The following is a 57,671-nucleotide window of genomic DNA, read 5'->3' on the forward strand; positions in this document are numbered from 1 at the left end:
CAATCGCGCAAAAAAGATCTATCAACATCATACCAACACTCTCCTTTTTGGTGTCCACCACCGAATTTTCATTTTGTAAATGATACCAAAAATGAGAGTTGTTGGTTATTTTTTCGTTTTTCTTACGTCGAACTCACGTTATTCAGTTCCAGGCATGCTGTCTGAACCTTTGTGGTTCAATGGGTTACACAACCGTTGAGTTTAACTTTATGCGCTACGTGATTGTTGATCTGGAAGCCACCTGCTGGGAAAATACCCGCCGACCCGACCGGATGGAAATCATTGAGATTGGGGCGGTTCATCTGGCTTCGGCGGTGGGGCCTGATACGGATGAATTCGGGCGATTTGTGCGTCCGATTGTCGAACCAACCCTCAGCGACTTCTGCACCCAACTCACCTCCATTACTCAGGCGGAGGTTGATGCGGCAGAGACGTTTCCAACGGTTTTTGCCGACTTTCTCGACTGGATTGGGCCAGAACCGTTTGTGCTGTGTTCGTGGGGCGCCTATGACCTGGGTCAATTTCGCACTGACTGCCTGCGCCACAAGGTTCCCTTTCCTGAGACTTTTGAGCGGCATGTCAATCTGAAAAAAGAGTTTGCGCGAGTGTTTGGAATCCGTCCGTGTGGAATGGCCAAAGCTCTGGCTCACGCGGGGCTCACGCTCAAAGGAACCCATCATCGCGGGATTAACGATGCCCGCAACATTGCCAGACTGGCCGAACTGGTTTTGCCGCAACTTGAACAAACAGGTTTTATTGAAGGGCTGTGATAAGGCTCTCCTCCCAGATATGGCTTATTGTTTGTATCCAGGGAACTTCAGTGCCAGAGTTAACCTCTTTCTATGGCGGATTCTGTCGAAAAAATACAATCAGACTTCAACCGAATCGCACAGCTCACAGAAAGCGATCCTCCGCATCCGATTCTGTATCAGGTATTTTTACTCCAACAAGTGCCGAAGAATTGCGCACATGTGCTTGATGTCGGATGTGGTACAGGTAATTTTGCGCGGTTACTGGCAACACGTGCAGAACGTGTTACTGGCATTGATCTGTCTCCCGAAATGATTCGGATTGCTCGAGCACAACAACCAGTGCTGGAAAATATTGAATACCATTGCGGGGACTTCTTTGAATTTCCTTTTGAGACTGAATCTTTTGATTGTGTAGTGTCACTTGCAACGCTTCACCATTTTGAACTTCAATCAGCGCTGACACGAATGAAAACGATTCTCAAGCCGGGCGGTACGCTCATTATCCAGGACTTGCGGACTGATGCAACTTTGATTGAACGGATGTTATCTGTCGTAGCCCTGGGCGTCACGACCTGGCGAAACCTGTGGTACACAGGCCAGTTTCGTCAAAGACGCGAGAGCCGAACTGCCTGGCAGGAACATGCCCAGGGAGAACAGTACCTGACAATGAACGAAGTTAAAGAACTCTGTCATACGCTTCTGCCGGGAGCAACTGGCTATCGTCATCTTCTTTGGCGGTATTCGCTGGTGTGGACAAAGCCACTCTCTCAATGACTGGATTGCTCTCTCATTGGGACAACAAAGTACCCAGTCGGCTGATAAATGGGCAATGAGAAACAGTGACGAAAATCAAAAAGTGTGGGCAATGATGTCAATCATTTGCTACACTGCCCTGCCCTGAAAATGCGGCAAATCCATCTTTTCAAGGAGGATATGGTTATGGATACCAACGAATTCGAGGAAATGTACTGCTTTTGAGCCCTCAAGCAAACGACGCAAGGGCTTCCCATCCGAAACCCACGTGAAGCGTGGGCATCGTGTTGTTCACACAGAGAAAGAGCTTCAGGAAAAACTTGGCCGAAACGACCTCTGCCCATGCGGCTCTGGTCACCGATTTCAAACACTGCTGTCTTGCCACCGGCAGGTTTGATGGCTCGCTCCGTGACCATTACTTTTAGAGAATGAAACTGACTGAAGGTACACTCTGGCTCACAGAGTGTACCTTTTCCAAAAACTACACTGCCAAAGGCATTCAAACCACTGCTCAAGAAAGGGTTTTATGAACCAGATCACTCTGAGAATAGTGTTGATATGTGTTTGTTTGATAACAGGTTCAGTGCCGGTCTTTTCTCAGGAACCGAATGCCGAAGTTCCCTTTTTGGGAAAGAAGCTGGAAGTGTACGAACTCCGTCCTGGGCTGGCTATTACTGTGATTCGAAATACAGCCGGTCATATCAAAAAGTATCACATTGTCCCAATTCACCTCACTGGCGAATCTATTGGTTCCTGGGTTTCTCTAAATGAGACAGTGGTCAAAGAACTTATTGACGAACTGGTTCCTCGTGAACTCCGGGGAGCAAAAAATCAATTCCATGGCATAACTCTTTGCTCCGGTGGGTCCTGCTCAACTTACTATGGCTATGAGCGGGTTTCCATTCACTACATCTGGCCCTCCAGACCTTCAGCAAGTCAACCAGTTCTAACCATTGAGTTTCTGGATCAGGTTGAGGCTGGATCAGGAAATCAACCAACTGGTCAGGCCGAGGCAAATTTCCAATAAATCCTGCCTTGTCAATTCCACTTTATCAACATATCTTCTTTGTTGATACAAAAGAGTACCGTCATGAAAATTCAGGTTCAAAAATGGGGCAATAGTCTTGCGTTGCGCATTCCTAAATCGTTTGCCATTGAGACCAAAATTGATCAAGGAACGATAGTGGAACTTTAACTAATTGATGGCAAACTGGTTATCGAACCAGTTACCGAGATCAATTACTTACTTGATCAGTTATTGGCCAGAGTGACGGCGGAAAATCTCCACTCTGAAATTGACTTCAGCTCGCCGGAAGGGAATGAGGTCTGGTGAGCCTGAGCTATAACTGAGATGCTAAATATCCAACTAAACCATCTGGCCGCTCCTTTGGACTGGTACCAAAAACAGCGATGCAATATCTTTCTCCTTTTCCTGGCTTTCGAAAAACATTGATCCTGGAGCGACGTGAAGAAGAACTTCGTCATGCAATAAAATGCAATCTGAAGCTTGAGAAAATCCAACGAGCCGCAGAACGAGTTCGAACAGCGCACCTTCATCTATTAAAAGCGCTTCGCCACGAACTGGCTCCGTGTGATGAAGCGAATGAAGCATCCCTTATCCGGCTGCAAAACCTATCCCGTGCATCTGAGGAGTGGGAGCACAAACCTGTTGAGACAATCATTCAAATGTATGGAGATGACCAGACCTGATCAAATCCAGGGGTTTTATGCTGTGGAGTGTGGCATCAAGTTATCGCACTCTTCTTGAAAGATTTTGACATGGGAACTTTTACCTGTGAATGTGGTCACGTAATTCGTGACACGACCTATCCAACTGATGGTGCCGGTATGCTTTACTGGGAAGCAGATCAGGAAGCGATACATGTTCAAGCAACAAGCGCCGTGCGTGACTTTCTCGCAGTGCGTGCCAGTTATCAGCGGGATTGGTGGCTGAGATCTTTCTTTTCCACTGAGTATCCAGTTGACCTGGATGATGCAGCTATCATTGATGATATTTACTCAAAATTTGCATTTGAGTATGGCCTGAGCGTGTACCAGTGCCCAAAATGTCAGCGAATATATGTGCAAAAAAGGTCATTTGAAAATCGGTGGATTGGGTACAAAACCGAGTTTGATACAAAATGAGGAACCAAAATGGAACGAGATGCCTTCTGGCAATTAATTAATACGGTTCGAACCGAAGCCAGGAATGATGAAACACAATTTGAATCAATCCTCATTCCTCACTTAGAGAAGCTGGAACTCACTGATTTGGTTGAATTTGACTATCATCTCAGAGAACTCGTCGCCCAGGCATATCTCAACCAACTCTGGGGTGCAGCCTACATTATCAACGGAGGTGCTTCGGGAGACGGATTTTATTACTTTCGGTCGTGGCTGGTGATGCAGGGCAAAGAGGTGTATGAAAAAGCGCTGACGGATCCAGATTCACTGGTCGAAGTCTGCGACCAGATCAATTCGGACGCTGAGGCTGAGGAAGTTCTCTATGCTGCAGTCAATGTGTATCGGGAAAAAACAGATGAAGACTTTGAGTCAATGATTGATCCGGGTGATATTGGGGAGGTCTGGCCGACAGATCCTGATTGGAAGGAAGAAGACCTGCCACAACTGTTTCCTCGACTCAGTGCACGATATAAAGATGACTAATACCATTTAGGGGTCAGGGTATCGGGGCCAGAGGTCAGGGAAATACAATTTTTTCAATAATTTAGCTATTTGCTCATACAAGGTCACCATTCCAAAATGGTATAAGTCCGCTTTGACCGACTCAATCACTCGCCAAATCACACCTTGTCAAATTCACACCGCCAGCGTATCTTCTTTGTTGATACAAAGGAGTCTTATCATGAAAATTCAGGTCCAAAAATGGGGCAATAGTCTTGCTCTGCGTATCCCTAAATCGTTTGCCGTTGAAACCAAAATTGATCAAGGAACGATGGTTGAACTTCAACTGATTGATGGCAAAATGGTTATCGAACCAGTTGCCAAAGCTGATTACGCGCTTGATCACTTATTGGCTGGAGTGACGGCGGAAAATCTCCATTCTGAAATTGACTTCGGCTCGCCGGAAGGAAATGAGGTGTGGTGAGCATGAGTTATGTTCCACATCGAGGCGATCTTGTATGGCTCAATTTTGATCCCCAGGCAGGCCACGAACAGGCTGGAAAACGCCCAGCCGTTGTGATTTCTCCGCTAGCCTATAATCAGAAGGTTGGCCTGGCGTTGTTTTGCCCGATTACCAACCAGGTCAAGGGCTACCCATTTGAGGTGGCAATCCCAGGTCATTTAAAGATCAAGGGGGTTGCTTTATCTGACCAGGTGAAGAGTCTTGATTGGAAAGCACGTCGAGTGGAGTTCATTGATCATCTCCCACAAACCACAATGGATGAAATCCTCAATAAAATCAAAACTTTAATTGGGTAATCACCTGCTCTTTTCCAGGCCAGAAAAACACCGCAAAATGTGAAAGTGAGGAAAACGAAAAGATGGTACTGACTGAACCTGAGATCCAACAAGTCATCAGTCAGGTAAAAACTGCGTTCCCAAATCTAACCGATTGGCAATTTAATAATGAAGAGAATGACGAGTACTTTGGATTTTCGATTTGGGCGTGTTATACCCTTGAACCTGAAAAGCTTAGGGCAAGACGTTTCTTTATCACGTTTGATACGTTTGATCTCACCTGGCGTGGGTATTTGAGCGTTGGGAAACCCGTCTATCTCTGGTCCAGCACTGAGGAAGGTGATGCTTTTTTGGTTGATACCGCCCCCTGTCAAACGATAGACGAAGCCATTCGCAAACTGAAAGCTCAAATCACAAACCTGCTCAATATTTTTTGCACCACTTGATTCCATCTCTTCCTCTTTCCATATCGCTATGAAAAACAAGGATTTATCTATCACCACGTTGAAAAAGTACCTGAAAGGTGCTTCGCACGAACAACTTGTCAGTGAAATTGCTGAACTTTTTTCCAGGTTTGAGCCGGTGCGGGATTACTACCAGACCAAACTTGCACCGGAAGATACTTCCACCGTGATAAAGAAGTACAAGGCAATCATCAAAGATGAATTTCTCCCGGCACGTGGGTATGGGGAAGCCAGGCTTTCTGTCGCCAGAAAAGCCGTGATGGACTACAAGAAAATTGGTCCGCCCCCTACGTCACTGGCAGACCTGATGCTGTACTATGTCGAAATTGGAGTTGGGTATACCAATGCCTATGGTGACATTAATGAGGCTTTCTACAACAGCATGGAAACCATGTATTTGAGAGCCGTCGAATTTATCGTGAAACATAATCTTGAAGACGTGTTTGAAGCCCGTTGCGAGCAGATTGTTGAGGATACCCAAAATATTGGATGGGGATTTCACGACACACTCAACGAGATTTACAACGACACCTTCAAATCCTGGTAGTAGACAAGGAGAACACGATGCCGAAAACCCCAAGTAAAGCAATTCGGGGATGGGTATCTTCACCCCCAATCCCAGCCAAATCAAAGATGACCGATGATTTCAAAGTAGAAGTCACCAATGCCTGTGAAAAACTTATCGAGGAACTCAAACCCAAGCACATTAAGGAGCCTCCCGTGGATGCGACCTGGAATTACATCACCAATCTGTATCTTAAATGGCACCAGCGCTATTTATATTTCTGTGCTGAGTATACTTGCCCGTCACCAAATGCGATGGCTCCAACATTTGAAAGTCGTTTTGCCCGCTGGGAATATGTCGGTGACAATCGCTTTAACCTGGCTTACCTGAGGCATACAGGGCAGTGGTTTGAAACACACCAGAAATGCTCTTTGGATCAGTGCCTTAATGCCCTGCGCACCGACCCATTGTTTTTCCCATAGAGAGAACCTTCCGGCATACGGTTGACAGGGTTATGGTCTGCCATCAGGCTATGACCAAGAAACCATAGACATTCACTATCCTACCCGGCACGACACCCCCAAATCCTTTGAGCTGAGAAAAACCGCTCACAGAGAACCCTATGATCCGAATCATCAGCACAACCATTGCCCGTTGGTACTCAACACCCGTTATGGTTTGCTTTTTGATTCTGGCAACTGTGTTGCTCTGGGTGTTCAATTTTTCAAGCCTCCCAATTTCCAATTCTGAACTCATCAAACTGAGCGGCGGTCAGGGTTTGCTGGACCTGAAGCTGTATTATTCCGGTCACGAAGCGACTCAAATTTTGGCCAGTTATGGGGATGCTGGCCGTGCGTTTTATCGCAATTACCTGATCTTTGATTTCTTCTTTCCGCTGATGTACGGCTTTGGGCTGGCGTGGATGCTGACGTTGATTGCCCGCAAAGCCTTTGGCCCCAACTCGCGCTGGATGCACGTCAACCTCCTGCCAGTCGGAATTGCCAGCGCCGACTACGTGGAAAACTTGTGTATTTTGTGGATGCTACAGGCTTTCCCGGAAAATAATCTCTGGGCTGGAACCGTGGCTGGAATAGCGACCGTCACGAAACATATCCTGACAATTGGCACGTTGCGATGCATGGCCGTGGGCAGTGGAGCGCTGGTCGCTCGTCGGTATGGATTCTTTCAGCGGTGGCTCAAACCGCAGAACCTTTAACTTTCCAATCACCTCAGTTGATTCATTCCCAACGGTCACAACCATGAAAATACCAAAAGCCTTCCGCGTTGTTCTGGTCGTAATTGCAGTAGCTTTGCCTGGCGCCAGTGTCTTCTGGTATTGCAACTATGGTCCAACTGCTTTTGATCCAGTTGTTTGGCGACAAGGCGAGCAGGCTGAGTTTTCACCGGATGCGCCGCGACTTCGGATGGCGGATCAACTGGTTCAATCAAAAGTACTGGTTGGGAAGCCGAAACCCGAAATCCTGGCAATGCTCGGCGCACCTTCGCAAACAGATAAGTTCAATGAGTACGACCTTGTCTACTGGCTTGGTGCGGAGCGAGGCTTCATCAGCATTGACAGCGAATGGCTGGTCCTCAAATGTACTGAGAGTGGTATCGTGAAAGAAGCTCGCATTGTGCGGGATTAAACTACTTTTTCCCACCCCGAATTTCTGATGATGTATGACTGCAATTCAATATCTCCAGGGAGACGCAACCTCTCCGCAAGCCAAAGGAAATAAAATCATTGCCCACATTTGCAATGATATTGGCGGTTGGGGGCGCGGATTTGTACTGGCGATTTCACGCCGGTGGCCAGCTCCTGAAGCAGCCTATCGAACCTGGCACCGCGAGCGAGCCTCCAACGACTTTGCACTGGGCGCCGTCCAACTGATTCAGGTTGAGCCATATCTGTGGGTTGCCAATATGATTGGGCAACACGGAATGAAAACCGGAAGTAAAGGGCCTCCAATTCGGTACGAAGCCGTGGCCGAATGTCTCGGTAAACTTGGGGATCTGGCAACCCTGCACTCAGCTTCGGTTCATATGCCCCGGATTGGCTGTGGGCTGGCGGGTGGCAAATGGGAACACATTGAACCGCTTATCAAACGCACGCTTTCTGAGCGCGAGATTGCCGTCTATGTGTATGACTTTGCCTGAGGCATTTCTGGCTTTTGATGATTGATCCATTCTTTCTGAATTGAGCAACTGGGAGATCAACTATGTGGCTGGAGATTGCAATTGTTGCCACAATTTTTGCCATTGGGAACATTCTGTTTGGGCACTTTGAAGTTGAAACACCAAAATGGCGACGTGTGCTCAAAGTCTTTATTATTCTTGGGCTTACCGGGTTAATTTCAGCCACCGCTGGACGCCCATGGTCGTTTATCTTCATTGCCTTGCTGCTCCCTGGACCAATTGTAATTCACGTCTGGTGGCTACCGCGCCATGGCATCAACGGATGGACCGGCGAACCAAAAGAAAAATACTATGCACTGCGTGGCTGGAAGCTTCCCGACAAGAACTGAACTCACACGCCACTTCCAAAAATCCCAAGACATTTTTAACCACGAAATACACGAAAAACACGAAAAGAATCAAATACTTATACAAATAATTTACAGATAGACAGCAATTCTTAGTTAGGAAATAAAGAAAGAGTACTTTTTTCCCCTCTGAAGCGAGGAGACTTCTGAGCCCAGAAAATAAAAACCGGCTGGGCAAGCTCGAAAGCCGTCCCAGCCGGTGAGTTCTTTATTCTTCATCCTCAATTCTTCATTCTTTATCACCCTTCGTCATCGTCCAGGATCTTGATGTCGGTCTTAAACTGTTTGTAATTGGTATACCGGACTTCCATTTTCATCCGAATTGAAGAACCGCCTTCGAAATCAAGCGTGTCGAGCGCGTAGGTATAGGTTGGGAACCAGTACTTTCCATCAATATTTTCACGGTAGGTTTCAAATCGCGGGAAACGTTCCTTCCCTTCCGGCAAGGCTTTACCAAAGGTTTTCACAATCATCAAATCCTGGTCATCTACCCAGATACGGCCTTGAAACACCCGTTCACCGCCATCCCGTTCATACTTCGGGATGCTTTTTGGCCGCACATCAAAGACATAGGTATCAATTTCATCCAGGCGCTCTTTGCTGACATAGGTCACATTGTATTTGGGGAGGTCTTCGGTCGTGAGCGAGAACGGCTGGACACTCGCCAGGTCGCGCAAATCGTTGGGTGTGATCAATAACCCCTGCAACGTTGATTGTGGGAACCGGACAATGCGTTCAGTCCGCCGGCCATCGTCGGTGAACAAGATATCGGAGACTCGATAAAACTCGCCGTTCGGACGGTCGTCAAAATCCAGGGTTTGAATCCGGACTTCCTGGCGAAAGGTGTAGTTGGCACGGGCATCGCGAAATTCAGATTCCTTGGCGGCAAACCGGCGGATGACTTCCTCGTTGGCCAGCGGGCTGCCTTTCTTCGCTGGTACCGGCGTTTTGGATTGTGACATCGGCGTTGGAAGCTCTCGTTCCTGACCGCCGTTCCCACTGGCGGATGTCAGTGAGTACTGTCCGGACAGCAACAAAACGATTCCACACAGAAATAACACCACACGTTGCTTCATCCCAAAAGATGAAGGCACTTTCCTGGTCACCATAAAATCGGTCTCCTCAAAGAAAGAATTTTTTCGAATTGGGTAAAGAATGATAAATGGTTGTGAGTCGCAGTTCGCAAGAGTTCGATTCTAACTGAAAACGGTTGAGGACCAAGTGCTTTCTGCAAGTCTCAAGATCAATGATTGAATCGCGGTTCGGATGTGGGCAAATCTCTGGATGTTGTCTTCACGAATTGTGTAAACTATGCGTATCGCGCTACCTTCTTTCGCTCTAACCCTTTCCCTGGACATCACTTCCCCTGAATTGATTTATGAAGACTTTGATCTGGTTTGCGGCACCTGGATTTGCATTGTTGATTCTGTTGGAAACCCTCTATGACTTCTGGCAAAAGACCCACGAGTATGAAGTCAAAGACACCATGACCAATATCACACTCGGGTTTGTCAGCATGTTTATGGATATAGGCTGGAAACTGTTCATTCAGGTTCCAGCTTACTGGCTGGTGTATACCCTGACGCCGTTACGGATCCCCCAAACCTGGTGGTCGTGGGTCATCGTGATGATTCTGGTTGATTTTGCCTATTACTGGTTTCACCGTTTCAGCCACGAAAGCCGGTTTTTCTGGAATTTTCACGTGGTTCATCATTCAAGCGAGCATTACAACCTGAGCGTGGCTGTGCGCCAGAGCTGGTTTGGAGGTGCGGTGTCGTGGATATTTTATGCACCGATTGTCTTGATGGGGTTTGACCCGGTGATGATTCTCACATCCTACGCCATCAATTTGATTTACCAGTTTTGGATTCATACCAAATTCATCAAATCCCTCGGCCCGTTAGAAGCCATTCTCAACACACCAGCCCATCACCGGGTTCATCACGGTGTCAACGAGCCCTATCTCGACAAAAATTATGCCGGCATGTTGATCATCTGGGATCGAATGTTTGGCAGTTTTACACCTGAAATTGAACCGCCGCGTTACGGCATCATCAAGCCGCTCAGAAGCTTCAATCCGGTTTGGGCCAATTTTCATGCCTGGGTCGAAATGGTTGAAACCATGCGAACGCGTGTCGGGCTGAGTGAAAAACTGCGGTGTCTCTGGTCAGCACCAGCGATGCTGCCGAAAGCACAGTGACGACCGACACCCAAAGATCAGCCACAAGAAAATCAGGGACGCATCAGATTCACGGGTGCGTCCCTGAGCTGTTTGGGCATACAAAAAACTGCAAATTGACAATGTTCAACGGGTTGTATACCTTTGCAGCCTGACTGCTCACACAAATACCCACCCCTCTCCCGCGAAGGAAACCTCAAACAATATGGCATTCGATAAAGAGAAATCTCTGAAGTTGGCTGGGAAGTATGTCCAGCAGGGCAAAATTGCCGCCGCCATCGAGGAATATCGGAAAATTGCCTATGCAGACCCCTACGATCTCAACATTTTAAATACCCTTGGCGACCTGCACGCCAAAAACAATCAGCCGGAAGAAGCAGCACTCCAATTCCTGCGGGTGGCCGAATCCTATCGGGATTCGGGTCAGACCAACACGGCGATTGCGGTCTATAAAAAGATTCTCAAGCTCAATCCGTCAAACATTGAAATTATGTTGACGCTGGCGGATCTCTATACCAGGCAAAAGCTGCTGGTTGAGGCCCGTCAACTCTACCTTGGTTTGATTGACCTGCACCGACAGAGCGGGCAAAACCGACAGGCACTCCGGGTGATGGAACGCATTGCCAATATTGACCCGGAAAACGCGGTCTTGCGGTTTGAAATTGCAGCGGGGTATCACCTGGAAGGGTTAAATCAGGAAGCCTTTGAATTTTACCTGCAAGCGGGCCAGGAGTTTTTCCGCAAAGGACGCGACACTGAAGCCGTTCAGGCATTTCAGCGTGCCCTTTCGATCAATCCGGATTCCAAACCGGCGCGCAAATCACTGGTTGAGGTATTGATTCGCCAGGGTGAAATCAAAACGGCGCTGGGAATGCTTGATTATCTGCTCAAACGAACCCCCGATGACATTGACCTGATCCAGTTGCTGGGACGGACCTATCTTGGGGCAAAAATGCTGGAATCAGCCGATGCCACATTTACCCACCTGGTCACCATAGATCCAAATCAGTATGAATCCTTGCTGGAGGTGGGCCGGGCCTATGCGGACAACAAACAATTTGACCATGCCATCACGCTCATTGGTCGCTCTCTCGATACCCTGCTCGAAAAGAAGCAGAAGAAAAAGGCAACCGGGCTCCTCAAACAAATCCTCAAAGCAGACCCAAACTACCTGCCAGCGCTGAAATTGCTGGCCAATATCTATTCACGAGTCCGTGAAAAACGAAATCTGGTGGCCACGCTCAATGCCATTGTTGAGGCATCGCTTCGCCAGGGACTTCAAACCGAAGCCAGTTATGCCCTGCAACAGTTGATGGAAGCCGAACCCAAGGAAGCCGCCCACAAGGAACAGTTTGATACCCTGGAGAAAAGCGAAGACCAGGAAACTTCAACATCAGCCACCAATCCTGATTTTCCACCGGGATTCGAATCAGCCTCGGCACTCAGTTCCTGGCAGCGAACCTTTCAAACCGGTAGCCAGGAAAATCCTTTTGCGGCAGGGGGTGCGGCATCGCCCTTTGGAGGAGCATCACCGTTTACAACGCCAGCCAAACGCGAGTCAGCCGAGGAAATCAGCTATGAATTCAGCGCTGAACTCCTGGAGCAGAGCATTGCCCAAAACCCGGAATTTGGGGCCGCCCGGCTGAAACTGCTTGAAGACATGGTGGCGGGGAACCCTGAATACATCGAAGCCCGACTCAAGCTGAAAGAACTCTATTTGACAAGCCGTCTCAAAGAGCGGGCAGCCCACCAGTGTTTGGAAATTGCCCGACTCTATGACGCCAGGAATGAGCCCGAACAGGCGAAAAAACTCCGCGATGAAGCCTATACACTCCATCCCGGATTGAAAGACCAGATGGCCGTACCAGCAACTCCAGTTGCGGCACCAGCCCCTACGCCAGTTGAAAGCTTTGCTCCCGCGTCCACGGTGGAGCGCCCATTCCAGTTTGCGGCAATCGAATCCAAGCCGTCTGAAGAAACCAATACCGAAGTCATGCTAGCGTTGCTCGGCATTGCCAGCCGTCGTCAGTTTGACAAATTTCTGGATCGTGAGTGGCGGCGCGCGGCCCGAAATCACGTCCCGATTGCCCTGGTGATTGTGGATATTGATTATTTCCGCTCATTCCGCGAAGGATTCGGCAATCAAAAAGGTGATGATCATCTCAAAGCCATTGCCCAAACCCTCAACGACGAACTCAAACGGCCTGGCGACCTCCTGGGATGTTATGACCATGATCAGTTGATTGTGTTACTGCCTGAAACCCCGCCGGATGGGGCATTGATTGTGGCTGAAAAACTCCGCGCCAAAATCGAAGCCCTCAGCCTTCCAAACCAGCGCTCGCCGAAAGGTGTCACCACCATTAGTTTAGGTCTGGCGGCACTGACCCCTCAACAACGCGCCACCGAAGCGTCATTGATTGACGCGGCTGAACTGGCGCTCTACCAGGCACAACGGGCTGGCGGAAACCGGGTTGTCAGCGGTCACCCTCTGTAAATGACAAAGTGACTATATGACAAGGTGACAGGGTGACAAAGTGACAAGGTGACAGGGTGACAAGGTGACAAGGTGACCATATGACAGGGTAACAATATGAAATATAACAGGTTCTCAATGATCACCCTGTCACCCTGTCACCCTGTCTCCTTGTCTCGTTGTCCCCCTATCCTGATCTCTACCTTTCTTTCCTCCGTCTTGTGGAACCTTTTCTTTCGCCCTGCGACTACATACCTGCTGATGAAACAGGTCAAACGCATGCGCGTCATTCACCCCAATTCATGAGCAAAACCGACGAAGAACTCATGCGTGATTTTCAGCGAGGCGACGAAGCTGCGTTTGCCGTGCTGTACAATCGCTATCGAGTTCTGATTTATCGCTTTCTGGCACGCAAAATCAGCAACCCACCCCGCGCTGAAGACCTGACGCAGGAAGTCTTTATGGCGGTGGTGCAGCATGCGCGCGAGTGGCGTGAAGAAGCATCGGTCAAGACGTATTTTTACCGCATCGCCTTTAACCGCGCCGTCAGTGAACTTCGTCGCAGTGAACACAAGGTCATGGTCGCCGAACAGGACCACGACTCAGAAGACGGGCCGCCACCCAAAGAAGCCGTCAGCACCGACTCGCCAGCCCAGGACTATGAAACTCGGGAACGGGCACGTCTGGTTCGCGAAGCACTCAAGGAAATTGACCCGGATTTCCGGGATGCGATCTTGCTCAAAGAGTATGAAGACCTGAAATATGAGGAAATCGCCGAGATTTTAAATGTTGCGGTTGGCACAGTAAAATCGCGCATCTTTCGCGGCAAGCTGGAACTCAAAAAACGACTCGAACACCTTTTTACCTGAGGCCGGATTTGGATTTCCCCAAGCCCTAAGCCCTAAGCCCTAAAGTTATGTCCGCTGAACACTCTGAAAAACAATTCGAAGCCTTTTGCGAAGACCTGGAAGCCTATGTTGAAGGCGCGCTTCCGGATGTGCGTCAGCGCGAAATCGAATCGTTTTTAAAAGATTCAGCCGAAGCCCGCGAACTCCTGGCTGAATTTCAGCAGGCGAACTCACTGTTTGCCGCTCCTGAATGGGACATCCCAGAACCACACCATCTCCCAACGGCTCAGGTTATCCTGGATCGAGCCCGCAAGCAGTTGCCCTTTTGGCATCGCTGGTGGCAACACGTGAGCGCTCTTTTGCCCAAACCCTTGACCTCGCCAGTTTTTGCCTCAGCCCTGGCACTAATGGTGCTCTTTAGCGCAACCTGGTATGTAGTGCGCCCGACATTTCTGTCAAAGCCGGAAATGACGGCGATGCAGAAAGATTCGGCGGCACCAGCGGTTGGAGCAGCACCAGCATCATCCACGGTTCCAGCGGCGCCCAGCAGCGAACCGACGGGTAGTACAGCCCGACCCGCAGAAGCTCCGGCTAAACAAGCGCCACCCGCTTCCCCGGCCCAGGCGGTGCCAGGTCCAACCCTGGGTGACGAACTGGATCAACCAGCCGCCGGTTTGAAAAAAGAAAAGTCCGCCATCGAAGGCCAGGCACATCCGCCATCTGGCGCCAGACTGGAAGAAAAGGCAAAAGCTGGTGAGGGTAAAAACGAACGCATGGATGCCGACGAGCTTGTGGCCCAAACCCAACCTGAAATGGCATCTGCCGCGCCCAAAAAAGCTGATGACTCAATTGCGTACAACAAAGTAGCGGCACCTTCGCCACCGCCAGCACCAGGGGCAGCCGGAGCAGCCGGAGCCGGACCGGCCAAACCCTCAACCACCATTACCGCTTCCGAAACGGAATCACCTGACCGCAAACGGAAAGCGGCCTCTGAATTTCGAGCCAATGCTCCCAAACCAGCCGACCCAGGATCAGACCGGCAGCAGCTTCGTTCGGTGACACTGGTCCTGGTACCGCCTAACCCGGAAACCGCTCGCACCCGCGTGGCCTCGGTAACCCAACAGACCGGAGGACAGGTCCTGTCGTCCAGGCAATCTGGAACAGCCTATTTGATTGTGACATCACGGATTCCGGCCTCCCAACTGGACGCCTATCTTTCAAAAATCCGGAGTTTGGGCACCATCACCAAACAACAACAAGAAGCCCTTTCAGCGGCAGCGCGTCGTGAAACTGATAAAAACCTGGGCCGTTCGAAAGATCTTCGTGATGACGAATCAGGCTATGTCACCGTGGTGGTTCAGATTCGATTGACAAAGTGACCACGTGACAAGGTGACCACGTGACAAGGTGACAGATTGGTTTTTCCAGGTCTGGAGAATTGGTTTACACAAAAAATAGGACAAACCCAGAAAATTTGGACAGACCCTGTGAGTCATTTATATTTCATGTGGTTACCTTGTCACCTTGTCACCTTGTCACCTTGTCACCCTGTCACCCTGTCACCCTGTCACCTATGCCCTCCCCACCTCCTCATCCTGATCTCCCGTACGGTTCAATTGCCAAAGGATATGACCGGGGAATGCGGTTCTTTGAGCGGCATCTCTTCGGATGGCGGCGGGCTGAATTAATTCCCAAAGCGACCGGAGATGTCCTGGAACTTGGGGCGGGAACAGGTGTCAATTTGATGCTTTACACCAGTGCCCGCTCACTGGTGCTGACAGACCCAGACCCGTTGATGCTGGAGAAAGCCCGGACCAAACCCCGGTTGCCAGGGCTTGACGTTCAGTTTATCGAGGCTTCCGCCGAGCAACTTCCCTTTCCCGATCAGAGTTTCGACACCGTGGTCGCGACCCTTGTGTTTTGCAGTATTCCCCGCCCAACAGTCGCCCTGGCTGAAATTCGGCGGGTACTGAAACCTGGGGGTAAATTACTCCTGCTTGAACATATCCGCCCTTCCCCGCTATTGTTAGGATTCATCACTGATTGTTTGACACCGCTCCAAAAACGGCTCTGCGGCGGCTGTCATCTCAATCGTCGAACGGTTTCCACAATTCAGGCCCAGGGATTTTCAATCCAACACGTCAGATTTTCTAAATTTGATGTTGTGGCAACCCTCGAAGCCACACTTTCTCATCCGAGTTCATCACCCATTGCTCGTTGGAAAACATGAAAGAATTCGGACTTTCAACTCACTTTGGGCAAGCTCTCGCGCTCGCGATTCATTCTATAAGCGATAAAGGCCACCCACCATGAACAGCCAGGATTCGGCACGCCCCATAAGCCGTTTCTGCAGACCACACCCTGTCTGGCGTGTGATCGTGCTCCTGGTGTCTCTGATCGGTCTTTCATCGCCGGGCCGGGCGCTGGAACCAGCCAAAAACATTACCCAATACATCCACGATGTCTGGCAGGATGAACTTCCACAGGTGTCAGTGTTGACAGTCGCCCAAACCCAAGATGGGTATCTCTGGCTTGGCACCTATGAGGGACTGGTCCGCTTTGACGGCATTCAGTTCAGCGTCGTTCACCCGCAAAATCTGAACATTCCCAAAAGCAACGGGGTCTTTTCCCTGTTTGAAGATTCACAGGCCCGCCTGTGGGTCGGAACAGTTGGCGGAGGACTCCTGTGCCTCAAGAATGGACAATTTTCTGGCTATTCAATCCAGAACGGGTTGCCAGATAACAGCGTGCGCGCCATTTGCGAAGATCAAAAAGGCAATATCTGGATTGGAACGGAAGATGGTCTTGGGTTGCTTGAAAATGGCAAAATCCGGGTATTTACCACTCGGGATGGCCTGGGCAGCAATGTGATTCGGACCCTCTGCTGCGATCAGGCCGGAAGAGTCTGGGTTGGCACTATTGGCGGCCTCTCGTGCTTTGAAAATGGCGCCTTTACCTGCCTGACCACAACCCAGGGACTGCCAAACAATCGGGTGAATGCAATTTATGAAGACCGCCAACATACCATTTGGGTTGGGACCGAAGGCGGGGGCTTGAGTCGGTGGCAAAATGGTCACTTTCAGAACTACACGGCTCAGCAAGGGCTCGCCAACAATATCATTTTGTCAGTTTTGGAAGACCGGGATGGCAATCTGTGGATTGGCACCGATGGTGGCGGGTTAAACCGGTTGAAAAAAGATGGGACCATCGCTCGCTTTTCGTCCAAAGATGGCCTTTCCCAGAATGCCGTTCGGTCACTCTTTGAAGACCGTGAGGGCAGTTTGTGGGTCGGCACCAGCAGCGGTCTCAATCGGCTTCGCGATGGGAAGTTTGTGACCTACACGGTCCAGGACGGGCTTTCAAATAACTACCTGCGGACGATTTTTGAAGACCGCCAGGGAACCGTCTGGCTTGGGAGCGAAGGTGGCGGGCTCACCAGCTTTCGAAATGGGGCATTTACTTCCTACACCACCGACCAGGGGTTAGCCAGTAACCTGGTGCGCACCGCTTGTGAAGATCTGGAAGGCAATATCTGGGTGGGAACCAACACCGGGCTCAGTTGCCTGAAAAATGGAACGTTTACCACCTATACCACCAAAGACGGGCTGGCGAATGACAACCTGTATGTCATTTATTGTGATCGGGCTGGCCGCATCTGGATTGGCACCGCCTTTGCCGGACTTAATGTGTATGAAAATGGCCGCTTTCATACCTACACCACCAAAGATGGGCTGGCCAATAACAGCGTGCGGGCGATTTTTGAAGATCGCCAGGGTGGGTTCTGGATCGGAACCAACAGCGGGCTCAGTTATTTCAAAAATGGTGTTTTCAAAAACTACACGACCCAAAGCGGAATCATCAACGACCGGGTCTTTGCCTTCTTTGAAGATACGGACGGATCAATCTGGATGGGCACCAATGGGGGGTTAGCCCACTTCGGCCAGGGCCGGTTTACCAATTACACGACCAAAGACGGACTGTTTGATGATGTTGCTTTTCAGATTTTGGAAGACAATCAGGGCCAGTTCTGGATGGGGTGCAACAAAGGGCTTTACTGTGTTCCCAAACGGGCATTTGAACAGCTTGACCGGCGGGAAATTGCCGTGCTGCCCTGTGTGTCATATGGCAAAACGGATGGCATGCGGACCAATCAGTGCAATGGCGGCTCACAGCCATCCGCCTGGAAAACCCGAAATGACAAACTCTGGTTTCCAACCGCCAAGGGTGCCGTGGTCATTGATCCAATGTCCATCAAATTAAATCAACTGGCACCACCCGTTGTCATTGAGGCGGTGGTGCAAGGTTCTGAAAAATTTGTTCCGTCAACGTTCCTGACCTTTGAACCTGGAGAAAATCGGTTTGAGTTTCGTTATGCCGGGCTCAGTTACCTGGCCCCTGAAAAAGTTCGGTTCAAATGCAAGCTGGAAGGCTTTGACCCGACCTGGGTTGATGTCGGGACCCGGCGCGTGGCCTACTACACCAATTTGCCCGCCCGTACCTACACCTTCCGGGTCATGGCGTGCAATAACGATGGCGTCTGGAACGAAATTGGCACCAGCTTTCGCTTTCGATTAAAACCACCACTCTGGCAAACGTGGTGGGCTTATACACTGTACCTGCTTACGATTGCCGCCGTGATCTATGGCAGCGTGCAGTGGCGATTGAACCAGTTACATCGCCGGGCGCTGTTGCTGGAAAGCAAAGTGGTTGAACGAACCCAGGAACTGGCCCAGGCTAACCAGCAGTTAGAAAGTTCACAAAAAGAAACCCTGTGGAAAAATGAGCAACTCCTGGTGGTCAATCAGGAAGTCGAGCGCAAAAACGAGCAACTTGACCGTAAAAACCGTGAGCTGGATACCAAAATTGCCGAATTGGCCAAAAAGAACGACGAACTGCTGGCGTCGCAAAAACAGGCGGATCGAATCTTTTCAGCCTTAGCCGAAGCATTACCCGGCACGGTGCTGGATGGCAAATATCGGCTCGATGAAAAAATCGGGAGCGGTGGGTTTGGCGCCGTTTTCCGAGCTGCTCACCTTGGCCTCAATCGCCCGGTGGCGATCAAAGTCTTTAAACCCAAACCTGGAAACGATTCACCGGAAGCGGTTGAGCGGTTTCGCCGGGAAGGAATTTCCGCCTGCCGGGTCAATCATCCCAATGCCATCACGGTCCTTGATTCCAGTATTTCATCCGAAGGTATCGCCTATCTGGTGATGGAACTGCTGGAAGGCCACACGCTGACCAGCGAGCTGCAGCGAGCGGGGCGGCTCTCACTCAAACGATGCGCCGAAATCATCCTTCCGGTGTGCCAGGTGCTTGACGAAGCGCACCGGGCCGGACTCGTCCACCGCGATATCAAGCCTGACAATATCTACCTCCATCAAACCAAAGAAGGCGAAATCGTCAAAGTTCTGGATTTTGGAATTGCCAAGTTGATGGACGATACCAACGACTCAAATCTCCAAAATCTGACTGAAACGGGTGGCATTGTCGGTACCCCAACCTATATGTCACCGGAACGCCTGAAAGGTGATGAGTATGATGGACGGGCCGATGTGTACAGTTTGGGGATTGTGCTTTATGAAATGCTCTCTGGGCGAGTGCCCTTTCAGCCTTCCAGCCGAGGGGTGGTTGAGGTCATGCTCAAACATCTCAATCACCAGCCGCCGCCGTTGCGCGATACGTTGCCGGATTTACCAATCAGTGTTGAGTTTGTGGTCATGGCCTCGCTTCGGAAGGTGGCCACTGATCGCCCAAACGCGATTGAGTTTGGAAACTTACTGTCCAGGGCCGTGGCTGAGAGTCTCGGGGTGGATCAGGAAGTATTTTATCGAAGCGGCCCCATTACCGCGCCACTCCCGCTTCCAACTCAGCAACTGGACAGCCAGCAAACCAACTATCACCATCTGGCTCATGCCGAAACACTGCATGGGGCATTTACCATGGAGGATCATCCCACGATTGTGGGGAATCGCTGGGACAAAGATGATACGCCGACTATCATCGGCCACCAGCCCCTGACAACCAATGTTATTTCGGAAGCCGCTTCGGAACGAACCACGGAGCGAAAACTCACTGAAAAAGTTATCCCCAAAGAAGAAACCCTGACTTGAAACAACCAGCGGGGCACGGTAACATAACAACCCTTTCTGTCTCGTCACCTTTCTGTTCAACAATCCAGTAATTCCCAAATTGAACTTCTTAAGAATGGAGGCAAAGGCAATCTACACGATGCGAGAATACACCGAACTGCGGGCAGGTTAACCAGCAACGACCAACTGTCTGGCGCGCTTGCCCTGAAAGAAAACAACCAGGAGGTTTCTTATGGGTAAGCAAATGGCACCGCTTGACGCTCTTTCTGACCGCAATCGAATCGCCGAGATTGAAAGCACCCGCCCCAGTACGACGCGACTGGATTCAACTGACGATGACCTGCTTTCGGTGTTGGCCAAAGCCACCGAAAATGTTCGCGCTCAACAGGTGTTTGCCTGGGAGCAAATCCGCCGTCAGTCCCAATACCGGGCAGCCGGATCACACTTTTGGTAAATCCACCAATCACTCACTGAATTTGAGGTTTCGGTGTAGGCAGCACTGTGGCTGCCGCCGAAACCTCAATTGTTTTTGGCCGGTGACTGCCGTTATCCATCAGAAAGTATTGCGCTTTTGAAACCGGGTGGTTTACAAATTGGGTTCAATCCGGCTCAATTCAGCCTCATCCAATTTTTCGCTCCCAGGTGCCCGCCAATGACCCACGAAGAAATAGAGCGGACGATTCAGTTTTTGCTGGATCAAACAGCCAAACTCACCACCGACCTGGAGTGGGTGACCAGTTCGCACGCATCACTCCTCCATAATGTGGATCGGCTGGCAACCGTGGTCAGCAAGCTGGCCAATGCCGTCGAGAAAGTCATTGACATTCAGGAACAGGTGGCCGTTCGCGAAGCCGCCAGACCCGTCCAGCAGGCCGAACAGCAACGCCAGGTTGATGAAAAACTGGAAGATTTGTCAGAGCGAGTGGATATTTTCATTACCACCGTCGAACGCTATATCTCGGAAAAACAGCATCGCCGCCGGATATCAAAAAAGTCGCCATCAGATGGCGAATGATCCCTTAAATGGAAATGAACCAGCGTTTCCCTGGGCAAAAATGGGCAAAAAATCGCAAATCATCCCGATTTATGCTAACGTGCGACGCTTTTGTGGAAAACCATGCGCATCATTTCCGGACAATTCAAAGGCAGGCGGATCCGAACCGTTGATGGACTCAGTGTCCGACCAACGTCGGACCGGCTGCGTGAAACACTCTTCAATATCTTGTCAACGCAGGTTGTGGAGGCCCGCTTTTTAGATCTGTGTGCCGGCTCAGGCGCGGTTGGAATTGAAGCCTGTAGCCGAGGCGCCAGTCAGGTCACCTTTGTTGAAAATGCACGGCATGCCGTCCGAATGCTGATTGACAACCTGACCGCACTCGGGATTGAAGATGGCGTTGAGCTGATCCAGCGTGATGTACTCAAAGCGCTCAAGCAATTGATGACGGAAGAACGCGCCTACGATTTCATTTTTTTTGATCCGCCCTACGCCTCACCCGTCTATCAACCGGTGTTGAAACAACTGGGTGAAAGCAAGCTGCTGTCACCCGACGGATGGCTGGTGGTTGAGCACCACGCCAAGCAAACGCTGCCGGAAACGGTGGGCCTGCTGCGCCGCTTTCGCGAAGTCCGCCAGGGCGAGACGTCGTTGAGTTTTTATGCCAATGTGTAGTCAGTAGTCAGTAGTCAGTAGTCAGTAGTCAGTAGTCAGTAGTCAGTAGTCAGTAGTCAGTAGTCAGTAGTCAGTAGTCAGTAGTCAGTAGTCAGTAGTCAGTAGTCAGTAGTCAGTAGTCAGTAGTCAGTAGTCACTACTGACGACTGACCTGCTTTTATCCTCATTCTTTCCCTATACCCCACCCAAAATGTCCCAATACGTTCAACAAGTTGTCGATCATGTTCGGTATCAGCTTCATCAAGTGATTGTCGGTCAGGACGCAGTGATTGATCAGGTATTGATCGGATTGCTCGCTGAAGGACACGTGCTGGTTGAAGGCGTTCCCGGTACGGCGAAAACCCTCCTGGTCAAAACTCTGGGGATGATCCTGGGTGCCCATTTCAACCGCATCCAGTTCACTCCGGACTTGATGCCGGCAGATGTGACCGGAACCAATATCGTCAATCTCAACACCGGGTTATTCACGCTCCGCCAGGGACCAATTTTTACGGACCTGCTGCTGGCTGACGAAATCAACCGCACCCCTCCGAAAACCCAGGCGGCGTTGCTCGAAGCCATGGAAGAACGGCAAGTGACGATTGATGGCGAACGGCATCCGCTCTCGCCGTTATTTATGGTTCTCGCCACCCAGAATCCGATTGAGTACGAAGGCACCTACCCCCTTCCCGAAGCCCAGTTGGACCGGTTTCTGCTCAAAATCCTGATTGACTATCCGTCAATTGAAGAAGAGTTGCAGGTCATCAGCAACTGGAATTCCGGGTTTAATGCCAAGCGACTGCAGGAACTGAACCTGACACCGCTTTCTGATCTGGCTATTGTGAGCGAATGTCGCCGATTGGTGCGAGCGGTAACCGCCGAGCCTGGGATTCAACGCTATATCGTCAATATCATTCGCCATTCCCGAAACTTCATCCACCTGAGTTGGGGGGCCAGCCCCCGCGCGGCGGTTGCCCTGCTGATGTGCAGCAAAGCCAATGCGGCGATGCAGGGACGTGCCTTTATCACACCGGATGACGTCAAAACGGTGGTCAAACCCGTGCTCCGCCATCGCATCGTGCTTCATTCGGAGGCTCAGGTGGCGGGCATCACGCCTGATCAGGTGGTAGATGATCTGGTCGCACGGGTGGAAGTGCCAAGGTAAGGAAGAAAGTGGTTAGTGGTTAGTGGTTGGTTCTTAGTTCCTGGTTCTTCTTTGAAAGCATTGATTTCTAACCACTAACCACTCACCACTCACTACTCACCACTCACCACTCACCACTCACCACTTTCTTCCTTCTCCATTCTCAATTCTTCATTCTTCATTCTTCATTCTTCATTCAAAACCTATGTCACGAATTATTCGCGCCCCGCGGGGCACCACACTCAGTTGCAAGGGCTGGCATCAGGAAGCCGCCCTGCGGATGTTAATGAACAATCTGGATCCGGACGTTGCCGAGCGACCCGAAGCCCTGGTTGTCTATGGAGGAACGGGCAAAGCTGCCCGCAACTGGCAATGTTTTGATGCCATTGTGCGTAGCCTGCAGAGCCTCGAAAACGATGAAACTCTGCTGGTGCAGTCTGGGAAACCAGTTGGGATCATTCGCACGCACGAATTTGCTCCCCGCGTCCTGATTGCCAATTCAAATCTGGTTGGAAACTGGGCCAACTGGGATGAATTTCGCCGACTGGAAGAACTTGGCCTCCTGATGTATGGCCAGATGACGGCGGGAAGCTGGATCTATATCGGCACCCAGGGCATTTTGCAGGGCACGTATGAAACCTTTGCCGCTGTTGCAGATCGCGATTTCGGCGGCACGCTTGAAGGAAAACTGGTGGTAACTGGTGGGATGGGAGGCATGGGTGGAGCGCAACCGCTGGCAGCCACGATGAATGGCGCCGCCTTCCTGGGTATTGATGTGGATCCGGCCCGGATTGAAAAACGCATTCAGACTGGCTACTGCGACCGAATGACTTCCAATCTCGACGAAGCGCTCACCTGGCTTGACGAAGCCCGCTCCCGAAAATCACCGCTTTCGGTTGGTCTGGTTGGAAACTGTGCTGAAGTGTTGCCGGAAATGGTTCGGCGCGGGATTGTCCCTGATGTCCTCACCGATCAAACCAGTGCTCACGACCCGCTCAATGGCTATGTTCCCGCAGGTCTTTCGCTGGATGAAGCCGACACGCTCCGCCGTGAAAACCCGGTCGAATACGTCAAGCGGTCGCAAGCCTCGATGGGAACTCATATTCTGGCCATGCGGGCGCTGCAGGATCGAGGCGCCGTAACGTTTGACTATGGGAACAACCTTCGCAAACAGGCTGAAATTTCAGGGGTTACTGATGCCTTCAAAATTCCGGGCTTCGTCCCGGAATACATCCGCCCGCTGTTTTGTGAAGGCAAAGGACCGTTTCGCTGGGCGGCGCTTTCGGGCAACCCGGAAGATATTCGCAAAACCGACAGCCTCGTCCAGGAAATGTTTCCGCACAACGAGTCATTGCAACGCTGGATTCGACTGGCAAGTGAAAAAATCCACTTCCAGGGTCTTCCGGCACGGATTTGCTGGCTGGGTTATGGTGAACGGGCGGAATTTGGCGTGGCGCTCAATGAACTGGTTCGCCGTGGACAGGTCGAAGCACCAATTGTCATTGGGCGCGACCATCTGGACTGCGGGTCGGTGGCGTCTCCGTATCGTGAAACCGAAGCTATGAAAGACGGGTCGGATGCGATTGCCGACTGGCCGATTTTGAACGCGCTCGTCAACACGGCCTCGGGCGCCAGTTGGGTTTCGTTCCATCACGGCGGAGGCGTCGGCATTGGATACAGCCTGCACGCTGGTCAGGTCACCGTGGTGGACGGCACCGACGAATCAGCCAAACGCGCCGAGCGTGTGCTGACTAACGACCCGGCCATGGGCGTTTTCCGGCACGTTGATGCCGGGTATGAGGAAGCCGACCACACCGCCGAAACCAAAGGCGTGAAAATCCCGATGAAACCCTAACCACGCTCCTCAAAAAATGACAAGATGACCAAATGACAGGGTGACAGAGTGACACGGTGACTTTTTGACAAGATGAGACAGTGATGATTTATCACCTTGTCATCCTGTCACCCTGTCATCCTGTCACCTTGTCATCCTGTCACCTTGTCATCCTGTCACCTTGTCACCTTGTCATCCTGTCAATGAATCACCTTGCCACCCGGACGGCTTCCCTCTCTTTTGCCCTCAGCCAAACTCGGTTACAATCCCACCTGCTCTTCAGTGAGATGGGCACCTTCTGATTTTTGACTTCTTGCCTTTCTCTGTTCCCTCACTTGCCCAAAAAATCCTGCAAAATCTTTTGGTTCAGTCTGTTTCTTCCAGTGTACAGCCTGGGTGTGCGGTACCTGGTCTGTCGAGGTTTGAAGTATGTCCCCCGCTCGATTGGCTCGTGACTTTCTGCGTAATGGCTGGCAACCTGGAACACTCATCCTGGGGCTCCTGTTACTTAGCTCGCTTCCAGTGCAGGCACTTGATCGAACGAAAGCCATCACACAATATCGTCAAACAATTTGGACGAAAGAAACTGGGCTCCCCAATAACGCGATCCTCGCCCTGGCGCAAACGGGTGATGGATATCTCTGGTTGGGAACCTTTCAGGGACTGGTCCGGTTTGACGGAGTTCAGTTCACGGTCTTGAACAAAAACACCGTTCCAGAATTCAAAAATAATACCACATGGAAACTGCTGGTCAGTTCGGAGGGCACGCTCTGGGTCGGTACCAACGGCGGCGGGCTCATGGCCTACAAAAATGGCCAGTGGAAAACCTTCACCCCCGAACACGGACTGGCCTCTGAAATCATTTCGGCTTTATTTGAAGATCGCCAGAAACGACTCTGGATTGGCACCCGCAAAGGGTTGAATTATCTGTCCTTAGCGTCACCTGATCAAGGATTCCAACGAGTTGACACCCTGGATGGGAAAGCAGTCTCCGATATTCGGGCGATTGGACAATCCGCTGACGGCACCATTCTCCTGGGCAGCCAGAATACGCTGTTTCAAGTATCTAGCCACACCGGATCGCTGGCATTGACCACCTACCAAACCCTTGAGGGCCAAATCGTCGCGCTCTTTACTGACCGGAAGCAAAATTTCTGGATTGGCACCATCGGGGCCGGAGTGTACCAGGAACGACCCGATCACACCCTGACCCACTTCACCAATGCGAACGGATTCCCAGGTACGGTGGCGTCTGTCTTTTGTGAAGATCGGGACGGAAACCTGTGGATTGGCTCCGCTAAAATTGGATTGGTTCGGATTACGAACGGCACATTTACCACTTTCAGCCACTCAGATGGCCTCTCTGGCGAGGATGTGTCATCTCTCTTTGAAGATCGTGAAGGAAATCTCTGGGTTGGAACCTACCGGGATGGGCTGAATCAGTTCCAAAACGGGAAATTTCTCACCTACACCACCAAAGAAGGGGTATCACACAACCTCATCTGGCAAATTCAGGAAGCCTCAGACCACAGCCTCTGGATCGGGACCAATCAGGGACTCACCCACCTGGCCAACGGCACCCTCACCAGCTTCACCGCGAGTCCTTTTAATTCAACGATCTACAGCATTTTACAGGATCAATCCGGAACCTGGTGGGCTGGAACGCAAAGCAATGGGCTCGTTCAATTTCATCCAGATTCCCCCACCCGCCCACTTGCGACCTTCACGACTCAAACCGGGCTGCCCAGCAATCAGGTTCGGGTTTTGTGTGAAGACACCCAGGGAAATCTCTGGTTGGGGACACCAGCGGGATTGTGCCGCAAAAGTGGAACGACGATTACAACATTCACCACCGAAAATGGCCTCCCCTTAAATGTCATTCTGGCAATTACCTGTGCCAAAGATGGGAGTGTGTGGGTTGGAACCGATGGAGGCGGACTCATCCGGTTTCAAAATGGCCAGTTTACTACCTTCACACGAACAGAAGGTCTTCTAAGCAACGTCATTTTATCGCTGTATGAAGACGTAGACGGAATTATTTGGGTGATTACCAATGCCGGGTTGTGCTATGTGCAGGAAGGCAGACTACGAACTTTGAGTCAGCTTCCTGGCAATCAACCCGAAACACTCCATCAAATGATCGAAGACACCCAGGGAAATTTTTGGATTGGGAGTGGGAATGGAATTCTTCGAGTGAATCGCAAGGCATTGCTCCAGTTTGCTCAGGGGCAAACTTCAAGCGTGGAAACAGCGATTTTCACAGAGTTTGACGGCATGAAAACTGAGGAAACCAATGTCCCAGCCCTAGCCATGAGAGCGTCTGACGGAAGGCTCTGGTTCCCAACCTTGCGCGGAATAGCCATGATTGATCCAGTCAACATACCGATCAATCAAGTACCTCCCACCGTCGTTATGGAAAGCGTCACGGCCAATGGAGAAGTCATGCGCCCAGGCCCAGACGAGCTGGCCCTGGCTTCGTTTCAGAATACCTTTGAAGTGACCTGTTCGATCTTGAGTTTTTCCGCCCCTGAAAAAAATCGCCTCAAGTACCGCCTGGCTGAACTCCAGTCACCGTGGAACGAGGTGCAAGGAAAACGCACCCTTTCTTTTTTCAATATTCCCGCTGGGAAATACACGCTCGAAATTCTGGCCTGTAACAACGATGGCGTATGGAACACACTTCCCAACCGTCTGGCGGTTCACATTCAGACATCCCCCTGGCGTTCGCCCTGGGCAATTCTGGTTTACAGTGGAATTGTAATTGGGCTGATTTTCAGCACCACCCGCTTCCGTACCGGGTACCTGGTTCGACAAAACCAACGGCTTCAAATTCAAGTGGCTGAACGGACTCGAAAACTGGCGGAAACCGCATTTCATTTGTGGCGGCAGCAACAGGAACTGGAGCACCAAAAAAATGTGCTGGCCGAAGCCAACCTGAAACTCCAGGAAATGGACCAGCTCAAAGCGAGCTTTACCGCCATGCTGGCTCATGATTTGAAGTCTCCGCTCAGCGTGGTCAAAACCGCGATTGAACTGTTGCAAATGGAATCTTCGATTGCCGCAGGTCCGCTGGCTTCTCTGCTCGAAGCCTCAGACCGCAGCCTGGATAAAGTCCTGACGTTGATTTCAGAAATGCTCGAAGTGTCACGCGCCGAAGCCCAGGAAATGAAATTGTCCTGTGCTCCGCTGGAAACCGAATCTTTTGTGCGTCAGTGCGTTGAGGATATCCGTGTCAGTGCCCAGACTCGGCGGATTGCCCTCGAAATCCAGCTTGAACCAGGCTTACCGGCCATTTCGGCTGACCGTGGAAAATTGGAGCGCGTCTTTGCCAACTTGCTGTCCAATGCCCTTAAATTTACTCCCAATGGCGGCAAAATTTCAGTTGCAGGCAGTGTCGAATCTGGAACTGGGGTTGAAATCGGTCAGCACTTCCTGAAAATTTCAATCACCGATACCGGCGAAGGGATTCCCGCCGAAGACATTCCGTATTTGTTTGAACCGTATCGGCAATCAAAATCAACCAAAAAGCAGTTGGGTGTCGGTCTCGGGTTGACGATAGTAAGGCGCATCGTGGCAGCGCACGGAGGCAATATCTCAGTTCACAGCCAGTTAGGCGTTGGAACGTGTTTTACGGTGCTCCTGCCGGCTCTCCCGCCTGAAGCATCGTCTCTGGCCGAAGTATCACCGTCATCAGTGGTGACTGAAGATAAATCGTTTGTCTCCGCAGTCCCCAATGCGGCTGATGTCAACTCAATACCGCCCATTTCACCACGTGTTCTGATTGCGGAAGACAATCCGGTCAGTCAAAAAATCCTGGCCGCCCAGGTCAAAAAACTTGGCTATCAGGTCGAAGTCGTCAACAACGGACTCGAAGCCGTCAACGCCTTTGAAACATCGCGATTTGATGCCATTTTGATGGATTGCTATATGCCTGAAATGGATGGATTTACCGCCACTCAGGCTATTCGTCGCAAGAAAAGCCATCGTTCCAACATCAGAATCATTGCACTGACGGCTGAAACAACCGTTGAAACAGTGGAAAAATGTCTGCAAATCGGCATGGATGACTTTTTAGGAAAACCCTTTACCTTTGAGGATTTGAAGGCTTTGTTACAACGGTGGGTGCCAATTGTCGCGACCGAAGAGGGCTGAGAAAACCAGGGCTTGGGGCTCAGGGCTGAAGAACTAGTTTTATTTCATCCCTCATCCCTCATCCCTCATCCCTCATCCCTTTCTGTGCCCCGAGCTTGCGAGTCTTTCTGCCCCAAGCCCTCAGCCCTGGTTTTCTCAGCCCGACGTCTTCAGCCCGCTTTCTTCAGCCCGATATTCTTCTGCCCCATTTTCCTGATACACCAGCGGCAACACGATATGAAAACAACTGCCGTGGCCTTTCCCGATTGATTCGGCCCAGATTCGGCCTCCGTGGGCTTCGACATAACTTTTGGCAATCGCCAGCCCCAGGCCAGTTCCCCGGGCGGAAAATTCAAAGCGGCCCGAAGTATGCGTTGACGGGTCAGGCGTGGTGTAAAACTTCTCGAAGATCTGCTCAATTTCCTCTGGATCAATCCCGATTCCGCTGTCCTTGATCGAAAGGTGAATGGTGTCCAGTTCCTGAACCAGCGTGACCTGAACTTCCCCACCGTCATAGGTAAATTTAATTGCGTTTTGAATGATATTGATCAGGACCAGTTGTATCTTTTCAATGTCGCCAACCAGCGTGATTGATTCAGGAATGTTTTTGAGAAATGTCTGGTTGCGCTGATCGATAAATGGTGACAACTCGACCAGAATTTCCTGAATAGCCGCTGAGAGATCAAACGTGGTGACTTTGAGTGACACGTTCCCTTCATTAATTTTGAGCATTTCCAGAATGTCATTAAATGTAATCACCATGCGATCAATCATCCGCTGGCAAGTCAGCAACGATCTCTTTTGGGCTTTGGTCAAGGGGCCCAAATACTCGTCAAGCAACGCCTCGCTATAGCCTTTGAGCACCGTGAGCGGCGTGCGGATTTCGTGTGAGGTGATAATCAGGAAGTTCGTCTTCATTTGATCGAGTTCCTGCAACCGCCGCGTGACATCGCGTTCCTGGTTATAGAGCCGTTCAAGTTCGCCATAGAGCGCGGCTTTTTCAATCGCAACCGCCGCCTGGTGCGCCAACGATTCAATCAACTGACAATCAGCCTGGGTAAACGGCAATCTTCCAGCCGGACGCCGCACATCAAGCACCCCGACTACTTTCCCGGTGCGTGAAATAATCGGCACATCCATCATGCCCAGGACATCAAATTTCTTGATTAAGGCATGGAAGGCAATTTCGTCTGAATGTTCTGAATCATTGACGAGCATCGGCGTCGCCGTGGCGGCGACCCGACCGGCGACGCCTTCGCCAAACTGGAAGACCAGCGGTTCATCAACCCAATGATCGCGCATCCACAGGCGGCGGAAGACAACCTGTTCACCTTCAATCAACCCAATGCCACCTGGCTCGCCTTCAATTAACTGGGCGCTTTCCTGGGCAATGTTTTGCAAAACAGTGTTCAAATCGAGTGGCAGGTTGATGACCCGAATACTTTCGAGCAAATGCCGCAAACTGGAGATTCGTTCTTCCTGGAGTTGATGCAGGTGGGCAATTCGCTCCTCCTGCAATTGCCGCAAATGGGCGACTTTTTCAGCCTGTCGTCGTCGCAACGCCTGCACACGCCACGAATAAATGGCATAACCGATACCAAAGATCACCCCGGCATAAAAGAAATATGCCCAGATGGTTCGCCACGGGGCTGGCAACACCCGAAAGGTTGCCGTTACCGGTCCGCTGATGTTTCCGGCATAATCCCTGGCCCAAACCTGGAAGGTATAGTTCCCGTCCGGCAGCGAGGTATATTCTTTTTTGGTATCAATTTTCCATTCTGAACGCTGCTCGTCAAAGTTGACCAACTGGGTCTGGTAGCGGGTTTCGGCTTCGCGGAAATAGCTCAGCAGGGCATATTCAAACACCAGATTGTTTTCGTTGTACTCAAAGATCGCGTTCTGGGGCACACCGTTGGGTGACCCCTCAAACAGCTTTCCATTCAACAGTATGCGCTCAATCAGGAGTTGTTTTGGCGAGCGATCAATAAATTCGGTGCCTGGATCCAGCATTGCCGCCCCTTCCAGCGTCCCCGCCCAAATACAGCCATTCCGGTCCACCATGGCCGCCCCTTGATTGCACTCGTTGCTTGGCAGACCGTCATCAGTGGTAAAGGTGTAGAGCGAAAATTCATCTGGATTCCAGGCACGCAGCCTTTTTGGCGTCAGTCTGGCCACGCCCCGATTGGTAAATAAATACATGCGGTGCTGCTGGTCCTGGCAAATCTGGTTGATGGTGTTGTTGGGAAATCCAGGCAGGTTTTGGTCAGAGATGGTCCGCCATTGTAGGCCAGTCGAAGTTGGGTCAAATACGCTGACCCCGCCACCACCAGTGCCAATCCAAAGCGTCCGATGGCCGTCACTCCCCATGGCTTCACACAAACTCCAGACAAAGTTATTGGCCAGACCGGAATTTTGGGTATCAAAGACCGTCCACTGGTTGTTGTGAAATCGCACCAGTCCTTTTCCATCGGTTCCAAGCCAGAGCACCTGTGACCCATCATCGGCTTTGGTGGCAACCAGCACCAGCACCTCGTCACTGGGGAGGCCCGAATTCTGGTGATTCAACACCGTCCAGTTGGTGCCTTTGATGCGAACCACACCGCCCCCAGCCGTCACGACCCAGAGCACGGGTGTCCCGTCAGCGTCCACAGTTTGAGCCAGACTCCACACCAGGTTACTTGGGAGTTTTGAGTTTTCCGTCGTGTAAACAGTCCACTGATTGCCACGCAGGCAGGCCAATCCGCCACCGTTCATGCCCATCCAGATGGCCTGACCACCACCTGGATCCCGACTTTGCAACAGGCAAAGCACTCGATTATTTGGAAGACCGGAATTTTGAGTTGTGAAGCTGGTCCACTGGCCGTTTTCCAGTCGAGCCAGTCCGCCACCAGCCGTTCCCAACCAGAGTACCCGCTGGCCGGTCACGGATTGGGTCTCCAAAAGGCTCAGGATCACATTATTGGCCGTGCCAGCCGTGGCCGGCACGTAGGTGGTCCAGGTTCCCGAGCGCAATCGTGCCAGTCCATTGATCGTTCCAGCCCAGATGGTATAGGCCCCATCCGGTGACACCGATTTGTAAAGGCTCATCACGGCATCATTTGGCAAGGCTGACGTTTGTCGGTTGTAGCTCACCCATCGCCCATTCTGGTATCGCACCAGACCGCTGCCATAACTTCCAACCCACAGGGTGCGGGTTTGATCAGGTTCAATCGTTTCAACCAGTCCCAGGACCCGATTTTTGAGCAATCCAGTCTGCTGGGGATCAAAAACCGTCCACTGGTCATCGTGTATTTTGGCCAGTCCGCCTTCTGCCGTCCCAATCCAAAGTGCCTGTTTTCCAGGTGATTCGGTGGTTTCAAGCAAACTGAGAACCTGATTGTGCGGCAACGGCGACGTGCCGGTGGTAAAAGCCGTCCATTTTCCCTGAGCCAGTCGTGCCAGTCCCCCGCTGGTGCCCACCCACACCACAGCCGAACCATCCACGGCCTTTGTTTTGAGCAAACAGTTGACCGCCTTATGCGGCAAGCCGGAGTTTTCAGGGGTCAGCGTCTTCCACTGATTGTTTTCAAAAGTGGCAAGTCCCCCGCTCGTTCCAACCCACAACACACTGTTCCCAGCCGGCTCCCGAACTTCTTCAAAACAAAACACATTGTCAGTGGGCACGGCTCCGGTTTCTGTCGTGAAAGTTGTCCAGTTACCGTTTTGCAAACGAATCGCCCCATTGCCCGTTGTCCCAAACCAGATGCTGCCATCCGAAGCGGCATACACCGTGCGGACATAGTTGGATCGCATCCGATTGGGCATATTGACCGTCGTCCAGCGATGACCGTTGTAGCAAGTTGCCCCATCCTGGGTGCCAGCCCAGAGATAGCCTTTTTGATCGGTGGTAAGCGATAAAATCGAATTTTGCGGCAACCCATCCTGATTGCTAAAGATGTGCATCCCTGGCCGTCCGCCTGGAAACCCATCTGGTGTTGCTAAAGCGGGCACCTGTCCAGATGGCGCTGGCGGTATCGGTACTGGCGTTGCTGACACAGACCACGACTCACCCCACCAGGAATAGCCCAGCAGGCACAACACCAACATGGGGGGAAGAAGCTGTCGGCGGTCCATAGCGTGTCAAAACTGTGTTGCTTTGAAGGGAAAGGAGCTTATTGAGTGCTTGAAAATGAATTGAGGTGAAGCGTGCCTGACGGGTGCCAGTCCAGATTGACCTCGGCTGGAGTCCAATCAAGGGTGTTCATTCAGTCTTAACAATATGACAAGTTTTGTGTGGAATCCAGGAGTTATTTCATCTGGATAAGTACCGGAGGAGGCAGGGAGGGCAAGAAGACATTCGGATAATAAGAACAACTGATGGGTATCAGCCTGGCGGTTGATACTCAGTTGATGGTTCATTTTTGGTTTCTCAAGCTCGTTTTCAGGGCTTCCCAGGTTATGCCTTCATCAGGGTTTTGCTCATCCTCGGCAATGCGCCGATCTATAGCATTTCAGAAAATGATTTCGTTCAGAGTAACGCCTTCAGGCGTGAGATTTGCCGAGTGGGACGAACGATAAAACCCTCTCGTCTAAAGACGATACTCTGAACATTTTTCTGAAATGCTATATGGCTGTTCAAGCATTATTTACACCCCAGGTACCCAGATGTAACAACTAACATTACATTCTTGTCTCCGTCAGGTCTAAAAGAGAGTAAATATGATCTATCTTCGTCTTCCTTGAGCTTGTTTCGGGGATATGCCGCAATCAATGCCCGGCGGACCTTTTCTTCCAACTGGTTAAATGAAAATCGAAAGAATGGAAGGTTGGGCTTCACGCCCTTTTTGAGCAGTACTTTTTGAAAGATTGAAGTGTCAATCTCAGGAAAACCAACAACCTGTACCCTGGAAATGGTCACTTCCTCAATATCTTGGCGCAATGCTGTATCAAGCAACAAGATGCGTACCTTTTCTTCATCGGTAAATTGCAACTCAGCCTCGACATGGTCATATATTCCAGCAGCCTTCAATTCCTCTACCAGACACTCAATCGGAGCGCTCGTTTGGCCCTCAGGAAAGAGTTTGTCCTCAGGAATGATGTCCGTCCGACTGAAAATATAACGTGAGTGATATTCCGTGTTTGCCTCCACCTTAATGTAGAAAGACGCAGGGTGCTCAGACTGCAACGGATTGCAGCAAAGGATCAGGCACAGAAACAGTCGTAACATTTTTAACCTCCATTATTTGCCTGGTTTACTAAGGGACTGTAAAAATACAACTTCCCGTTTTTATCGAAAGTCACCCGGAGAGATCCAATTTCAGAACAGGAAACCACGAAATACACGAAAAACACGAAAAAGAAATCCAAAGACTTCAATGGGGTCTGAGCTTTTGTCGCTTTGGGCGCTACCACCGGATCATCGCCCCATCCTGCCTCGCGCTCGGATGGGCGCTGGAAGTTCGTTCAGTCTTTTCTCCCGCTGGGTTCCGCTCCCCGCGGTTCCAGCGCCCTCCGGGCGCGAACCTCTCCTGGCTCGAATTCCGGTGGGTGCGCCTCAAAGCAGGCTGCCCACCGGCTACTTTCCACCGCCCATCCGGGCGAAAACCGATTTGATTCGATTAAAGAACCTAAATTCCATCCCCCATTTATGGGGACTTGTACTCAGTTAAATAAACTCAGAACGACTGACGACTGGCTACAAACTGGTATTACTTCAAATTCAGAGCCGGTTTGGTTTGGCCCCGGTGGCAGGTGGTGCAATTGACAATCGGGTTAGGGCCTTTCAGGTTTTTGATGTTCTTTAACTGCTCGTTGTTGATCGTGCTGGTCATTTTGACCATCTCGCGGGCAATCAGCTTTTCCGTTTTATCGTCTTTTTCCCACTGGTCAAGCGTGTGGCAATGGGTGCAATCCACTCCAAGTGCGCGGCTATAGCCCATATTCATCATCACCACCAGTCGCCCGGCAGGGATTCCTTTTAACAATTGAATATTTTTGAAGACTTCCTCTGCCGGTTTGTTTTCCTGGCCAGCAATTTTTTTGAGCAAGTCCTGAACAATCTTTTCCTTATCAATGGTTTTTGCCGGTTCCTGCACAGGAACCGACGGCGGATTTTGCGCGGCAGTCACTGAAAAACTGGTCAAACTTTGGGATTCATTCATAAAGACGAATGCAATCCAGAGAAAAAGACACACGCCAACAACCAGACGTTTGAGCATGGGGTTGGAAACTCCTGCAAGTAATATGTTGTGTGGCCTGGAATTGAATTGTGGGGCTGAACAATGCTCGGGCTCAGGGCCTGGGGCTGCAAACACCAGGGCTTGGGGCTGAAGAAGTTGGGCTCAGGGTATTGAACCCGTTTTTTTCAGCCCCGAGCTTGCGAGTCTTCAGCCCCAAGCCCCATAAGCCCTTAGCCCTGGTTTTCTCAGCCCGACTTCTTCAGCTCAACTTCTTCAGCCCGATGTCTCAAGTCGGTCAGTTCACTGGTCATGGTGTCTGGACGCAGACCAAGGGGAAGCACAATGTGAAAGGTGCTGCCGGTTCCGACTCCGTTTGATTCAGCCCAGATCTGACCGTTGTGGGCTTCGACATAGCTTTTTGCAATTGCCAGCCCAAGCCCTGTCCCGCGGGCTGAAAACTCAAAGCGTCCTGACCGATGCGTCGAAGGATCCCGATTCGTATAAAACTTATCAAAAATGTGGGTCAGGTCCACCGCATCAATCCCAATACCAGAATCCTGGATCAGGATATGAACGGACCCGGCTTCCCGGGTGACAACAACCTGAATTTCACCATGGTCTGGGGTGAACTTAATTGCATTTTGAATGACATTGATCAAGACCAACTCAACTTTTTCGCAGTCTGCCGAGATAGTTAACTGATCAGGGATTTCGACTTTCACCTGTTGTTTGCGTTGCTCAATAAACGTGTTTAACTCAGCCAGCACGTTGCTCACAGCGGTATTCAAATGAAATACTTTCGGTTTGAGCGTCATCTGGCCAGCGTTGATTTTGACCATTTCCAGAATGTCGTTAAAGCTACGAGTCAATCGGTCAACCATCCGGTGACAGGTGGTCACCGACACTCGTTGGGCTTCGGTCAGGGGACCAAGATATTCATCCAGCAATGCCTCGCAATATCCACGCAGGACCGTGAGCGGCGTCCGCATTTCGTGCGAAGTGACAATCATGAAATTGGTCTTCATCTGGTCCAGCTCTTTGAGCTTGCCCGCAAATTCGTGTTCCTGTTTATAGAGCTTTTCGAGTTCGTTCATTGACTCGACAATGACCAGGTTTTTGGCTTCCAGTTCATTTTTCTTTTCTTCAACCACTCCATAGAGTGCCGCATTTTCAAGCGCCACCGCCGCCTGATTGGCCAGAGATTCGACCAGTTGCCGATCATTGTCGCTAAAGGGTGGGGATCCTGCCCGATGACGGATATCAAGCACTCCCACCACCTGACCATCACGTGACACAATCGGCACCTCCATCATTCCTTCGACCTGGTAGACATCAAGCGTCTCAGGTTGGGTGATATATGGTGAGTGGCGCGGATCATCCACAATCATGGTTTGTTTCGTCTCGGCAACTCGACCGGCAACCCCTTCACCGATTTTGAACGTGAGCAGGCTATCTTCCCAGTGGTCGGTGGCCCAGAGACGGTGAAACCGAACCTCGTCTCCTTCGAGTAAGCCAATCCCTCCCGGTTCGCCACCTACCAGCCGGGCGCTTTCTTCGACGATATTTTGCAAAACAATTGTCAGGTCAAGCTTGGAATTGATCAGCCGAATACTTTCCAGCAATTGCCGCATGCCCTGTAATCGTTCTTCGTGAATCTGAGACAGATATTCGACCCGCTGTTGCTGAAGCTGGCGCAGATGTTCCAGTTTTTGCTCCTGCAACTGTTGCAAATGGGCAATGCGCTGTTCTTCGCGGAGCCGCAATCCACGAATCCGCAGCAGGTAACCGCCGTAAATACTACCGCTCACCAGGAAAATTCCAGCCAGTTGAAACCACCAGGCATTCCAAAACGGAGGCTTGATGGTGAATTCAATCGTGGAAACCTGGCTCCACACCCCAGAAGCCGCTTTGGCTTTGACCAGAAACCGATAGTCACCCGGCATCAAATTGGCATAGCGGGCAATCCGGTTGGCTGTTTCCAGAGACCAGGTACTGTCAAGACCTTCAAGTTGATAGCTGTAGCGAATCGCGGTTTCATCCGTGAACGACAAACACAAAAATTCGAAAGAAACGTCATTTTGATGATGAGAGAGTACCGGCAACCGAAACCGGGTCGCCTCAGTTTGTGAGATGAGCTGAACCGGCTTTTCTTCAACCAGCACCGGTGCCAGTGCCAATCGTGGGATCATGGCTCGCGCAACATCAAGTGCCGTTTGGTATCGCACCACGCCTTCGCCAGTGCCAAACCAAATGGTTCCATCACGCCGCCGGAGGGCCAGCCCAAACCCAATATCATCACTGGCTAACCCATCTTTGGTCGAATAATTGCGGAAAGTTTGGCCATCATACGCCGAAATCCCACGGGTAGTGCCAATCCATAACTTTCCATCACCGCTCACAATTGCCCGCACGGCATTACTGGGCAACCCGTCATTGGTGGTAAAGCTGGTAAAGGTCGTGCCCACCAGCCGGGATAAGCCACCATCCGTTCCGACCCAGAGGGTGCCAGTCGGATCAAAATAGGCATATTGCGCCCGATTTCCAGGCAAGCCCTGTCCAATCCGGTAGTGTGAAAACTGGGTTCCATCAAAATGGCTCAACCCTTTGTCAGAGGAAATCCAAATGGAACCATCCGGCCCACGAGTCAAAGTATTGATCGGATTTTGGAGCAATCCCTGGTTCGTTGTCATCAAGGAAAATTTCTGGCCGTCATACACGGCAATTCCGTTGCTGGTGGTTGGATAGGAGCCAAACCAGATTCGGCCTTGTTGATCTTCGCTGATGGCAGTCACGCGTTCGCGTAATCCCATTTGCTGACGAGTGAACGTCTGAGTTTTTTGACCATCCAGACAGGTAACGCCGTTGTACCCGCCAACCCAGATGCGGCGATGTGAATCAGCAAACAGCGACCAGAGTGTTTCTTCAAGCAAGCCTTCCTTGATTCCCAAATGCCGGGTGGCGCCGGTTTTTGGGTTTAGCGCAAATAATCCGTTGGTGGCGGTGGCAATCCACACCTGTTCATCCGGGGTTTCAGCAATTCCCGTAATCCGCCCATCACCAAGACCATGGGCGGCAGTATAGCTGGCAAACACTTCGCTGCTAAATCGAAAGGCTCCGTTTGACTGAGTCCCAAACCAGAGATTCCCTTCGTAATCTTCAAGCACCGCTGTCAACATATCGTTCGGAATCCCATTGGCCCGATCAAAGATTTTGACGCCATCTGGATCAATTCGATTGATTCCACCGCCAAACATTGCGCACCAAATGCGATGATATCGGTCAATCAGAATCTTGCCGGCTTGAGGGCTGTTGAGCCCGTCTTTGGTGGTGTAGGTGCGAAATGTGGTTCCATCAAAAAAGCAGGGGCCGCCGTTGGTGGCAAACCAAACCCCACCAAACGGGTCAATATCAACATCAAACGCACTCTCTCCGGGCAGCCCGTCAGCCAGGGTATATACTGTCGCCGTGGTGCCGTTAAATTTTCCGACTCCTCCGCCACGAGTCACAAACCAGACTGTTCCAGCCGAATCCTGGGCCAAACTCCAGATAGGCCAGTTGGGGAGCCCGGCTTCTTTCCCGAAATGGACAAACCGTTGGCCATCAAAGTGGCTTAACCCGGCGGCGGTACCCAGCCAAAGACTTCCATCTGGTGACTCCAACCCCGAGTAGACATGATCATCCAGCAACCCTTGAGCCGTGGTGTAGTTCGTAAATTTTCCCTGCTCAAAACAACTCAGGCCGCGCATGGTACAAAACCACAGGCGGCCTTTTCGATCCTCAAAGATAGTCCGAACGCTACTATCCGCCAGTCCTTGTTGAACGCCAAACGTCGTGAAATTGGCGCCATCATAGCGACAGGCACCGCTGTCAGTCCCAAACCAGATATAGCCCTGGCGATCCTGATACAGGCAATAAATAGTATTCCCTGGCAACCCCATGCTGGCGGTGTAGGACGTAAAGCGGTAAATCTGCGCAACTGTCTTGTCAGGCGACAAGAGCCCAATCACAAACGCACAGATGAGCAGAAGTCCATTCCAACGCATAAGGATAATCAAATCAGAATGAAGAATCCTTTTAGTGGTTAGTGGTTAGTGGTTAGAAATCAATACTTTCGAAGAAGAACCAAGAACCAAGAACCAAGAACTAACCACTAGCTACTAGCCACTAGCCACTAACCACTAACCACTTCTTCATTCTTCATTCCCAAAAAGGCAGTCAGGGCGGCTGATTGCACAACCATCAACGGAACCTGAGCTTCCAGCGCCTGCCGGTGACAATCGTCATATTCAGGCATCGCTTTCAGCACTTTTCCATTCGACATCGCAACTTTCATCCGAATCGGTCCAAATTCAGTCTCAACCGTAAGTATCTGACGATCCAGAATCTGCCGGTCAACCTTGTAAGAGCGAACACCAAGGGTGGTTGTCTCACGCAGCACCAATCCCGTCAATTCTTTCACAAGATGATCCTGGCACAGCACGGTTAACAAAGTGCCAGGACGGTTTTTCTTCATTTGAACTGGTGTGTAAAAAACATCAAGCGCGCCCTGAGTCAACAACAAATTCATCACATGGCCAAAGACCTGGGGGTTCATATCGTCTATGTTGGCTTCGAGTACTGTGATGGATGACGCCAGGGCCCGAGCAGTAGGGTGGACAATCGGATGAACTGATTTTGATTCCTCCGTTTGGCCGACCATCAGCCGTAACATATTGGGAAACCGTGGGAAATCGCGACCGCCAGCTCCATATCCAATTTTTTCAGGTGTGAAATTTGGGATTCGTGAGTAGTGAGAACACAAAGTCGTCACAATCGCTGCCCCGGTTGGCGTCACAAATTCACCTTCGATATCGAGCGAATAAATTGGGACGCCTTTGAGCAGTTCGGCAGTGCCCGGCGCCGGGATTGGATAGCGTCCGTGGGCACACTTGACAAAACCGAAGCCAACCTGGAGCGGAGAGGCCACAAACTGCTCAATTTCAAGAAGTTCAAAACCAATACATGCCCCAACAATATCAATAATGGCATCAACCGCACCGACTTCATGAAAATGCACCTGAGCCGGAGACACACCGTGAACCTTGCCTTCAGCTTCGGCAAGCCGCCCAAAAATGGCTTTGGCCTGCTGAGTAACCCACGTGGAAAGTCCAGCGTTGTCAATCAGATGATGAATATCGGCGACGGTTCGATGGGCGTGAACATCAGCCTGAACCTGACCATGAGTCGCCTGGATGTGGTCGGCAGGGATATGGGAATGTTCGTGATGTGAGTGATCGTGGGAATGGGTTCCGGTGGACTCGTGATGGTGATGACTGGTATCAAGCGGTGCTGGTTTTTCGAGTTGGCCATTGATCGTGACATCAAATTTGACTCCGGAAATCTGGGCTCGCGAAACAGATTGAACCGACAACTCATAGTCGCCAAGATCCAGCTTGCGCAGCTCCCGTTCAAGCACTTCAAAATCAACCCCGAGATGCAGGAGCGCCCCGATGGTCATATCTCCGCTGGCACCGGCAAAGCAATCAAAGTAAAGTGTTTTCATGGGATTTTGAATTATGAATCAGTGACAACCTGTAACCTGAACCTGGTACGAACTAACCGACACAAGATGACTACACTTCCGACCATCCATACCCAACCTGCAGCGTACAAAATCGGCCCCCCACGATTCCACCGCACTGCCTCAGTCCAATGTCCGCTTGAGAGCGCGCAAAAACTACGGGTCATGCCACAGAAAAGGCAACCACTGCAGTGGGTTCGTGGCAACCAGGGATGCCCGCTGCTCAGCACGGTTTCATAAGATACAAACGACCCGGCCAGCGTCAAGGCCACCACCACGGTAAACACCAGGAACACCCATCGCAGGGCGTCCCACCAGTCTTTCAGCGTTGGCCAGGTACTTCTTGGGTTGGACATAAGGTAAGAATGAAGAAGTGGTTAGTGGTTAGTGGTTAGTGGCTGGTTCTTGGTTCTTGGTTCTTGGTTCTTGGTTCTTGGTTCTTGGTTCTTGGTTCTTCTTCGAAACTATTGATTTCTAACCACTAACCACTAACCACTAACCACTAACCACTAACCACTAACCACTAAATCTTTTCTTCATTTTTCATTCAAAAACAGCCGCCACCGAAGAACAGGCGAATCATTCCAATGACGAGTGCGGCCCCAGTTAATAAAATTCCAACCATGGCTTTGTTCCGGGCCTGGGGATTTTTTTCAGTAGCCAGTGGAATCAAACAGATCACCAGCGAGACCAGTCCGACTAAAATTGTGATCCAGTTCACCCATCCCAGACAGGGCACCAACCCAACGACCATCAACGAGGCGGTAATCACCCCGAGCACCATTCCGATCTGAGGCAGCTTCGTTGGGCTGGGAGCGGAGCCGAGGGGCATCGGTCCAGATGGGTAAACAAGGTTGGGCGCGGGTGGTGGTGTGTAGGGTGACGAACCGGTGGGATTGGTCGAATATGGAGATGACGGTGGGTAGGGAATTTGCTGGGTAGCAGCTTCGGTCCATCCAGACGATCCAGGTTGTGCCATTGGATCAGGTGGAAAAAAGGTACTTAATGGCATCCACTGTGAGGACTGGGAATACCGCCCCAGATCATTTGGAGAAAGCTCCCCTCGCCGCAACCTGTCGGCAATGTCAGCTTCATCAAACGGGCCAAGTTCCTGATTATCTTTGTAAATAAGGAGAGGCATTGAGGTTGAAGCTCCTTTGGAGATACGAGCGAAATAGAGCGAGTGGCGAGTAGCAAGTAGCGAGTCGTAAAACAACGATTCTTTATTATGACTCAGTATTCAAGGTTAAGCGCCCAAATTCAATCTGGATCAGGCAAAATTGCCTGGGTTCCAACCTGCTTCTCACAGTTTATGATTCGCGACGCAACTCTTCGAGTGTTCAATCGCTTTTTACTACGCGCGACTCGCTACTCACTGTTGATTCACGATTCACCTTTTTTGGTCTTCCGACTTGATTTGGCCGGTGAGGTTGTGGATTCGAGTGACGTCGGGTTTTTCATCAAGGATTTGAGTTCCTCCATAAACTCCGTGACATCTTTGAATTCAAGGTACACCGAAGCAAAGCGGACGTAGGCAACTTTGTCGAGTTCCTTGAGTCTGCGCATAATCATTTCCCCGATTTTTTCGGTTGATTGCTCCCGATCACGTGACTCCTGCACAAAGGTTTCAACTGCCACCACGATGCTTTCAAGCTTCGACATACTGATTGGTCGTTTTTCACAGGCCCGAAGCAAACCAGCCAGTACTTTCTGGCGGTCAAAAGGTTCACGGCGACCATCTTTTTTGACAACCATGTAGGGAATTTCATCAATTCGCTCATAAGACGTAAACCGCCGCTCGCACTTGAGGCATTCTCGACGACGGCGAATGACATCACCTTCACGGCTCTCGCGGGAATCAACAACTTTATCCTCCAGGTGTCCGCAAAATGGGCACTTCATAGTACAGAGATCCCTTTCTGTGCGGCAGGATCTGCCGACAAAGGAATGGCAGGAAGACCGCCGTCTGCCGGTTAATTTCGATCAATCGTGTTGTGGGTGGAAGGAACAGGGCTGGTGAGGAAAGTGTAATCGTGGAAGGACAGTTTGAACAGTTTTGATTTGGGGGCTGAAGAAACCAGGGCTCAGGGCTGAAGACATTGGGCTTGGGGCTGAAGAAACCAGGGCTCAGGGCTCAGGGATCAGGGCTCAGGGCTGAAGACATTGGGCTTGGGGCTTGGGGCTGAAGAAACCAGGGCTCAGGGCTGAAGACATTGGGCTTGGGGCTTGGGGCTTGGGACTGAAGAAAAAGGGTTAAATGCCTTAAGCCCGGCGTCTTCAGCCCTCAGCCCCAAGCCCTGGTTTTCTCAGCCCCAAGCCCTCAGCCCGACTTCTTCAGCCCTAATACAGACCTGGGTCGCCTTCAGGGCGGGTTTTCCAGCGGCGATGAATCCACAGCCATTGTTCAGGATGAGCCTGCACTTTCCGCTCAATGATTTTCATGAACCGGGCGGTGTTTTCTTCGATATCGTGTTTGGAATCACCGGTTTCGATCAACTCCACGGCTGGATCAAACTGCAGGCGATATCGTTTTTGATCAGCTTCCCAGATCAAAAACCCTGGGACGACAGGTGCGCCGGTACGCAAAGCCAACGTTGCCAGCATCGGAGTTGAACAGGCGGAAAGACCAAAAAAGTCACAAAAGACGCCCTGATTGCGGACCATATTTAAATCAGCCAGGACACCGACGGTTTCACGATTGCGCAAAGCGGTCAAAATAGCCCTGGCTGATCCATTTTTGTCAATGGTGTGGTTGCCGGAACAGGTCCGGTACCGATTGACCAGCGCTTCAATCAGCGGGTTGTCAATCCGGCGAACCAGAATGTTCATCGGATGCCCATACAGGGCATGTGAAAAAGCACTGAGTTCCCAGCTTCCAAAGTGACCGGTTAGAACCAGAACTCCTTTTCCGTGGGCCTGGGCCGACTGAAAATGCTCCAATCCATCATACACAACCAGGGATCGAACCATTTCAACGGTGAGTTTCGGAAGCTGGCTGAATTCGCCAAGCTGCCGGCCAAGACTGTGAAGGGACTGCTTGAGGATGGTCTTTCGTTCAGCAACGGTTTTTTCAGGGAAAGCGAGCTCCAGATTGCGCAATCCCACCCGATGTAATCGTGGAATACAGAAGAAAATAAACGCGGCCAGTTGCTCTCCGAAGAAGATCGCAGCCTGACGAGGCAGGCATGTCAGGCCCTTGAGAATTGTCCAGACAATTGCATATTGCACCCATTCAATCGTTGAAACTCTGGGAGCGGTTTTCGCTGGAGCTTTTTCGGATGGAAGTGATTTGGCGGTTAGATTGAGCTTGGCGTTTTCAACATCAATCATGGATGTGGAGTGCGGGGGTTTGACACCGCTGTGACACCGGGCGGGTTGACGGGGCCGAAGCCGGAACCCCCATTATGACTAGAGTTCGGTAAAGACCCCCATGCACCGGAATTTTTCATACCGCTTTTGCAACAGATCCTGGACAGAAAGGGGTTTGAGTTCGGCAAGCTGGCGTTCCAGACAGGGTTGAAGCAGTTTCGCTGTCCGCTGGTGATCGGTATGTGCCCCTTCCCCAGGCTCAGGAATCACTTCATCAATCAGATTGATGGCTTTGAGTTCCTGCGCCGTGATTTTCAGACTCGCCGCGGCCCGGTCAGCCTTGGCAGCATCTTTCCATAAAATCGCGGCACAACCTTCGGGAGTAATAACCGAATACACCGCATTTTCCAGCATGTTGACGCGGTCCCCAACTCCAATTGCCAGGGCGCCGCCAGAACCGCCTTCGCCAAGAACTGTGATGATGATCGGCACCGGCAACCGGGCCATCTCAATCAAATTGCGGGCAATTGCTTCGGCCTGACCGCGCTCTTCGGCATCAATCCCAGGATAGGCACCTGGGGTGTCAATCAAACTGAAAATCGGACGGCCAAACTTGGCGGCAAACTGCATCGCCCGGAGCGCTTTGCGATAGCCTTCAGGTTTGGGCATGCCAAAGTTGCGATACTTGCGGTCCTCCATCTTTCGCCCGGTCACATTGGCCTTCTGGTGGCCAACAACCAGTATCGGTTCACCCTGAAAACGGGCAAAGCCGCAGACCATGGCCGGATCATCCGCATATCGGCGATCACCATGCATTTCCTGAAAATCGGTAAAGAGTTCCTGAACCAGTTCCAGCGTATATGGACGTTCTGGATGACGGGCCAATCGAACCTTTTCAATCGGGGTCAATCCTGGGGGAGTTGCCGTCGCACTTCCCAAAATTTGTGTTTGAAGCGACTGGATGCGCTCCCGCAAAGTATCAAGTTCCTGCTCGTGTGACGGAGTCGTTGGATGAGAGGCCAGGTGAGCTGCCTGTTTTTCCAAATTTTGTAACTCAGCCAACAGTTGCGATTTCTGTGTAGCCATAGCAAAACATTCCCGCAGACAGTAATAATGCCCGGGATGGGTGAAATCCCCCTCCCGTTTCGCTGAAATTCGCGACGAGTTGCCCACTGGCACACCTCAGGGGTTCCCGTTGAACTGGTGTTTTTCAACCCACCAGGCCGAAGGAATGTCCTGAAACAACGTCAGAAGTGATGATGTGTAGCAGCGGATGTGGCCACCGGATGTACTCAGAAGCGAAGTATCTGATTGAGGTTGTGAGCAGGTGAGACTCTACGCCGCCTTGCCAGATGCGTCAATGCTTCTGTTCGACCGCTTCTGGCCAATCAATCTGATCCTCACTCAAAGGACTCCGATTCATTCGGCACAGACAGGCACAGGACGGGAGCTTGGGATGATCACCATTCAATCGGGCAAAAAGTTTTGGGTGGTTGCAATTCGAAAGGGCTTGGATTACATTTTGCCCACTTTCCAGGCAATTCAAGCCACTCCAGCCACCGAGAGCTGAACGGAACTCAAGTTACAACAGCAACATTATTCACATTTTATTGAGCGAGGTGTTTCGCATATGCCAAGAGGAAGTTGCCCTGAATGTGGGGCCGATGTTCACGTGAGTGAAGAGATTGATAAGGGAGAGTACACTGAGTGCGATGAATGTGGCGCCGAACTCGTCGTGGTTGGGCTCGATCCAGTTGAACTGGATTTGCGCGAAGACTATGAAGACGACGAAGACGACGACTACTATGATGATGACGACGAAGACGAATAAGGACTTGTCCCTGACTGTCCCTGTTCACGTTATCATTGATCAGGCTAAGCTTTTAGAAGAAGGAACCCTATGCTTTACGGATATGACATGGGAAAAGCAGTTCAGATGATGCGTGAAGAGTTAACTCATCACGGCGTTCGGGAGCTGCGAACCCCAGCCGAAGTTGATCAAGTCCTGTCTCCTCGTCAGGGCACCGTGCTGGTTGTTGTCAATTCAGTGTGTGGGTGTGCCGCCGGGGCCGCTCGGCCAGGCGTGGTTCAAGGACTGCAAACCGCAGCCGCACAGCCAGATCACGTGACAACCGTTTTTGCTGGCCAGGACCGCGAAGCTACGGAACGCGCCCGAACTTACTTTACCGGCTTTGCCCCATCATCTCCATCCGTCTGGCTTTTGAAGGATGGTGAAGTGGTGTTTAAGCTCGAACGCCACCAAATTGAACATCGCAGCGCACAGGCAATTGCCGCCGAAATTGTCAAAGGGCTCAACACGTATTGTGCTCCGGCCCAACAGGCGGTCAGCGGCGACTAACCAATCTGAGTGCCAGAACAGGTCAGGTGTGGCACAGGCTGGTGTTTGGTAAAGCTTTTATCTGGGGATCCAGATGAATCCAGTTCCCAGACGGAACTCACCTCCTTAAGCTGTTGATCAGTCAAGGCTTGAAGGCGGGCTCGTCCCCAGTACCTCGTAGTGGCGCGTGCGGTTTAAAAACACACTGGCCTGTGATTGCCCAGTATCAAGAAAAAACTGCTCCAAAAGGATTTGATCTCCCCTTTTCAACCAAAAGGGAGCGCACGTACCAATATCATTTCCCGCTGTTCGCCTGTTTGCCGTCACGCTCTGAGCAGACAGGCGATCTTTCTATGGCCCCACAATCTGCCAGTGATGGGAACATCAGGCAGCACAGAGGCCATCAGTCATGGAAAAGTGTCAAGTATCCCCCGTAATCACCTCGTGATTGCCATTGACGGCCCGGCTGGAGCCGGTAAAAGCACCGTCGGTAAAATGCTGGCGGCTCGGCTGGGCGCGCTCTATATTGATACTGGCGCGATGTATCGGGCAATTGCCTGGTTGGGATTGCAAGCCGGGGTGCTCCACCCAGGAGAACATACCATCCCGCTCACGCAATCCCAGGAACAGGCACTTACCAATCTGGCCAATACCACCCAGGTTCGATTAACTGGTGATCCGTTTCACTTGAGCGTCTGGGCAAATGATGAAGATGTCACGACAGCAATCCGAACCATTGAGGTAACCCGCTATGCCTCGGTCGGTTCAGCCGTTCCTGGAGTCCGAACGGCCATGGTGGCCCAACAACGGCACATGGGTGCAACCGGAAGTGTTGTCCTGGATGGACGGGATATCGGAACCTATGTCTTTCCCGACGCCAGTTTCAAATTCTTCCTGGATGCATCAGTCGAGATCCGAAGCCAGCGGCGGTATGCCGAATTACAAGCCAAAGGTGATCGCACTCCCCTGGATGTCATCCAGGCCGAAGTCATCGAGCGGGATCATCGAGATCGGACCCGAGCCATGGCGCCGCTTCTCCAGGCAGATGATGCCATCTACATTGATACATCTGGCTTACCACCGGAAAAAGTTGTGGAGTGGATGGTCACGGTTATTTCACAAGCACCATGGCCTCCCCCAGAACCATAAGCGCCAGGATAAGGGAACAGAGCCCGATCTGGACAAGGGGATACAAGCGGACAAGGGGACACGGAGAAAAAACATTCTCCCGCTCCCAACATCGGGTGGATAATCTCCTTGTCTCCTTGTTTCCCCAGCTCCTTGTCTCAAACAGGCTCCCATTTCCTTATCCTGGCGCTTATGTCCCCCAGAACTGGCAAGAGATGAAAGATAAAATCAATCCAAAGATTTCTCTTTCGCCCTCAGCCCTGAACCGGCACGACGTATTTCCCGCGCAACGGGGCTAAGCGGTGAGCACCGAGCGCCCCCCCTACTGGAAACAGCAATGCCGCAACCTTCCCCTGGTCCACACTCACCTTTATGTTCACGGGAATCATTGAAGAATTGGGAACGGTTCAACGGCTGGAGCGTCAGGCTTCAGGCGGCCAGGTTTTGATTGGCGCCAAACGGGTACTCGAAGCAAGCCATTGTGGCGACAGCATTGCCGTGAACGGTGTATGTTTAACGGTCACTGCCTTTGGTGACCAGTGGTTTACCGCCGACGTCTCGGCTGAAACGCTGGCCAAATCTAATCTAGGCTGGCTGGCACCAGGAAGTGTCGTCAACCTGGAACGAGCTCTGGCCCTTGGCCAGCGGCTTGGAGGGCACATCGTTCAGGGGCACATTGATGCCACCGGTACGTTCCTGAGCCGAAAATCCATGGGTAATTCAATGGTGATGCGATTTGGCTTCCCTTCGACGATTGGGCATTACCTCGCCCTCAAAGGCAGTATCGCGGTCAATGGCGTCAGTTTAACAGTGGCTGAATTGAGTGAGCAGTGGTTTGAGGTTGCGGTCATTCCGACGACACTCAACTGGACCAACTTACCGAAATTGCAGAGCGGGGATGTTGTCAACCTTGAAACGGATGTACTGGCAAAGTATCTGGAGCGGCTTTTGGATCGGAAACAATCCGGGAGTCCCTATGATGCAACCTCATCAGCATCGTCGTTGACGCTCGACCGGTTGCGAGAGCTTGGATTTTAACACCATTTAGGGTTTAGGGTTCGGGGTTTGGAAAAATGCAGTTTTTCCAATAATTTAACCTTCTCTCATTCGATAAAATGAGTACCAAACGGTGGCATTCCAACCACAAATCAGAAAAGAGGAGGGTGACCCTGAACCCCGAAATCCTGCTGAACCCCGAACCCTGAACCCCGAAACCCTAAAATGGAACTATGTCACCTTTTTCCACTATTGAAGCAGCGCTTGAAGATCTTCGAGATGGCAAGCTGATCATTATTGTTGACGATGAGGATCGTGAAAACGAAGGCGACCTGGCCTGTGCCGCCGAAAAAGTCACTCCAGAGTTGATCAATTTTATGGCGCGGCACGGACGCGGCCTGATCTGTCTGGCCCTGACCGAAGAGCGATGCGATGAACTCCAGTTGCCGCTTCAGGTTACCGACAACACCTCCCGGTTTGGCACGGCCTTTACCGTCACCATCGAAGCCCGACATGGGGTCACCACTGGAATTTCAGCCGCTGATCGTGCCACCACCATCCTGACCGCCATTGATCCACAGACCACGCCCAAGGATCTGGCTCGACCTGGCCATACCTTTCCCTTGCGTGCCCGGCGAGGTGGGGTGCTGGTCCGGCCAGGACAAACCGAGGCCAGTGTTGATCTGGCTCGATTGGCGGGACTCAAGCCAGCCGGAGTCATTTGTGAAATTCTCAACGACGATGGCACAATGGCCCGCCTTGCCCAACTTCAGAACTTTGCCCAGGAACATAAACTGAAAATAGTTTCCGTCGCGGACTTAATCCGCTATCGTCTAACGAACGAAGTTCTGGTCAAAAAGACCGCTGAAGCAACGATTGAAACTCCTTACGGATCTTTTCAAGCCTGTTCGTTCCGTAGTGAAGTCACCCACGAAGTTCATTTGGCGCTGGTGAAAGGCAATATTACCGCCCAGGACTCAGTGCTGGTTCGAGTTCACTCACAAACAGTTTTGGGAGATGTCTTTGAAGATACCCAGGATCCAGCCGGCAGTTGGCTCCGGTCAGCGCTCAAACACATCGCGGAAGAAGGGTGCGGGGTTTTATTGTATTTGCGGCAAAGCGATGGCGGTGAACATCTTGAAAAGCACCTGCGCGCTCACCGGGAAGCTCAGCCTGGACAGCCAGTCAACTTCTCTCATGGCAACAGCAGTGATTATGGAATTGGTGCCCAGATCCTGCGCGCATTGGGCCTTCATAAGATTCGAGTACTCACAAACCATCCAATGCGGTTGACAGCCATTGAGGGATTTGGATTAACATTTGTCGAAGCGGTACCGATTCATCCCTCTCACGAAATACCAGTTCAACGGTAAAGCCCTTTGCTGGCTGTAAGTTACAGGTTTATCCCCCCTGAACCAGCCTGTCTTGACAAAACACTGCACCGGGTGAAGCCAACCAAAAACTTGCCCCGAACCGACAAAAATACACAATTTGGGATCCAGCAACTAAGGAGTTTTACATGGCACAGATCGACACAAGTCGTTCAGAAAAGCTTTTTCAGCGTGCACAGACAGTCATTCCGGGCGGAGTTAATAGTCCAGTGCGAGCATTCCGAGGTGTGGGTGGGACACCGTTGTTTATTCGCTCGGCCCAGGGTCCATATTTGACTGATGTTGATGGCCGGCGATTTGTGGATTACATCGGCTCCTGGGGACCGATGATCCTTGGCCATGCCCATCCAGAAGTCCTTGAAGCCCTGCGAAAAGCCCTGGAACGCGGTACGTCCTATGGAGCGCCGACTGAAATTGAAGTCGAAATGGCGGAGTTGATTTGTTCGATGATACCGTCAATTGAAAAGGTTCGGATGGTTAGCTCCGGTACCGAAGCCACAATGAGTGCGATTCGCTTAGCTCGCGGGTACACCGGACGCAACAAACTGGTCAAATTTATTGGGTGCTATCACGGACATGGCGACCCGCTCCTCGTCAAAGCTGGTTCTGGAGTTGCAACCCTGGGATTGCCTGACAGCCTCGGCGTTCCACCAGAAACGGCGCAACATACAATCGCTGTTCCGTTTAATGACCTGGATACACTTCGTCAGGTATTTGAAACCTGGTCCAACGATATTGCCTGTGTCATTGTGGAGCCAGTCGTCGGGAATATGGGGTGTGTGGCCCCACAACCTGGCTACCTGGAGGGCTTGGGGGAATTGACCCAAACCTATGGCGCCGTGCTGATTTTTGATGAAGTCATGACTGGATTCCGGCTGGCACACGGTGGAGCACAGGAGCGGTATGGAATTAAGCCGGATCTGACCACCTTAGGCAAAATCATGGGCGGTGGGCTGCCAGCCGCAGCCTATGGTGGAAAAAGAGAGATTATGGATTGTGTTGCTCCGCTAGGCCCGGTGTATCAGGCCGGAACACTCTCAGGCAACCCTCTGGCAATGACGGCAGGACTGACCACGCTCAAACTCCTGCAGCAACCAGGTGTCTATGACAATCTGGAACGGCTCTCAAACAAGCTGGTCCAGGGCCTACGTCACGCTGCCGATAAAGCTGGGTTTAAAACCGTAATTAACTCGGTTGGGTCTATGTTTACGCTGTTTTTTACGTCAACACCGGTCACGGACTGGGAGACAGCCAAAACCAGCGATACCCAACTATTTGCCAAATTCTTCCATGCGATGCTGGCTGAAGGAGTCTATTTCCCTCCCTCGCAATTTGAAGCCGCCTTTTTTGGTTTGGCGCACACCAACGAAATTATTGACTCGACAATTGCCGCTTCCGAACGAGCATTTGGGAAAATGAGAAACTAGAACGAACCAGGGCTGAAAAAACCAGGGCTGAGGGCTGAAGACTCGAAGACTCGGAGCTGAAGAAAACGGGTTTAATACCCTGAGCCCGATGTCTTCCGCCCTGGTTTTTTCAGCCCGACTTCTTCAGCCCCAAGCCCTTAGTACAAGTCCCCATAAAAGAGGGGTGAAATTCGACTGCTCGCTGGGGAAAAATTGGTTTTCGCCCGGATGGGCGGTGGACAGTAGCCGGTGGCAAGTGTCGCTTTGGACACGCGGCCACCGGACAGAGTCGCCCGTAAGGTTTGCGCCCGGATGGGCGCTGGAGGTGTGGTTAGGTTACGTTTCCTGTTGAGTTTCAGTCACTTGCTCACGATTCTGGTTCCAGCGCCCATCCGGGCGCGAAGCGGAGGCTGACCGATGACCGGAGGGTGCGCCGCAAAGCCGGCTGCCCTCCGGCTACTTTCCACCGCCCATCCGGGCGAAAACCGAAATTCCATCCCTTATTTATGGGGACTTGTACTTAGGGACCCAGAAGAAAATAAAATCCCACTGAAATCGGGTTCAGGGTTCAGGGTTCAGGGTTTCGGCGATGAGTTGACTGATCCCACTCAAGATGAAGACTGGGGAACTGGCGGGTACCACGCAACGTGGAGTATCTGGCACCCTGGTGGTATGATATTTCCATCCGACTCCCTTAGCCCTGGTTTTTTTCAGCCCGACACTTATTCTCGATTGAACCCAACTACCACGGGTACATGGTCTGAAGGCTTATCTTTCCCCCGCTCATCCCGATCAATCCGCGTCAGGGCACACTGTTCCACCAGTGGTTGGGTAACCCAGACGTGATCAATCCGCCAGCCACGGTTGCGTGGGAAAGCCGTCGTTCGATAATCCCACCAGGTATAAAGTTCTGGCTGATCAGGATGTTGCTGCCGCACCAGGTCAACCAATCCCCAGGTTTCCCACCGTTTCAGAAAAGCATGTTCCCGCGAATGAAACATAACCGATTCGCGATACTTGTCTGGTTCAAATAGATCCAGGTCACCTGGAGCAATATTGAAATCGCCACATACCAAAAGCGGCGTTTGCGGCGTGTAGGTGGTGGTGAGGTATGTCTCTAACTGCTCTAAAAATTGCATTTTATAATTAAATTTTGGATCTTTGGGTGATTCGCCACCATTTGGAATGTACACATTCACCAGGCGGATTCCCTCAAAGGTGGCAGCCAGTAGACGTCGCTGAGCATCGGCTGGCTCATTGGGGAACCCTCGCTGCACATCCTCAGGTTCATCAAGGGAAAGCATTGCCACACCGTTGTATGATTTTTGCCCATAATAGGTTGCGGTATAACCAGCTTCTTCAAATGGGTCAACCGGAAATTCAGCATCTTGCACTTTGGTTTCCTGTAAACACAATACATCTGGCGAATGCACCCGCAACCAGTCAATCACGTGTGTTAAACGCGAACGAATTGAATTTACATTCCAGGTGGCAATGGTAAAGGGCTTTGTCATTTTATTTTCTCCAGTGACATAAGTCCGCGATGGACAGAATTTGAATTTATACCAGTTTGTAGTCAGGAGTCATTAGTTCACTAACTTCAATTGATTGAATTACTTGACTATTTTCTAATACGATCACTTCATTCCAAAATGGTATTATTTCTTTTCGTTTTTGAGGAACTTCACCGCTCAGGTCCGAAAGCGTAAACTGAACTGTTTTGCCGGGAACGGTATGCGCGAAATACGCGGCTGGTTGTCTCAGACGAAGGGCTGGAGGTAAGAACCACCTGAATTCAAATGGTTTATCATTCCTTAGCCCCAAGCCCTTTAAAGAAAATCCCCCAACCGTTCCGTGAAAATCTGAAGCTGGCATATGACTTGCACGCGCAGTTGACGCCGAGGTTTCCCGCGAAAGCTCCGGCTCAACCCATCTCAAGGCGGCTCATCCCAGGGTGACCGCCTTGAAACCTCAACTGGAACTGGTGCCTATGCTGATTGCTCAATCCAGATTTTGCTTTGCGTGCGGAACTTTGATTCAAAAACAACCACTCCAACCCAGATTTGGGGTACATCACCTTTTCCGTTGGCGTACCTGTGAAAATTGCGGGGTATCTCTTTCATTTTCCTTCTGGTATCCTTGGTTCGTTGGAGGCTGGGTAGGTTTTCTTGTTGGACTCGGAATCGTGCTCTGGCAAAACTCAACACCTCAGCCGTTGCAGTTTCCACGATTGACAGCCGGTTTGGTTGATCAGACCTTACCCCCATCAACCGCTAACTCCGCCACGGAAATCCCCCACGACCCCACCCATCATTCTCAACCCGCAGATGAGTCTCATGTTTGTGGAGCGAAAACCAAAAGCGGTAGACCCTGCCGTCGCAAAGTCAGAGGCGCCCAAGGCTATTGCTGGCAGCATCGGAAGTCAACAGACCTGTTCCAGCACTGATGAGGGAAGAGCGTTGGCAGGACTTGAGGTCTGGAAAGTAACTGGGATGAGTTTACGGCAATTGGTTAAAGAGGACCAACCGCATCATAAACCGAGGCGGGTAATTTTGAATCTGGATGGCAGATATGTATCAGAAGAAACTATTTGAATCTGAAGAAGCCATCACCCTTCAATCACCACCTGAATCCCCTGGGATCCAGGAAACGTGCACAACCCGTTTGGAACAGGCCATTTGGGCACGAGGGTACAAAAGTCTGGCCGGAGTAGATGAAGTTGGTCGCGGTGCCTGGGCAGGTCCAGTGATTACAGCCGCAGTGATCCTGGACCCAGAACAGATTCCAGCCGGGCTCAATGATTCAAAAAAACTGTCGGCAGCCCAACGTTTGAATCTGGCTGAGCTTGTCAAAGAGTCGGCACGTGGGCTGGCTTTTGGGACTCAATCAGCCGCTGAAATTGACACTTACAATATCCTTGAAGCAACACGCCGGGCAATGATGCTGGCCATTGAGGAGCTTATCCCTGGGCCTGACTTTCTTCTCATTGATGCCGTACACCTTCCGAAGGTAAAGATTCCAGCCCGGTCAATTATTCGTGGTGATGCCCAATCGGTCTCCATTGCGGCGGCTTCGATTGTGGCAAAAGTATATCGCGACCAGTTGATGACGGCTTATGATACAGAGTTTCCGGGTTATGGATTTGCACGACACAAGGGATATGGGACAGCCGAGCATCAGGTAGCACTGGACAAACTGGGGCCCAGCTTGATTCATCGTTTAAGTTTTCGCGGGGTGGTAAAAAAAGAAGCCAATTTCGGATTATTATCGCCCGTTTCACCATCCTTTTGAAATCCAACTCAATGCGATTGGATTTCCGCTAACTGCTTTATAGAGTGTAATTTCCCAAGAGTTTTCATACTGGTGGCGCGGTTGACAATGCCCTACCAGTATGCTAGCTTGCCATTCCGGTCTTCGACCTCCACCTCGACCATCTCTGTCCCACTGCTGCGGGAGAAGCGCCATGTCCTTTAGCAAAGCTAACGATTTAAAAAGAGCCGAAAAACTCGTTCAGCAAGGGAAAATTGCGGCTGCAATTAAAGAATACAGCAATCTGGTTGCCGCCAACCCCAGTGACATTATGTTGCTCAATACGCTGGGCGATCTGTGTGTTCGCGACGGGCGGATTGATGAGGCTATTCTTTACTTTACCAAGATTGGCGAAAACTACAGTAAAAATGGCTTTACCCTTAAAGCCATCGCCATGTACAAGAAAATCTACAAACTGGCACCCAATAACCCTGAAATTGCTTATAAATTGGCCGAACTGTACGCCAAGCAAGGGTTAATTGTTGATGCCCGCAAACAGTACATGGAAGTGGCTGATGCCTATACCCGGGCTGGCCGTACGCAGCAGGCGCTCGATGTCCTTCGTAAAATCGCTGATTTAGACCCTGACAATGTGTCGGTTCGCCTCAAGCTGGCTGAGCGATACCAAAGCGAACGCATGAACGATAAAGCCCACGAAGCCTACATTGCGGCTGGGGCCCAACTGCAACGCAAAGGGAATCTGGAAGAAAGCCAGCAATGTTATATGAAGGCGCTGGGGGTTGACCCATCGAGTAAACCGGCGCTCAGCTCTCTGGCCAATATTTTCATCCAGTTAGGTGACCCGCAACGGGCGATTTCAATGCTGAATCGGGTGATTGACAACAACCCAAATGATCCCGATCTGGTCACATTGATGGGCCGCACTTATTTAAGTGCGGAAATGCTCGATGATGCCGAAAAGGCATTTCTCAGGCTTCATGATATTGATAAGACACGATTTGAGTACTTGCTTCAACTCGGCAGGAAATTTGCTGACCAGGGTCAGTTCAACCGGGCGGTAGACACGGTTACCGCCTGCATTGACACCGTTATTACCCGACGTCAGGAATCAAAAGCAATTGATTTGCTGGATGCCATCATTGAACTCGACCCGTATCACATTCCAACCTATCGGTGCTTGAAAACGATTTACACCCGCATGGGTGAGGACAATAACCTCAGTAATGCCCTCAATGGGTTGGTTGAAGCCGCACTGCATCATCAAGAGCGGGAAACAGCCGGTGAGGCGTTGCGCCAACTGGTTGAACTTGAGCCAAATGATTCGTCCCATCGGAGACGGCTCGAATCGCTCGGGCTCAGCACGGCAGTCAAACCGACTCTGGTGGACCGCGATTCACCAGCAGCCAGCTCACTCACACCCAAACTGGGTCCTGGCATTGGAAGCACGGCTGATTTCAAATTTGGCACCGACCTGTACCCGGATAGCAATCAAAGCTTCACCGGACTGACATCGGGAACCGGATTTACCTCAGGCACCGGCTTTTCCGCTGATTCAGGGTTTTCACCAGAACCACCAGCTCAGGGATTTGGGGGATTTGGAGCACCACCACCTCCGACTTTTCCAACTCAGGAAGGACCAACCGGATTTACTGGCTTTGTCTCAGGAAGTCAGTTCTCAACACCTGATCGGAACGTGGGAAGTCCGAATTTCTTTGCGACTATTCCGCCACCAATTTCTGCCGGACCAGATATTCAAAAGTTACTGATGGATGCTGACCGGTATGCCAGCCGTGGGTATGCTGATCGGGCAGCCGAGATTTTGAGGGAAGTCACTTCACTCGATCCACATCACCTCGAAGCCCGGCTCAAACTCAAGGACATCTATCTCAGCGGCGGATTAAACACCGAGGCGGCGGAGCAATGTCTGGCCTTAGCGCATATTTATGATGCGGCTGGTGATTCAGCCAAGGCTCAAAAAATGCTGACCGAGGCATTTTCACTGAATCCCAATGCCACCCCAGGAACACCTCAGCCACCAGTCACGGTCAAGGCCCCAGAAGATGCGATTGAAATTGATATCAGTGGCGGCTTTGACGGAGGCATTAGCGGCAGCTTTAATTCCTATGCTCAGCCATCACCACCACCGCCACCACCACCGGTCTTTGAGGATCATTTTTATTCTGGGGCACCACACCATGTAGCTCCACCGCCAGGCGATCTGAGTTTTGCCCCGTTGACGGATACCTCGCACATTCAAGATACCCTGCGTGAGGAACTGGAAGGTGTGGACTTTTATCTGAGCCAGGGATTCACCGACTTAGCCGCTGACACGCTAAATCGTCTCAACGCACAATTCCCAAATCATCCCGAAATTCAGTCCCGGATGGCGAAACTGGCCCCACCGCCGATTGTGGGCTTACCACCAGCGCCACCATCTTTCGATTTTTCAACCGCCATGGGGTCTCCAGGACCATCGGCTTTTGCTCCGCCACCGTCTCCAGAATATGATTTTGGTGGACCAGGTGGATTTGGAGCACCACCAATTCCAGCCGGGCCAGTTCCTGGTCCCTCTCCATTTTCAAACGCCCCAGGTTCAGGTGGATTTATGCCTGGGGGCTCATACCCAGGCGAAATGCCACCAGCAGCTCCGATAAGTGCATTTCAGCCCCCAGTTGCACCTCCACCCGTGGAGTTCCGGCCTCCAGCCGCACCTCCACCAATCGAGTTTCAGCCTCCGCCGGCTGGAGCGAACTTGTTCGGGTCGCCATCCGCCCCTGTGCCACCACCAGCCTACGACCTGACACCGCCGCCACCGCCACCGTCAGCCTATGACATGAGTTCGGCAATGATGGCTGGTCCGCCTTCGGTTGACTCATTAATTGAAAGCCTCATCACTGACATTGGTGACAGTCTGGATGGAATTGACGATTTGGAAATGGTCAATCGGGTTACGGGCGCACACCAAACGGCACCGCCGCCGCCGCCACCGGCTTCACTGGCAGCACCAGCATCAGTGGATCAAGGATTGTTTAGGGGGCTTGAGGAGTCTGGACTTCAAGATATTTTTGATGAATTCAAAAATAGTATCGAACAAGAAGAAGCCGAGGAAGTTCCTGACTTTGAAACCCATTACAACCTTGGGCTGGCCTATAAAGATATGGAACTCTTTGACGAAGCGGTTGAAGAATTTCAAACGGCGATCAAGGCAACGGATCCGCACGCTCCTGACGGGCACTATTTCCAATCCTGCAACATGCTTGGGCTGTGTTTTATGAGCAAAGCAATGTACCCGCCAGCCGCAGTCTGGTTTAAGCGTGGGTTAGACGCTC

At 51.2% G+C, this 57,671-nt stretch carries 49 protein-coding genes and 2 pseudogenes (1 of these 51 running past the window's edge); 36 read left to right on the forward strand and 15 right to left on the reverse strand.

What is annotated here, in order from left to right; translation table 11 throughout:
• The first annotated feature begins 209 nt into the window (after positions 1-209).
• The 5 genes and pseudogenes from HY774_02365 (at position 210) to HY774_02385 (ending at position 2,838) form a co-directional block, all read left to right on the forward strand.
• Positions 210-770 carry an exonuclease domain-containing protein gene (locus tag HY774_02365; GenBank protein MBI4747303.1) on the forward strand — a complete coding sequence of 187 codons (561 nt, stop codon included), beginning with the start codon at positions 210-212 and terminating at the stop codon, positions 768-770.
• A 72-nt stretch (positions 771-842) separates the two neighbouring features.
• Positions 843-1,526 carry a class I SAM-dependent methyltransferase gene (locus HY774_02370; protein MBI4747304.1) on the forward strand — a complete coding sequence of 228 codons (684 nt, stop codon included), beginning with the start codon at positions 843-845 and terminating at the stop codon, positions 1,524-1,526.
• Positions 1,527-1,695: 169 nt separating this feature from the next.
• Positions 1,696-1,930, forward strand: a pseudogene (locus HY774_02375) (SEC-C domain-containing protein).
• A 158-nt stretch (positions 1,931-2,088) separates the two neighbouring features.
• Positions 2,089-2,532: a hypothetical protein gene (locus tag HY774_02380; GenBank protein ID MBI4747305.1), complete on the forward strand. Its 444-nt coding sequence runs from the start codon at positions 2,089-2,091 to the stop codon at positions 2,530-2,532.
• A gap of 63 nt (positions 2,533-2,595) precedes the next feature.
• Positions 2,596-2,838, forward strand: a pseudogene (locus tag HY774_02385) (AbrB/MazE/SpoVT family DNA-binding domain-containing protein).
• A 33-nt stretch (positions 2,839-2,871) separates the two neighbouring features.
• On the opposite strand, the gene HY774_02390 reads toward HY774_02385, so the two are convergent.
• Complete coding sequence (locus HY774_02390) at positions 2,872-3,117, reverse strand: hypothetical protein (GenBank protein ID MBI4747306.1); 246 nt, start codon at positions 3,115-3,117, stop codon at positions 2,872-2,874.
• 125 nt (positions 3,118-3,242) lie between these two features.
• Here HY774_02390 and HY774_02395 point away from each other — a divergent pair, with 125 nt between their 5' ends.
• From HY774_02395 to HY774_02445, 11 genes are all read left to right on the forward strand, one after another.
• A complete protein-coding gene (locus HY774_02395; GenBank protein ID MBI4747307.1) occupies positions 3,243-3,650 on the forward strand; it encodes a hypothetical protein in 408 nt (135 codons plus the stop codon).
• A gap of 9 nt (positions 3,651-3,659) precedes the next feature.
• Positions 3,660-4,172 (forward strand): DUF4240 domain-containing protein, encoded by a 513-nt coding sequence (locus HY774_02400; protein MBI4747308.1) that lies wholly within the window; start codon positions 3,660-3,662, stop codon positions 4,170-4,172.
• A 199-nt stretch (positions 4,173-4,371) separates the two neighbouring features.
• The gene (locus HY774_02405) at positions 4,372-4,614 is read left to right on the forward strand and encodes an AbrB/MazE/SpoVT family DNA-binding domain-containing protein (protein ID MBI4747309.1); all 243 of its coding nucleotides are present in this window, start codon (positions 4,372-4,374) and stop codon (positions 4,612-4,614) included.
• 2 nt (positions 4,615-4,616) lie between these two features.
• Positions 4,617-4,949, forward strand: coding sequence for an endoribonuclease MazF (gene mazF / locus HY774_02410; GenBank protein MBI4747310.1), 333 nt, complete (start codon positions 4,617-4,619; stop codon positions 4,947-4,949).
• A 62-nt stretch (positions 4,950-5,011) separates the two neighbouring features.
• On the forward strand, positions 5,012-5,374 hold the full coding sequence (locus tag HY774_02415; protein MBI4747311.1) for a hypothetical protein: 363 nt from the start codon (positions 5,012-5,014) through the stop codon (positions 5,372-5,374).
• Positions 5,375-5,402: 28 nt separating this feature from the next.
• Entirely contained in the window at positions 5,403-5,939 is a 537-nt protein-coding gene (locus HY774_02420; protein ID MBI4747312.1) for a hypothetical protein, read from the forward strand.
• Positions 5,940-6,025: 86 nt separating this feature from the next.
• Positions 6,026-6,379 (forward strand): hypothetical protein, encoded by a 354-nt coding sequence (locus tag HY774_02425; GenBank protein ID MBI4747313.1) that lies wholly within the window; start codon positions 6,026-6,028, stop codon positions 6,377-6,379.
• Between the two features lie 140 nt (positions 6,380-6,519).
• Entirely contained in the window at positions 6,520-7,113 is a 594-nt protein-coding gene (locus HY774_02430) for a hypothetical protein (GenBank protein ID MBI4747314.1), read from the forward strand.
• Between the two features lie 43 nt (positions 7,114-7,156).
• Positions 7,157-7,543: a hypothetical protein gene (locus tag HY774_02435; GenBank protein MBI4747315.1), complete on the forward strand. Its 387-nt coding sequence runs from the start codon at positions 7,157-7,159 to the stop codon at positions 7,541-7,543.
• 34 nt (positions 7,544-7,577) lie between these two features.
• The gene (locus HY774_02440) at positions 7,578-8,054 is read left to right on the forward strand and encodes a macro domain-containing protein (protein MBI4747316.1); all 477 of its coding nucleotides are present in this window, start codon (positions 7,578-7,580) and stop codon (positions 8,052-8,054) included.
• 62 nt (positions 8,055-8,116) lie between these two features.
• The gene (locus HY774_02445; GenBank protein ID MBI4747317.1) at positions 8,117-8,422 is read left to right on the forward strand and encodes a hypothetical protein; all 306 of its coding nucleotides are present in this window, start codon (positions 8,117-8,119) and stop codon (positions 8,420-8,422) included.
• Between the two features lie 257 nt (positions 8,423-8,679).
• On the opposite strand, the gene HY774_02450 is transcribed toward HY774_02445, so the two are convergent.
• Entirely contained in the window at positions 8,680-9,549 is an 870-nt protein-coding gene (locus HY774_02450) for a hypothetical protein (GenBank protein ID MBI4747318.1), read from the reverse strand.
• Between the two features lie 269 nt (positions 9,550-9,818).
• Here HY774_02450 and HY774_02455 point away from each other — a divergent pair, with 269 nt between their 5' ends.
• From HY774_02455 to HY774_02510, 12 genes are all read left to right on the forward strand, one after another.
• Positions 9,819-10,640 (forward strand): sterol desaturase family protein, encoded by an 822-nt coding sequence (locus HY774_02455; GenBank protein MBI4747319.1) that lies wholly within the window; start codon positions 9,819-9,821, stop codon positions 10,638-10,640.
• Positions 10,641-10,824: 184 nt separating this feature from the next.
• Positions 10,825-13,113, forward strand: coding sequence for a diguanylate cyclase (locus tag HY774_02460; GenBank protein MBI4747320.1), 2,289 nt, complete (start codon positions 10,825-10,827; stop codon positions 13,111-13,113).
• 281 nt (positions 13,114-13,394) lie between these two features.
• The gene (locus tag HY774_02465) at positions 13,395-13,961 is read left to right on the forward strand and encodes a sigma-70 family RNA polymerase sigma factor (protein ID MBI4747321.1); all 567 of its coding nucleotides are present in this window, start codon (positions 13,395-13,397) and stop codon (positions 13,959-13,961) included.
• 47 nt (positions 13,962-14,008) lie between these two features.
• Positions 14,009-15,319, forward strand: coding sequence for a DUF4349 domain-containing protein (locus HY774_02470; GenBank protein ID MBI4747322.1), 1,311 nt, complete (start codon positions 14,009-14,011; stop codon positions 15,317-15,319).
• A gap of 194 nt (positions 15,320-15,513) precedes the next feature.
• On the forward strand, positions 15,514-16,170 hold the full coding sequence (locus tag HY774_02475) for a class I SAM-dependent methyltransferase (GenBank protein MBI4747323.1): 657 nt from the start codon (positions 15,514-15,516) through the stop codon (positions 16,168-16,170).
• 157 nt (positions 16,171-16,327) lie between these two features.
• Positions 16,328-20,050, forward strand: a complete 3,723-nt coding sequence (locus HY774_02480) for a protein kinase (protein MBI4747324.1) — start codon at positions 16,328-16,330, stop codon at positions 20,048-20,050.
• A gap of 211 nt (positions 20,051-20,261) precedes the next feature.
• Positions 20,262-20,483: a hypothetical protein gene (locus HY774_02485; protein MBI4747325.1), complete on the forward strand. Its 222-nt coding sequence runs from the start codon at positions 20,262-20,264 to the stop codon at positions 20,481-20,483.
• A 198-nt stretch (positions 20,484-20,681) separates the two neighbouring features.
• Positions 20,682-21,044, forward strand: a complete 363-nt coding sequence (locus HY774_02490; GenBank protein MBI4747326.1) for a hypothetical protein — start codon at positions 20,682-20,684, stop codon at positions 21,042-21,044.
• A gap of 102 nt (positions 21,045-21,146) precedes the next feature.
• On the forward strand, positions 21,147-21,698 hold the full coding sequence (gene rsmD / locus HY774_02495) for a 16S rRNA (guanine(966)-N(2))-methyltransferase RsmD (protein ID MBI4747327.1): 552 nt from the start codon (positions 21,147-21,149) through the stop codon (positions 21,696-21,698).
• A gap of 190 nt (positions 21,699-21,888) precedes the next feature.
• On the forward strand, positions 21,889-22,842 hold the full coding sequence (locus tag HY774_02500; protein ID MBI4747328.1) for a MoxR family ATPase: 954 nt from the start codon (positions 21,889-21,891) through the stop codon (positions 22,840-22,842).
• A 184-nt stretch (positions 22,843-23,026) separates the two neighbouring features.
• Entirely contained in the window at positions 23,027-24,676 is a 1,650-nt protein-coding gene (gene hutU / locus HY774_02505; protein ID MBI4747329.1) for a urocanate hydratase, read from the forward strand.
• Positions 24,677-25,084: 408 nt separating this feature from the next.
• Positions 25,085-28,807, forward strand: a complete 3,723-nt coding sequence (locus HY774_02510; protein ID MBI4747330.1) for a response regulator — start codon at positions 25,085-25,087, stop codon at positions 28,805-28,807.
• 135 nt (positions 28,808-28,942) lie between these two features.
• On the opposite strand, the gene HY774_02515 is transcribed toward HY774_02510, so the two are convergent.
• From HY774_02515 to HY774_02560, 10 genes are all read right to left on the reverse strand, one after another.
• A complete protein-coding gene (locus HY774_02515) occupies positions 28,943-32,821 on the reverse strand; it encodes a GAF domain-containing protein (GenBank protein MBI4747331.1) in 3,879 nt (1,292 codons plus the stop codon).
• Positions 32,822-33,407: 586 nt separating this feature from the next.
• Positions 33,408-33,992 carry a hypothetical protein gene (locus HY774_02520; protein MBI4747332.1) on the reverse strand — a complete coding sequence of 195 codons (585 nt, stop codon included), beginning with the start codon at positions 33,990-33,992 and terminating at the stop codon, positions 33,408-33,410.
• A 481-nt stretch (positions 33,993-34,473) separates the two neighbouring features.
• The gene (locus HY774_02525; protein ID MBI4747333.1) at positions 34,474-34,983 is read right to left on the reverse strand and encodes a c-type cytochrome; all 510 of its coding nucleotides are present in this window, start codon (positions 34,981-34,983) and stop codon (positions 34,474-34,476) included.
• 206 nt (positions 34,984-35,189) lie between these two features.
• Positions 35,190-38,987, reverse strand: coding sequence for a GAF domain-containing protein (locus tag HY774_02530; GenBank protein MBI4747334.1), 3,798 nt, complete (start codon positions 38,985-38,987; stop codon positions 35,190-35,192).
• 128 nt (positions 38,988-39,115) lie between these two features.
• Positions 39,116-40,486, reverse strand: a complete 1,371-nt coding sequence (gene larC / locus HY774_02535) for a nickel pincer cofactor biosynthesis protein LarC (GenBank protein ID MBI4747335.1) — start codon at positions 40,484-40,486, stop codon at positions 39,116-39,118.
• 11 nt (positions 40,487-40,497) lie between these two features.
• Positions 40,498-40,860, reverse strand: coding sequence for a DUF2752 domain-containing protein (locus tag HY774_02540; GenBank protein ID MBI4747336.1), 363 nt, complete (start codon positions 40,858-40,860; stop codon positions 40,498-40,500).
• Positions 40,861-41,051: 191 nt separating this feature from the next.
• Positions 41,052-41,645, reverse strand: coding sequence for a hypothetical protein (locus tag HY774_02545; protein MBI4747337.1), 594 nt, complete (start codon positions 41,643-41,645; stop codon positions 41,052-41,054).
• Positions 41,646-41,887: 242 nt separating this feature from the next.
• Complete coding sequence (gene nrdR, locus HY774_02550) at positions 41,888-42,406, reverse strand: transcriptional repressor NrdR (GenBank protein ID MBI4747338.1); 519 nt, start codon at positions 42,404-42,406, stop codon at positions 41,888-41,890.
• 438 nt (positions 42,407-42,844) lie between these two features.
• Positions 42,845-43,834 carry a lysophospholipid acyltransferase family protein gene (locus HY774_02555; protein ID MBI4747339.1) on the reverse strand — a complete coding sequence of 330 codons (990 nt, stop codon included), beginning with the start codon at positions 43,832-43,834 and terminating at the stop codon, positions 42,845-42,847.
• 78 nt (positions 43,835-43,912) lie between these two features.
• Complete coding sequence (locus tag HY774_02560) at positions 43,913-44,899, reverse strand: acetyl-CoA carboxylase carboxyltransferase subunit alpha (GenBank protein MBI4747340.1); 987 nt, start codon at positions 44,897-44,899, stop codon at positions 43,913-43,915.
• Positions 44,900-45,443: 544 nt separating this feature from the next.
• Here HY774_02560 and HY774_02565 point away from each other — a divergent pair.
• From HY774_02565 to hemL, 6 genes are all read left to right on the forward strand, one after another.
• A complete protein-coding gene (locus tag HY774_02565) occupies positions 45,444-45,644 on the forward strand; it encodes a hypothetical protein (GenBank protein ID MBI4747341.1) in 201 nt (66 codons plus the stop codon).
• Positions 45,645-45,731: 87 nt separating this feature from the next.
• Complete coding sequence (locus HY774_02570) at positions 45,732-46,172, forward strand: BrxA/BrxB family bacilliredoxin (GenBank protein MBI4747342.1); 441 nt, start codon at positions 45,732-45,734, stop codon at positions 46,170-46,172.
• Between the two features lie 354 nt (positions 46,173-46,526).
• The gene (locus HY774_02575; protein MBI4747343.1) at positions 46,527-47,300 is read left to right on the forward strand and encodes a (d)CMP kinase; all 774 of its coding nucleotides are present in this window, start codon (positions 46,527-46,529) and stop codon (positions 47,298-47,300) included.
• 351 nt (positions 47,301-47,651) lie between these two features.
• Entirely contained in the window at positions 47,652-48,317 is a 666-nt protein-coding gene (locus tag HY774_02580; protein MBI4747344.1) for a riboflavin synthase, read from the forward strand.
• 191 nt (positions 48,318-48,508) lie between these two features.
• Positions 48,509-49,648: a 3,4-dihydroxy-2-butanone-4-phosphate synthase gene (ribB, locus tag HY774_02585; protein MBI4747345.1), complete on the forward strand. Its 1,140-nt coding sequence runs from the start codon at positions 48,509-48,511 to the stop codon at positions 49,646-49,648.
• A 155-nt stretch (positions 49,649-49,803) separates the two neighbouring features.
• Positions 49,804-51,093, forward strand: a complete 1,290-nt coding sequence (gene hemL, locus HY774_02590; GenBank protein MBI4747346.1) for a glutamate-1-semialdehyde 2,1-aminomutase — start codon at positions 49,804-49,806, stop codon at positions 51,091-51,093.
• Positions 51,094-51,431: 338 nt separating this feature from the next.
• Here the strand turns inward: hemL and HY774_02595 are convergent, their stop codons facing one another.
• The 3 genes from HY774_02595 to HY774_02605 form a co-directional block, all read right to left on the reverse strand.
• The gene (locus HY774_02595) at positions 51,432-51,569 is read right to left on the reverse strand and encodes a hypothetical protein (protein ID MBI4747347.1); all 138 of its coding nucleotides are present in this window, start codon (positions 51,567-51,569) and stop codon (positions 51,432-51,434) included.
• A 225-nt stretch (positions 51,570-51,794) separates the two neighbouring features.
• Positions 51,795-52,586: an exodeoxyribonuclease III gene (gene xth, locus HY774_02600; protein ID MBI4747348.1), complete on the reverse strand. Its 792-nt coding sequence runs from the start codon at positions 52,584-52,586 to the stop codon at positions 51,795-51,797.
• Positions 52,587-52,632: 46 nt separating this feature from the next.
• On the reverse strand, positions 52,633-52,947 hold the full coding sequence (locus HY774_02605; protein MBI4747349.1) for a hypothetical protein: 315 nt from the start codon (positions 52,945-52,947) through the stop codon (positions 52,633-52,635).
• 696 nt (positions 52,948-53,643) lie between these two features.
• Between HY774_02605 and HY774_02610 the strand changes: the two genes are divergently transcribed.
• Together HY774_02610 and HY774_02615 are read left to right on the forward strand one after the other, a co-directional pair.
• Positions 53,644-54,363 (forward strand): ribonuclease HII, encoded by a 720-nt coding sequence (locus HY774_02610; GenBank protein MBI4747350.1) that lies wholly within the window; start codon positions 53,644-53,646, stop codon positions 54,361-54,363.
• A gap of 172 nt (positions 54,364-54,535) precedes the next feature.
• A protein-coding gene (locus tag HY774_02615; GenBank protein ID MBI4747351.1) for a tetratricopeptide repeat protein crosses the window boundary here: on the forward strand, positions 54,536-57,671 show its 5' portion. The gene runs 176 nt beyond the window's last position; only the first 3,136 of its 3,312 coding nucleotides appear in the window; it begins with the start codon at positions 54,536-54,538; its stop codon lies off the right edge, out of view.

It is taken from the genome of Acidobacteriota bacterium (assembly GCA_016208495.1).
GTDB lineage: Bacteria > Acidobacteriota > Blastocatellia > Chloracidobacteriales > Chloracidobacteriaceae > JACQXX01.

Coding starts and splice junctions, on each gene's coding strand:
- HY774_02365 (MBI4747303.1), top strand. CDS start 210: ATGCGCTACGTGATTGTTGATCTGGAAGCCACCTGCTGGGAAAATACC.
- HY774_02370 (MBI4747304.1), top strand. CDS start 843: ATGGCGGATTCTGTCGAAAAAATACAATCAGACTTCAACCGAATCGCA.
- HY774_02390 (MBI4747306.1), bottom strand. CDS start 3,117: ATGCTTCATTCGCTTCATCACACGGAGCCAGTTCGTGGCGAAGCGCTT.
- HY774_02400 (MBI4747308.1), top strand. CDS start 3,660: ATGGAACGAGATGCCTTCTGGCAATTAATTAATACGGTTCGAACCGAA.
- HY774_02405 (MBI4747309.1), top strand. CDS start 4,372: ATGAAAATTCAGGTCCAAAAATGGGGCAATAGTCTTGCTCTGCGTATC.
- mazF (MBI4747310.1), top strand. CDS start 4,617: ATGAGTTATGTTCCACATCGAGGCGATCTTGTATGGCTCAATTTTGAT.
- HY774_02415 (MBI4747311.1), top strand. CDS start 5,012: ATGGTACTGACTGAACCTGAGATCCAACAAGTCATCAGTCAGGTAAAA.
- HY774_02420 (MBI4747312.1), top strand. CDS start 5,403: ATGAAAAACAAGGATTTATCTATCACCACGTTGAAAAAGTACCTGAAA.
- HY774_02425 (MBI4747313.1), top strand. CDS start 6,026: ATGACCGATGATTTCAAAGTAGAAGTCACCAATGCCTGTGAAAAACTT.
- HY774_02430 (MBI4747314.1), top strand. CDS start 6,520: ATGATCCGAATCATCAGCACAACCATTGCCCGTTGGTACTCAACACCC.
- HY774_02435 (MBI4747315.1), top strand. CDS start 7,157: ATGAAAATACCAAAAGCCTTCCGCGTTGTTCTGGTCGTAATTGCAGTA.
- HY774_02440 (MBI4747316.1), top strand. CDS start 7,578: ATGACTGCAATTCAATATCTCCAGGGAGACGCAACCTCTCCGCAAGCC.
- HY774_02445 (MBI4747317.1), top strand. CDS start 8,117: ATGTGGCTGGAGATTGCAATTGTTGCCACAATTTTTGCCATTGGGAAC.
- HY774_02450 (MBI4747318.1), bottom strand. CDS start 9,549: ATGGTGACCAGGAAAGTGCCTTCATCTTTTGGGATGAAGCAACGTGTG.
- HY774_02455 (MBI4747319.1), top strand. CDS start 9,819: ATGAAGACTTTGATCTGGTTTGCGGCACCTGGATTTGCATTGTTGATT.
- HY774_02460 (MBI4747320.1), top strand. CDS start 10,825: ATGGCATTCGATAAAGAGAAATCTCTGAAGTTGGCTGGGAAGTATGTC.
- HY774_02465 (MBI4747321.1), top strand. CDS start 13,395: ATGAGCAAAACCGACGAAGAACTCATGCGTGATTTTCAGCGAGGCGAC.
- HY774_02470 (MBI4747322.1), top strand. CDS start 14,009: ATGTCCGCTGAACACTCTGAAAAACAATTCGAAGCCTTTTGCGAAGAC.
- HY774_02475 (MBI4747323.1), top strand. CDS start 15,514: ATGCCCTCCCCACCTCCTCATCCTGATCTCCCGTACGGTTCAATTGCC.
- HY774_02485 (MBI4747325.1), top strand. CDS start 20,262: ATGGGTAAGCAAATGGCACCGCTTGACGCTCTTTCTGACCGCAATCGA.
- HY774_02490 (MBI4747326.1), top strand. CDS start 20,682: ATGACCCACGAAGAAATAGAGCGGACGATTCAGTTTTTGCTGGATCAA.
- rsmD (MBI4747327.1), top strand. CDS start 21,147: ATGCGCATCATTTCCGGACAATTCAAAGGCAGGCGGATCCGAACCGTT.
- HY774_02500 (MBI4747328.1), top strand. CDS start 21,889: ATGTCCCAATACGTTCAACAAGTTGTCGATCATGTTCGGTATCAGCTT.
- hutU (MBI4747329.1), top strand. CDS start 23,027: ATGTCACGAATTATTCGCGCCCCGCGGGGCACCACACTCAGTTGCAAG.
- HY774_02510 (MBI4747330.1), top strand. CDS start 25,085: ATGTCCCCCGCTCGATTGGCTCGTGACTTTCTGCGTAATGGCTGGCAA.
- HY774_02520 (MBI4747332.1), bottom strand. CDS start 33,992: ATGTTACGACTGTTTCTGTGCCTGATCCTTTGCTGCAATCCGTTGCAG.
- HY774_02525 (MBI4747333.1), bottom strand. CDS start 34,983: ATGCTCAAACGTCTGGTTGTTGGCGTGTGTCTTTTTCTCTGGATTGCA.
- HY774_02530 (MBI4747334.1), bottom strand. CDS start 38,987: ATGCGTTGGAATGGACTTCTGCTCATCTGTGCGTTTGTGATTGGGCTC.
- larC (MBI4747335.1), bottom strand. CDS start 40,486: ATGAAAACACTTTACTTTGATTGCTTTGCCGGTGCCAGCGGAGATATG.
- HY774_02540 (MBI4747336.1), bottom strand. CDS start 40,860: ATGTCCAACCCAAGAAGTACCTGGCCAACGCTGAAAGACTGGTGGGAC.
- HY774_02545 (MBI4747337.1), bottom strand. CDS start 41,645: ATGCCTCTCCTTATTTACAAAGATAATCAGGAACTTGGCCCGTTTGAT.
- nrdR (MBI4747338.1), bottom strand. CDS start 42,406: ATGAAGTGCCCATTTTGCGGACACCTGGAGGATAAAGTTGTTGATTCC.
- HY774_02555 (MBI4747339.1), bottom strand. CDS start 43,834: ATGATTGATGTTGAAAACGCCAAGCTCAATCTAACCGCCAAATCACTT.
- HY774_02560 (MBI4747340.1), bottom strand. CDS start 44,899: ATGGCTACACAGAAATCGCAACTGTTGGCTGAGTTACAAAATTTGGAA.
- HY774_02565 (MBI4747341.1), top strand. CDS start 45,444: ATGCCAAGAGGAAGTTGCCCTGAATGTGGGGCCGATGTTCACGTGAGT.
- HY774_02570 (MBI4747342.1), top strand. CDS start 45,732: ATGGGAAAAGCAGTTCAGATGATGCGTGAAGAGTTAACTCATCACGGC.
- HY774_02575 (MBI4747343.1), top strand. CDS start 46,527: ATGGGAACATCAGGCAGCACAGAGGCCATCAGTCATGGAAAAGTGTCA.
- HY774_02580 (MBI4747344.1), top strand. CDS start 47,652: ATGTTCACGGGAATCATTGAAGAATTGGGAACGGTTCAACGGCTGGAG.
- ribB (MBI4747345.1), top strand. CDS start 48,509: ATGTCACCTTTTTCCACTATTGAAGCAGCGCTTGAAGATCTTCGAGAT.
- HY774_02595 (MBI4747347.1), bottom strand. CDS start 51,569: ATGGAATTTCGGTTTTCGCCCGGATGGGCGGTGGAAAGTAGCCGGAGG.
- xth (MBI4747348.1), bottom strand. CDS start 52,586: ATGACAAAGCCCTTTACCATTGCCACCTGGAATGTAAATTCAATTCGT.
- HY774_02605 (MBI4747349.1), bottom strand. CDS start 52,947: ATGCCAGCTTCAGATTTTCACGGAACGGTTGGGGGATTTTCTTTAAAG.
- HY774_02610 (MBI4747350.1), top strand. CDS start 53,644: ATGTATCAGAAGAAACTATTTGAATCTGAAGAAGCCATCACCCTTCAA.